The organism is Limnohabitans sp., assembly GCF_036804465.1.
Taxonomy (GTDB): Bacteria; Pseudomonadota; Gammaproteobacteria; order Burkholderiales; family Burkholderiaceae_C; genus Limnohabitans.
Map to the genome: position 1 here is coordinate 1 of NZ_DAIRSK010000018.1, position 54,479 is coordinate 54,479.

At 56.0% G+C, this 54,479-nt stretch carries 68 protein-coding genes and 1 tRNA gene (1 of these 69 running past the window's edge); 10 read left to right on the top strand and 59 right to left on the bottom strand.

Translation table 11 applies throughout. The features are described 5' to 3' along the window. Positions 1–76: 76 nt before the first annotated feature. The 16 genes from V7Q41_RS10420 to V7Q41_RS10495 form a co-directional block, all read right to left on the bottom strand. Positions 77–817 (bottom strand): hypothetical protein, encoded by a 741-nt coding sequence (locus tag V7Q41_RS10420; protein WP_291929184.1) that lies wholly within the window; start codon positions 815–817, stop codon positions 77–79. Positions 818–942: 125 nt separating this feature from the next. Continuing rightward, on the bottom strand, positions 943–1,185 hold the full coding sequence (locus V7Q41_RS10425; RefSeq protein ID WP_291929182.1) for a hypothetical protein: 243 nt from the start codon (positions 1,183–1,185) through the stop codon (positions 943–945). 286 nt (positions 1,186–1,471) lie between these two features. Next, a complete protein-coding gene (locus tag V7Q41_RS10430; RefSeq protein WP_291929179.1) occupies positions 1,472–1,969 on the bottom strand; it encodes a hypothetical protein in 498 nt (165 codons plus the stop codon). Further along, positions 1,966–2,430, bottom strand: a complete 465-nt coding sequence (locus V7Q41_RS10435; RefSeq protein WP_291929176.1) for a glycoside hydrolase family 73 protein — start codon at positions 2,428–2,430, stop codon at positions 1,966–1,968. Before V7Q41_RS10435 ends, V7Q41_RS10430 begins: the two co-directional genes overlap by 4 nt. After that, entirely contained in the window at positions 2,427–2,810 is a 384-nt protein-coding gene (locus V7Q41_RS10440) for a hypothetical protein (protein ID WP_333845788.1), read from the bottom strand. The genes V7Q41_RS10435 and V7Q41_RS10440 overlap by 4 nt, the downstream gene beginning before the upstream one ends. A 66-nt stretch (positions 2,811–2,876) precedes the next feature. Further along, positions 2,877–5,171 carry a phage tail protein gene (locus V7Q41_RS10445; protein ID WP_333845789.1) on the bottom strand — a complete coding sequence of 765 codons (2,295 nt, stop codon included), beginning with the start codon at positions 5,169–5,171 and terminating at the stop codon, positions 2,877–2,879. Further along, positions 5,168–5,590: an NlpC/P60 family protein gene (locus V7Q41_RS10450; protein WP_333845790.1), complete on the bottom strand. Its 423-nt coding sequence runs from the start codon at positions 5,588–5,590 to the stop codon at positions 5,168–5,170. The genes V7Q41_RS10445 and V7Q41_RS10450 overlap by 4 nt, the downstream gene beginning before the upstream one ends. Continuing rightward, positions 5,587–6,129, bottom strand: coding sequence for a DUF1833 family protein (locus V7Q41_RS10455; RefSeq protein ID WP_333845791.1), 543 nt, complete (start codon positions 6,127–6,129; stop codon positions 5,587–5,589). The genes V7Q41_RS10450 and V7Q41_RS10455 overlap by 4 nt, the downstream gene beginning before the upstream one ends. Further along, on the bottom strand, positions 6,122–7,483 hold the full coding sequence (locus V7Q41_RS10460; protein WP_333845792.1) for a radical SAM/SPASM domain-containing protein: 1,362 nt from the start codon (positions 7,481–7,483) through the stop codon (positions 6,122–6,124). The genes V7Q41_RS10455 and V7Q41_RS10460 overlap by 8 nt, the downstream gene beginning before the upstream one ends. Then, positions 7,483–7,686 (bottom strand): hypothetical protein, encoded by a 204-nt coding sequence (locus V7Q41_RS10465; protein WP_333845793.1) that lies wholly within the window; start codon positions 7,684–7,686, stop codon positions 7,483–7,485. Before V7Q41_RS10465 ends, V7Q41_RS10460 begins: the two co-directional genes overlap by 1 nt. Positions 7,687–7,698: 12 nt before the next feature. After that, entirely contained in the window at positions 7,699–8,364 is a 666-nt protein-coding gene (locus tag V7Q41_RS10470) for a hypothetical protein (RefSeq protein WP_333845795.1), read from the bottom strand. Further along, positions 8,357–8,944, bottom strand: a complete 588-nt coding sequence (locus V7Q41_RS10475) for a 2OG-Fe(II) oxygenase (RefSeq protein ID WP_333845796.1) — start codon at positions 8,942–8,944, stop codon at positions 8,357–8,359. The genes V7Q41_RS10470 and V7Q41_RS10475 overlap by 8 nt, the downstream gene beginning before the upstream one ends. Continuing rightward, entirely contained in the window at positions 8,898–9,524 is a 627-nt protein-coding gene (locus V7Q41_RS10480; RefSeq protein ID WP_333845797.1) for a hypothetical protein, read from the bottom strand. Before V7Q41_RS10480 ends, V7Q41_RS10475 begins: the two co-directional genes overlap by 47 nt. Continuing rightward, positions 9,499–10,332 carry a hypothetical protein gene (locus tag V7Q41_RS10485; RefSeq protein ID WP_333845798.1) on the bottom strand — a complete coding sequence of 278 codons (834 nt, stop codon included), beginning with the start codon at positions 10,330–10,332 and terminating at the stop codon, positions 9,499–9,501. Before V7Q41_RS10485 ends, V7Q41_RS10480 begins: the two co-directional genes overlap by 26 nt. 9 nt (positions 10,333–10,341) lie before the next feature. Further along, positions 10,342–10,896 carry a hypothetical protein gene (locus tag V7Q41_RS10490; RefSeq protein WP_333845799.1) on the bottom strand — a complete coding sequence of 185 codons (555 nt, stop codon included), beginning with the start codon at positions 10,894–10,896 and terminating at the stop codon, positions 10,342–10,344. 12 nt (positions 10,897–10,908) lie between these two features. Then, positions 10,909–11,724 carry a hypothetical protein gene (locus V7Q41_RS10495; protein WP_333845800.1) on the bottom strand — a complete coding sequence of 272 codons (816 nt, stop codon included), beginning with the start codon at positions 11,722–11,724 and terminating at the stop codon, positions 10,909–10,911. Between the two features lie 64 nt (positions 11,725–11,788). On the opposite strand from V7Q41_RS10495, the gene V7Q41_RS10500 reads away from it, so the two are divergent. The 3 genes from V7Q41_RS10500 to V7Q41_RS10510 all read left to right on the top strand — a co-directional run bounded on the left by V7Q41_RS10500 (position 11,789) and on the right by V7Q41_RS10510 (position 13,411). Next, positions 11,789–12,178 (top strand): hypothetical protein, encoded by a 390-nt coding sequence (locus V7Q41_RS10500; protein ID WP_333845801.1) that lies wholly within the window; start codon positions 11,789–11,791, stop codon positions 12,176–12,178. 105 nt (positions 12,179–12,283) lie between these two features. Continuing rightward, positions 12,284–12,670: a hypothetical protein gene (locus V7Q41_RS10505; protein WP_333845803.1), complete on the top strand. Its 387-nt coding sequence runs from the start codon at positions 12,284–12,286 to the stop codon at positions 12,668–12,670. Positions 12,671–13,144: 474 nt separating this feature from the next. After that, a complete protein-coding gene (locus V7Q41_RS10510) occupies positions 13,145–13,411 on the top strand; it encodes a hypothetical protein (RefSeq protein WP_291929135.1) in 267 nt (88 codons plus the stop codon). A gap of 230 nt (positions 13,412–13,641) precedes the next feature. Here the strand turns inward: V7Q41_RS10510 and V7Q41_RS10515 are convergent, their stop codons facing one another. From V7Q41_RS10515 to V7Q41_RS10585, 15 genes are all read right to left on the bottom strand, one after another. Further along, positions 13,642–14,142, bottom strand: coding sequence for a hypothetical protein (locus V7Q41_RS10515; protein ID WP_291929133.1), 501 nt, complete (start codon positions 14,140–14,142; stop codon positions 13,642–13,644). Next, positions 14,139–16,769, bottom strand: coding sequence for a phage tail tape measure C-terminal domain-containing protein (locus tag V7Q41_RS10520; protein ID WP_333845805.1), 2,631 nt, complete (start codon positions 16,767–16,769; stop codon positions 14,139–14,141). Before V7Q41_RS10520 ends, V7Q41_RS10515 begins: the two co-directional genes overlap by 4 nt. Further along, positions 16,762–16,995: a DUF7697 family protein gene (locus V7Q41_RS10525; RefSeq protein WP_333845806.1), complete on the bottom strand. Its 234-nt coding sequence runs from the start codon at positions 16,993–16,995 to the stop codon at positions 16,762–16,764. Before V7Q41_RS10525 ends, V7Q41_RS10520 begins: the two co-directional genes overlap by 8 nt. A gap of 83 nt (positions 16,996–17,078) precedes the next feature. Next, positions 17,079–17,429, bottom strand: coding sequence for a hypothetical protein (locus V7Q41_RS10530; RefSeq protein WP_108401938.1), 351 nt, complete (start codon positions 17,427–17,429; stop codon positions 17,079–17,081). A gap of 15 nt (positions 17,430–17,444) precedes the next feature. Next, on the bottom strand, positions 17,445–18,383 hold the full coding sequence (locus tag V7Q41_RS10535) for a phage tail tube protein (protein ID WP_291929123.1): 939 nt from the start codon (positions 18,381–18,383) through the stop codon (positions 17,445–17,447). 35 nt (positions 18,384–18,418) lie between these two features. Continuing rightward, complete coding sequence (locus V7Q41_RS10540) at positions 18,419–18,865, bottom strand: hypothetical protein (RefSeq protein WP_333845809.1); 447 nt, start codon at positions 18,863–18,865, stop codon at positions 18,419–18,421. Between the two features lies 1 nt (position 18,866). Further along, complete coding sequence (locus tag V7Q41_RS10545) at positions 18,867–19,526, bottom strand: DUF6441 family protein (protein WP_333845810.1); 660 nt, start codon at positions 19,524–19,526, stop codon at positions 18,867–18,869. 2 nt (positions 19,527–19,528) lie between these two features. Next, a complete protein-coding gene (locus tag V7Q41_RS10550) occupies positions 19,529–19,864 on the bottom strand; it encodes a head-tail joining protein (RefSeq protein WP_333845811.1) in 336 nt (111 codons plus the stop codon). Then, positions 19,864–20,868, bottom strand: coding sequence for a major capsid protein (locus V7Q41_RS10555; RefSeq protein WP_333845812.1), 1,005 nt, complete (start codon positions 20,866–20,868; stop codon positions 19,864–19,866). Before V7Q41_RS10555 ends, V7Q41_RS10550 begins: the two co-directional genes overlap by 1 nt. 3 nt (positions 20,869–20,871) lie before the next feature. After that, positions 20,872–21,249: a head decoration protein gene (locus V7Q41_RS10560; RefSeq protein ID WP_291929111.1), complete on the bottom strand. Its 378-nt coding sequence runs from the start codon at positions 21,247–21,249 to the stop codon at positions 20,872–20,874. A gap of 12 nt (positions 21,250–21,261) precedes the next feature. Next, positions 21,262–22,668, bottom strand: a complete 1,407-nt coding sequence (locus V7Q41_RS10565) for a S49 family peptidase (protein ID WP_442918850.1) — start codon at positions 22,666–22,668, stop codon at positions 21,262–21,264. Between the two features lie 13 nt (positions 22,669–22,681). Then, positions 22,682–24,184, bottom strand: coding sequence for a phage portal protein (locus V7Q41_RS10570; protein ID WP_333845813.1), 1,503 nt, complete (start codon positions 24,182–24,184; stop codon positions 22,682–22,684). A gap of 1 nt (position 24,185) precedes the next feature. Continuing rightward, positions 24,186–24,395 carry a phage head-tail joining protein gene (locus tag V7Q41_RS10575; protein WP_333845814.1) on the bottom strand — a complete coding sequence of 70 codons (210 nt, stop codon included), beginning with the start codon at positions 24,393–24,395 and terminating at the stop codon, positions 24,186–24,188. Further along, positions 24,395–26,332: a phage terminase large subunit family protein gene (locus V7Q41_RS10580; RefSeq protein ID WP_333845815.1), complete on the bottom strand. Its 1,938-nt coding sequence runs from the start codon at positions 26,330–26,332 to the stop codon at positions 24,395–24,397. Before V7Q41_RS10580 ends, V7Q41_RS10575 begins: the two co-directional genes overlap by 1 nt. A 42-nt stretch (positions 26,333–26,374) precedes the next feature. After that, complete coding sequence (locus V7Q41_RS10585; protein WP_291929098.1) at positions 26,375–26,926, bottom strand: elements of external origin; 552 nt, start codon at positions 26,924–26,926, stop codon at positions 26,375–26,377. Between the two features lie 95 nt (positions 26,927–27,021). On the opposite strand from V7Q41_RS10585, the gene V7Q41_RS10590 reads away from it, so the two are divergent. Genes V7Q41_RS10590 through V7Q41_RS10605 form a run of 4 tightly spaced genes read left to right on the top strand, consistent with a single transcriptional unit; the run spans position 27,022 to position 28,501 of the window. Further along, positions 27,022–27,255 carry a DUF6900 domain-containing protein gene (locus tag V7Q41_RS10590; RefSeq protein ID WP_291929096.1) on the top strand — a complete coding sequence of 78 codons (234 nt, stop codon included), beginning with the start codon at positions 27,022–27,024 and terminating at the stop codon, positions 27,253–27,255. Between the two features lie 51 nt (positions 27,256–27,306). Then, positions 27,307–27,753 (top strand): DUF3489 domain-containing protein, encoded by a 447-nt coding sequence (locus V7Q41_RS10595; protein WP_333845816.1) that lies wholly within the window; start codon positions 27,307–27,309, stop codon positions 27,751–27,753. Positions 27,754–27,802: 49 nt separating this feature from the next. Next, entirely contained in the window at positions 27,803–28,120 is a 318-nt protein-coding gene (locus V7Q41_RS10600; RefSeq protein WP_333845818.1) for a hypothetical protein, read from the top strand. Between the two features lie 3 nt (positions 28,121–28,123). Further along, the gene (locus V7Q41_RS10605) at positions 28,124–28,501 is read left to right on the top strand and encodes a hypothetical protein (protein ID WP_291929088.1); all 378 of its coding nucleotides are present in this window, start codon (positions 28,124–28,126) and stop codon (positions 28,499–28,501) included. On the opposite strand, the gene V7Q41_RS10610 is transcribed toward V7Q41_RS10605, so the two are convergent. The 13 genes from V7Q41_RS10610 to V7Q41_RS10670 all read right to left on the bottom strand — a co-directional run bounded on the left by V7Q41_RS10610 (position 28,486) and on the right by V7Q41_RS10670 (position 37,867). After that, entirely contained in the window at positions 28,486–29,751 is a 1,266-nt protein-coding gene (locus tag V7Q41_RS10610; RefSeq protein ID WP_333845819.1) for a site-specific DNA-methyltransferase, read from the bottom strand. The two genes, V7Q41_RS10605 and V7Q41_RS10610, sit on opposite strands and share 16 nt — an antisense overlap. A 276-nt stretch (positions 29,752–30,027) precedes the next feature. Continuing rightward, positions 30,028–30,432 carry a DUF6362 family protein gene (locus tag V7Q41_RS10615; protein WP_291929082.1) on the bottom strand — a complete coding sequence of 135 codons (405 nt, stop codon included), beginning with the start codon at positions 30,430–30,432 and terminating at the stop codon, positions 30,028–30,030. Continuing rightward, positions 30,425–30,631, bottom strand: a complete 207-nt coding sequence (locus V7Q41_RS10620; RefSeq protein WP_333845820.1) for a hypothetical protein — start codon at positions 30,629–30,631, stop codon at positions 30,425–30,427. Before V7Q41_RS10620 ends, V7Q41_RS10615 begins: the two co-directional genes overlap by 8 nt. A 1-nt stretch (position 30,632) precedes the next feature. After that, positions 30,633–31,106, bottom strand: a complete 474-nt coding sequence (locus V7Q41_RS10625) for a crossover junction endodeoxyribonuclease RuvC (protein ID WP_333845849.1) — start codon at positions 31,104–31,106, stop codon at positions 30,633–30,635. A gap of 126 nt (positions 31,107–31,232) precedes the next feature. Beyond that, positions 31,233–33,503, bottom strand: coding sequence for a phage/plasmid primase, P4 family (locus tag V7Q41_RS10630; RefSeq protein WP_333845822.1), 2,271 nt, complete (start codon positions 33,501–33,503; stop codon positions 31,233–31,235). After that, positions 33,496–33,705: a helix-turn-helix domain-containing protein gene (locus V7Q41_RS10635; RefSeq protein ID WP_215347869.1), complete on the bottom strand. Its 210-nt coding sequence runs from the start codon at positions 33,703–33,705 to the stop codon at positions 33,496–33,498. The genes V7Q41_RS10630 and V7Q41_RS10635 overlap by 8 nt, the downstream gene beginning before the upstream one ends. Further along, a complete protein-coding gene (locus V7Q41_RS10640) occupies positions 33,692–34,438 on the bottom strand; it encodes a PD-(D/E)XK nuclease family protein (protein WP_333845823.1) in 747 nt (248 codons plus the stop codon). Before V7Q41_RS10640 ends, V7Q41_RS10635 begins: the two co-directional genes overlap by 14 nt. Continuing rightward, on the bottom strand, positions 34,435–34,920 hold the full coding sequence (locus V7Q41_RS10645) for a DUF6511 domain-containing protein (protein ID WP_333845824.1): 486 nt from the start codon (positions 34,918–34,920) through the stop codon (positions 34,435–34,437). The genes V7Q41_RS10640 and V7Q41_RS10645 overlap by 4 nt, the downstream gene beginning before the upstream one ends. A gap of 9 nt (positions 34,921–34,929) precedes the next feature. Continuing rightward, the gene (locus V7Q41_RS10650) at positions 34,930–35,538 is read right to left on the bottom strand and encodes a hypothetical protein (protein WP_215347875.1); all 609 of its coding nucleotides are present in this window, start codon (positions 35,536–35,538) and stop codon (positions 34,930–34,932) included. A gap of 3 nt (positions 35,539–35,541) precedes the next feature. Continuing rightward, complete coding sequence (locus tag V7Q41_RS10655; RefSeq protein ID WP_333845825.1) at positions 35,542–36,360, bottom strand: ATP-binding protein; 819 nt, start codon at positions 36,358–36,360, stop codon at positions 35,542–35,544. Beyond that, positions 36,360–37,109: a BRO-N domain-containing protein gene (locus V7Q41_RS10660; RefSeq protein WP_333845826.1), complete on the bottom strand. Its 750-nt coding sequence runs from the start codon at positions 37,107–37,109 to the stop codon at positions 36,360–36,362. Before V7Q41_RS10660 ends, V7Q41_RS10655 begins: the two co-directional genes overlap by 1 nt. Positions 37,110–37,111: 2 nt before the next feature. Then, a complete protein-coding gene (locus tag V7Q41_RS10665; protein WP_333845827.1) occupies positions 37,112–37,591 on the bottom strand; it encodes a hypothetical protein in 480 nt (159 codons plus the stop codon). A 12-nt stretch (positions 37,592–37,603) separates the two neighbouring features. Beyond that, complete coding sequence (locus V7Q41_RS10670) at positions 37,604–37,867, bottom strand: helix-turn-helix transcriptional regulator (protein ID WP_215347883.1); 264 nt, start codon at positions 37,865–37,867, stop codon at positions 37,604–37,606. Positions 37,868–38,346: 479 nt separating this feature from the next. Here V7Q41_RS10670 and V7Q41_RS10675 point away from each other — a divergent pair, with 479 nt between their 5' ends. Next, positions 38,347–38,706: a hypothetical protein gene (locus tag V7Q41_RS10675; RefSeq protein ID WP_333845828.1), complete on the top strand. Its 360-nt coding sequence runs from the start codon at positions 38,347–38,349 to the stop codon at positions 38,704–38,706. A 146-nt stretch (positions 38,707–38,852) separates the two neighbouring features. Here the strand turns inward: V7Q41_RS10675 and V7Q41_RS10680 are convergent, their stop codons facing one another. The 7 genes from V7Q41_RS10680 to V7Q41_RS10710 form a co-directional block, all read right to left on the bottom strand. Then, positions 38,853–39,323 (bottom strand): hypothetical protein, encoded by a 471-nt coding sequence (locus V7Q41_RS10680; protein ID WP_333845830.1) that lies wholly within the window; start codon positions 39,321–39,323, stop codon positions 38,853–38,855. Next, entirely contained in the window at positions 39,320–40,738 is a 1,419-nt protein-coding gene (locus tag V7Q41_RS10685) for a recombinase family protein (RefSeq protein ID WP_333845831.1), read from the bottom strand. Before V7Q41_RS10685 ends, V7Q41_RS10680 begins: the two co-directional genes overlap by 4 nt. Continuing rightward, on the bottom strand, positions 40,735–41,202 hold the full coding sequence (locus V7Q41_RS10690; RefSeq protein ID WP_293748146.1) for a DUF2924 domain-containing protein: 468 nt from the start codon (positions 41,200–41,202) through the stop codon (positions 40,735–40,737). Before V7Q41_RS10690 ends, V7Q41_RS10685 begins: the two co-directional genes overlap by 4 nt. Before the next feature lie 14 nt (positions 41,203–41,216). Next, positions 41,217–41,426 (bottom strand): hypothetical protein, encoded by a 210-nt coding sequence (locus V7Q41_RS10695; RefSeq protein ID WP_108418420.1) that lies wholly within the window; start codon positions 41,424–41,426, stop codon positions 41,217–41,219. A gap of 101 nt (positions 41,427–41,527) precedes the next feature. Further along, entirely contained in the window at positions 41,528–41,914 is a 387-nt protein-coding gene (locus V7Q41_RS10700; protein ID WP_215347895.1) for a hypothetical protein, read from the bottom strand. Next, on the bottom strand, positions 41,911–42,825 hold the full coding sequence (locus V7Q41_RS10705) for an ImmA/IrrE family metallo-endopeptidase (RefSeq protein WP_233250182.1): 915 nt from the start codon (positions 42,823–42,825) through the stop codon (positions 41,911–41,913). The genes V7Q41_RS10700 and V7Q41_RS10705 overlap by 4 nt, the downstream gene beginning before the upstream one ends. After that, positions 42,822–43,169 (bottom strand): helix-turn-helix domain-containing protein, encoded by a 348-nt coding sequence (locus V7Q41_RS10710; RefSeq protein ID WP_333845833.1) that lies wholly within the window; start codon positions 43,167–43,169, stop codon positions 42,822–42,824. Before V7Q41_RS10710 ends, V7Q41_RS10705 begins: the two co-directional genes overlap by 4 nt. Before the next feature lie 216 nt (positions 43,170–43,385). On the opposite strand from V7Q41_RS10710, the gene V7Q41_RS10715 reads away from it, so the two are divergent. After that, entirely contained in the window at positions 43,386–44,630 is a 1,245-nt protein-coding gene (locus V7Q41_RS10715) for a hypothetical protein (protein ID WP_333845834.1), read from the top strand. A gap of 29 nt (positions 44,631–44,659) precedes the next feature. Then, the gene (locus V7Q41_RS10720) at positions 44,660–45,571 is read left to right on the top strand and encodes a hypothetical protein (protein WP_333845850.1); all 912 of its coding nucleotides are present in this window, start codon (positions 44,660–44,662) and stop codon (positions 45,569–45,571) included. Positions 45,572–45,888: 317 nt separating this feature from the next. On the opposite strand, the gene V7Q41_RS10725 is transcribed toward V7Q41_RS10720, so the two are convergent. From V7Q41_RS10725 to rpoC, 8 genes are all read right to left on the bottom strand, one after another. Continuing rightward, positions 45,889–45,964: transfer RNA gene (locus tag V7Q41_RS10725), tRNA-Phe, on the bottom strand. Between the two features lie 184 nt (positions 45,965–46,148). Continuing rightward, positions 46,149–48,293, bottom strand: a complete 2,145-nt coding sequence (locus V7Q41_RS10730; RefSeq protein WP_333845835.1) for a hypothetical protein — start codon at positions 48,291–48,293, stop codon at positions 46,149–46,151. A 159-nt stretch (positions 48,294–48,452) separates the two neighbouring features. Continuing rightward, positions 48,453–49,112, bottom strand: a complete 660-nt coding sequence (locus tag V7Q41_RS10735; RefSeq protein WP_333845837.1) for a response regulator — start codon at positions 49,110–49,112, stop codon at positions 48,453–48,455. A 42-nt stretch (positions 49,113–49,154) separates the two neighbouring features. Next, a complete protein-coding gene (locus V7Q41_RS10740; protein ID WP_333845838.1) occupies positions 49,155–51,413 on the bottom strand; it encodes a sensor histidine kinase in 2,259 nt (752 codons plus the stop codon). Then, entirely contained in the window at positions 51,410–51,970 is a 561-nt protein-coding gene (locus V7Q41_RS10745) for a DUF4390 domain-containing protein (RefSeq protein ID WP_333845839.1), read from the bottom strand. The genes V7Q41_RS10740 and V7Q41_RS10745 overlap by 4 nt, the downstream gene beginning before the upstream one ends. Positions 51,971–52,013: 43 nt before the next feature. Next, positions 52,014–53,354 carry a 16S rRNA (cytosine(967)-C(5))-methyltransferase RsmB gene (gene rsmB, locus V7Q41_RS10750; protein ID WP_333845840.1) on the bottom strand — a complete coding sequence of 447 codons (1,341 nt, stop codon included), beginning with the start codon at positions 53,352–53,354 and terminating at the stop codon, positions 52,014–52,016. Next, positions 53,351–53,908: a LemA family protein gene (locus tag V7Q41_RS10755; RefSeq protein ID WP_333845841.1), complete on the bottom strand. Its 558-nt coding sequence runs from the start codon at positions 53,906–53,908 to the stop codon at positions 53,351–53,353. Before V7Q41_RS10755 ends, rsmB begins: the two co-directional genes overlap by 4 nt. 72 nt (positions 53,909–53,980) lie before the next feature. Continuing rightward, positions 53,981–54,479: the 3' end of a DNA-directed RNA polymerase subunit beta' gene (gene rpoC / locus V7Q41_RS10760; protein WP_333845842.1), read on the bottom strand. Its footprint extends 3,728 nt past the window's final position; only the last 499 of its 4,227 coding nucleotides appear in the window; its start codon lies off the right edge, out of view — the gene reads right to left on this strand; its stop codon occupies positions 53,981–53,983.

The window sequence follows — 54,479 nt, forward strand, 5'->3', positions numbered from 1 at the left end:
CTGATGGAGGTAGTAAAGTAACGCGCTTAATCACCCTCAGGCGAGATCTGTCAAAATTAAAATCGACTATGCGTCATTAATAGTCCCCTTTCAAAAAATCAGAATAATTAACCAATCCAATTTTTTTAGGGGCGCTTGGTGAAGAGAATGAAAAAATAGCGAATCGAGAGGCGTCATCCTTAAAAACGGGTTTCGTTTCTCGGACGTTGTATGCAATATTCATCTTCATATCAGCTTGTTGACATACAGACAAAAGCAGATTGAAGTTGACAAAGTCATCTTGATAAGGCTTCCAATCTTGAAGGGAGTAAAAAGATCTTTTAAGTTCGAGTACCTCAATCGGTTCGCCATTACTATCCAATCTAACCAAATCGATATCGGTGACCTTGATTGCCCCAAGATTGGCTCGCTGCCAGTTGTGGTAAGCACTACTTGTGGCGTCGTTGACACTTTTCCCGCAATATCCGTCTTTTACCGGTAAACCGGTTTTTGCAAACTCTTCTTTCAGTTCATCTAGAGTCAATTCTGTCGGAATATGACCGGGCTGACTAAACCTAACCTTTTCAATCGCATCGACGCCATCATCAAACTTGACAAAAAAGAGTGGAATACCAGATTTTTGCGCTATTTTTTTTGATACACGCACCACGTCTTTCTGAATATCCCAAGAACTCCCAACTGCCAAAACAAGGGCTTTAGGAGAAGCATTTTGATCGCCATAAACTAGCATCCATGCGTTTCCAGACACCCACACAAAGGGATGCTCTTTTTCCAGTTCGAGGAGCCCGTAGACTGCATTAGTTTTGTAATAACTCACCGATAAACTCCCAAATATTAATACGCTTCAAAAGAGCGCAATTTGTTCATGACCTATACAACCAGACAGGTGACAAGCAAGAAATCAAGAGCCAAAAAAAGAAGGTCCGACTTATACAGATAATCTCAGGCTATATTTTTTGGGCGCTGCTTTTTTAGCCCCCAATAAATCCAACCATTTGCTGCGGCTCCGGACATTGCTTCGGCAGCTGAAGACAAGGAGGGGTAGATCTGCTTCCCTATGCGCAAAGAAATCGCGCCATTTTTCTTGTCTACGGAAACAACTTCAGCCTCAACCCTCCCGGGCTTTTTTCTGTATGTGTGAGTAAGCGTTTCACCAACTTGAGGCCACTTCTTTTCTTGATTCATAGTGCTTTCGAATCCAGTGATGCTGATCAACAGTTAGATCATACTTAATCAATGTTCATCGGTACAGCGCTATAGCCCTATCTTCTTGACCGCCTCGTAATTGCGTTCCGCCAACAAGTTAAGCAATATGGAGGCGGACTGGGGTTGCTACAGTTGTCAGGGCAGACGGGACACTCTGACAAATCAGAGGCTCACTACGAAAGGTTAAAGTGCATATTTATTCCTATTCAACTCATAGCCCAAAAACAAAAAAGGCCCGACCTGTCAAATGACAAGCCGGGCCTTTTTATGGGTAAAGAGCTGATTGCTTCTGATACCAGCGCTGCACTTCGAGCAGCATGAGGGTGGTCTGTGCCGCATCTGTTTCAAGCTGCTTGCAACTCACTCCCCTCGCATCTGCATCGGAAGCAAATAGAGAGTAGGTGGCGGGGACTGCAGCTCCTTGGGCAGTATCGGAAATGGCGGGCACACTGTTGCCACTGGTTGTGGCGTAGTCGCACATCCCGATAGGATGAGAATCAGACTGACGACCTGCCAGCACCTTGGTGTTCTTCGCATAGTCATTTGAAATTCCCTGATTGATTTGAGTTTGTGATTGACGGATGTCTTCGACACGCTGCTCTTGCTTGGCAATGACCAGCGCTGCTCGCAACTTCTCGGAGTCCCATTCCCGATTGATGCGGGATTCACCGACCTGTACTCCGCAGATAAAAACCATCAGCAGTACAAGTCCGCCCATCAGGTAATTCCAATTGGCGAAGAAGAATTTGGTGAGCCAGTTCATGGAGCACCTCCATCCAGTGCTTGCAGCTTGTGCTGATTCATGAGTCCGATCACCTTGTTGGCGTAGCCTGGATCCGTGGCATACCCAGCCTTGGCCAGCGCTTGTGCAAATGCCTGAGCCGTCAAACATTGGAAGCATGGTTGATAGCGCGGGTTTTGCTTGAGGAAGGCTGCGTGGTCATCAATGCTCTCTTGCCAGCTGGCGTACTTGCGCCACTTGGCAGGCACCACAACCCACTGGCCACGGATGAATTCCTTGGTCTGAAGAATCAAGGTCTCCCCCCTCCAGCGGCTATCGGCCTTGATGCCAAAGAGGTTCTTCCCCACCTTGGCCAGGCCAGACTCACCCCAACCGGACTCCAACGCTGCCTGCGCGATCGTGATACTGGCGAACACGCCCGTACGCTTGGCCGTTGCCTGCGCAGAGGAGCCGATCAATGCGATGAATTCAATCGGTTTCATAGCAGCTCCTTCACGTCTTTGGCCACCTCTTCGATCGAATCGTCTCGACGCTTGTCAATGAATGCAAAGGTCCAACGAACCATCGCCCACCCCGGCAAGCCGCACGCAAAGATCAACCCACCCAGAGCACATAGCCCCATGAATGAGAAAGCCCAGTGATGCAGACCGAAATGCTCTACAGTGAAAGCACCACCGCCAATGCTGGACACCACCGTACTGATCAAGCCGACAGCCCATTCACGTTTGTTTCGCGGTGGAGTCATCAGCATGACCACCACGGCGGCCAAGGTGGCTCCGCTGGCAACTGCTGCCGCCGTTCCGCCGAAGGCCTTGTAAGCCACTGCCGCTCCTGCGACTCCACTACTTGTCGGTTCTGGCATTCGTTTCTCCAAAAAGAAACCCGCCGGGATTGCTCCTCGGCGGGTGGTTAAAAAATCAGGTTCAGTTCAGGATTGATCGGCGGTATGCACCAACGCGTTCTCAGCCACGCAAGTCAGCTCGACCTGCTCAGCCCTGGGCTTGACGCTCATGACACGCGCCAGCTGAGACCAGGACTGCCCGACACCAAAAGCAAAATGCGTTCGCTCACGGTCAGCACTGATCTGTGGCTCAAACCCGGGCTGAGCTTTCAGGATGGCATGAGCAGCAGTTGCCCCCTGCGTGACCTCAATGGCATCGGAGACCGAGCCATCTGGCTTTCGCAGAACCAGGTAGTGAACGGCTCCTAACTGCCAACTCAGCGACTCAGAACACCGCACAGTCCTCGTTTGACTGTCCCAGCTCAAGACCTCTCCACTCAAACCCCATCGCGGAATGTCGTGACTGAGCGCAATCAAATCTCCATAGGTTGGAATCAAACCTTCCAGCTCCGTGCGGAAGGTCACGATTCGTCGGCGATATCGATTGGCCGCCACGATGTATTTACCCTCTCGAACGCCCTGAGCCCTATCGGTACAGCCAAACAATCTCACGCGAGCAGGCTTGACAGCCTGGGATCCAGGCAACGCCACTGTGAACTCGTCAGGCTTCCAGCTCTTGGGGTTGACGTATTCGATCGTGACAGCATCCGCTGTCGCATCGCCTGCCATCAGGTACTGAATCTTCCAGCTGTTGCGCACGATATTTCGTGCAGAAAAGAGCGCCACCGGGATGGTCTTGGGTTCATCGCGAACGATGCGAACAATCCCGCCTTGCAAAAACGGCACGGCACGCCCAGTCCGGGCAATCTGCCCCAAGGCGTCCCACACCGTCTGGTTCTGATCAAACACTGCATTGAAGGTATCCCCTCGAACAGACCACGCCGCATCCAACCGCGCCAAGGCTGACAAGTCTAATTGCCGGTCAGGCAGACCTGCGCCGTAGCTGGACTTAACAGCATCCGCGAAGGCCCACGCAATCGACCGGGTGGGTTGCAGCGCAGACCACCCAGAGCTTGAACTCCAACTTGAGAGCTTGCGCGTCACCAGGCAGTTGACCAACCGTGAGGAACGCTGTGACAAGTTGTCGGTAGCGCGCATCCTGAGCGCCAAGTAAGTCAGATCAGTGGGCAGTTGGGATCCAGCCAAATAACCCTTGGCTTGCCCCCAACGCAACTCATGACCAGCCCGATTGCTGGTATCCCGTGCATCAAGGCGCTGCAGGCGGATCTCATAACGCCCAGGTGCCACCGAATACTTGAAAGACAGGCGCTGCGCGGTATTGGTTGCAGCTGAGTAGGTCTCGTCTGCCAAATGAAGCCAACCCGAGATGGCATCCCCATCATCGTTGATGCTTCGCACCTCAACCCGCCACTGCACCGATCGGCTTTCCAATGCACCACTGTCATTGGCATAGTAGAGACCGCGCAACATCACCACATCGACACCGACCTGATTGATCTGTGTACCCACCGGATTTAGGGCAAAGGGGCCAACGATGGCTCCGGTATCGCTAACAGCAATCAACTCCTGTCCCGAGACCTCCGGGGCCGTAACCACATCAGGATTGAACAATGTGTTCTGGCCGCCTGGCTCAATCACCTGCGCTTGCACCTCTGCGAACGAGCTGATCGGGCTGTCATCAATGGACAGCTCCTCAAACTGGAACTGGCCTACACCGATGACATGCAGTTGATGGAGATATTCTTCATTGTTCTCGTACTCCGTATAGGGCATGGTGGCCAGATCTGGGTACACCAGATGACGGCCATAGATCACAGGCACGGGTTGCGCCAAGCGTCCATAGTTACCCCGCGCTTGCAAGGAGTATGTCGGGCTGGGGGATGTGGTGTTGGCTGATGCCGAGGGCAAGGCCTGATTTGGCAACGGCACCAGGGCATTGACAAGTACAGAGCCCGTCACTGCAATCGCAGTTGACGCCACCGCCGTCGCTAGCGTGCCTGAATACCCCATTGACGCAGCCAGAGCGCCGCCATACGCATTTGCGACGACCAGCACGGCGATCATGAGCACGGTTCTCAGCGGATTCTTGCCGCCACCTCCACCGCCTTGCGGCAGTGTGACCAAAGCTACGACGTCTCCTGCATCTATCGGCGTCACCGCCCTATGCGCCATCAGTACTGGCTGCCCGTTTTTCAGGATCAAGGTGGGCTGGTCGAGTTCAACGCCATCACGACTCATCCACTGTGCGATCGTGGGCGATCCAAACACATGGCTCACCTGCCGATCACTGGGCTCGAACGGATTTCGCATCCAAATGACCAGTCCAGGACTGGGTAGGCCTGACATGCAAGTGCTTGTCATGGCGATTCCTTCCATCGGTAATACCCCTCCACCTGCCAGCCGTGACTGGCCAGAGAATTCAGTTGCTGAAACACCACTCCAGCCTGCTGGGCACAGTGCAAAACGCCGCCACCGTCTCCCTCGACCCATACGCCCACATGAACAGGGTGTCGAGACTGACGCATCAAGACCGCATCACCCTGCTGTGGCACATCGACCACAGCCCAACGTTGCCTCTCAGGGTGAGTTTTGAACGTGTGCAGGACCGTCCGCAGATTCAGTGCATCCACCGGGATCACAGGCAATTCACGACTGAAGTGCGTCTTCTGGACCCAAAGAAAAAGGCCCCAGCAGTCAAATGACTCGGGGCCTCTCTCACCTGCAATCCACGGACGACCGATGTATTGGATCGCCCAACTCGGCGAGTCTTCTTTCGTCATCGTGCTAATCCAGGGAACTCAGTTGCGGTGTACAGGCGTGACGGGAAGGTTTTGTTGCCAATGTCAGCCATCCGTGCCTTGGCCGTGACCCGCTGCACGTCCGCCTCCACCTCGGTGATCACCAACGTGATGGGCGGATCCATCTGTGGGCCACTCAAATCGTTGGAAAGGTACGGACGGTAGGTCACTTCAATGGGTGACTCCGAAACTGACGCCTCATCCAAGTGCTTCACGATCTCACGGGTGACGTTGTCCAGGGTGATCGCAATTTCCGGAACAGGCGCAATATCTACCGGCGGCAGATCCAGCTCAAATCCCATGGCTACAAACTGAACCTGCTGGCCTGCATTGATTGGCGCTGACGCCTCAAGCCTTGCAAGCAAGTCTTGCTGATCACGAACCACGCGGATCGCGGTCGTATTACCTGCATCGTCTCTAAAGTCCGGGTGCCGGATCTCCAAGGTATGCAAAATAACCACGTCGTTGGGCGCACTGGCATATGCCTCACGCAATGCTGCTGAAAGAGCTTGATCAGGCATTTGACACCTTGATGGGAATGACTTTTCTGGAGGCTGATTGATTGGCTTTGGCATCGAATCCAAAGACGTCAGACCTGGCTTGCGGCAGAACCCCTTCGATGCGTTGCACAGCGCAACCCGTCAGATGTTCGATGGCAGCCACAAAAAATGGCACATGATCCGAATACGCGTTGTCGCAGGCCGCTGTCCACAACGGTCCTTCCAAGAACATGCATGCGCCCTTGCAAGCTTGAAGCACAGGGCAGCCAAGACACTCTGATCGTTCAGACCAATGCGTCGAGGTGTCGAGTGCCACATCCGACAACTTTGAAATATGCCCGATGTGATGCGACTGACCGTTAGGCGCAATAGACACCGAACTCACGTTTTGACAAGTAAGCACACTGCCCATGAGATCGACGGCGATCTGGTCAGGACTGTCCATCCCGCACTTCTGACCCAACACGCTGGCCGGACGTCTCTCCAGGATGCTTCGAGCCCACTCGCGCATACGAGAACGAGCAATATCGAGATGAACAATCCGCCCACGACGAATTTCATCCAGCGATTGCCTGCGAAATTCGAAGGCCTCCTCATTCGATTGAAGCGAATTTGCCAGACCCCCCGCATCGTAGGGATCAACGAAGGCTCCCTCGCCGATCGAAATCGTCGGATCGCCAGTCAACTGCAAGAAGTACTTGGCAATCTCTTCCCGACTGGTGTTCGTGCGATGGACCATGGCATTGAACGAGATTCGCCCCTGAGGAGAGAGCCGCTTGTAAAGATCCAGAATTCCGGCGCGGCTGGATTCGTCTGCCAGAGGGTCTGGGCCACGAGCAGGTTGACCTGGACCGTCGTGACTAACGCCCACACCAAAGCCCAATGCATCCAGCCATTCATTGACCTCCGGATTCAGCAAAGAGCCATTGGTGACGATGCCAAATGATGCTGACGGATACCGCTGCCTGAGCGCCTCAGCCAAAGGGCGCAGGGTCTTGATATAAACCAACGGTTCGCCACCCCAAAACTCAATTCGCTCGGGTGCTTGGTCGAGACTATCCTCAAGCAGCCTCAAAAATTGAGGTACGTCTGCTTGCGTGGTCTCTTGCGCATGAGGAACAAACCGTTGGCTGCAATAGTCGCACGAGTAGTTGCACGACAGACCAAGCTGAATTTTCAATACCTTGGGGCTGGTCTTTCGACCAGGATGGGTAAGGCTAACCGCTTCAATGTGACCGACTGTCCATGATTTTTCAATGTAGGCCAGTGGCCAGGGAGTAAGGTCCTCGGCCAGAAGCTCACTGGTTTGGTTGTCGTAAATCAGCTGGACTGGCTCATTGGCGCGATTGCGCGCGTGCAAAGTAAATCTAGCCATCACGCACCTGCACTTTGCATTGCCGGTTCATCGGCAAAAGCCTCAGGGCATGCCTGACGGCACACCTCCTGCGCACTCTGGTGTGCAAACTTGGCCAAGTGATATTCACGGCGGGAGCGGATGCGCTCACCATCCAAGACTGTTACGGTAAACAAGACATGCTCGTCATCAACGAGCTCTATGGTTTTCTCAATCAAGGTCATCTCCTGCCCAGCTCATAGCCGGGTGTAAAGCTCTGTGTAGTTGTGGGAGGCCACGCGGAAGGTGACGACCAACAGGACGCGCTCCCCACTGGGGGAGTTGAAGGGATTGGTCTCGTGCCATATCCGTGAGGGATGCAAAACAAACAACCCAGGAGTTGTTTCGATGTATCGAACCTTTTCCCAAAACGGAAACCCCGCCATCGGGCGGGGGTCCTGTAAAAGCAGCTCTCCATCTCCGACCGTCCAATCACGGTCCTGTGGAGGACTTCGTTCTCGGCCACAGTCGAGGTACAGGCAAAGAACGTGGTCACCTGTGTGGTGATAGTGCGGCTGAGCCCGCATCCCCTTTTGGTAGCAGACAGGAATGCAGCGCGCCAGCACATCGAGTTCACTTGCATTCCTGACCCCGTGAGCCTCTTGCAAATAAGTACGGTAGGTCTTATCGACCCACTTTTTGAACTCAAACCAGACAGGTGGGGCCTGCATTTCATGCTCTGGCAAAAAGAGGTTCAATTGGGTGCGCAATTTCACTGGCACATCAGGCATTGCATGTCGCGGAGGATGGGCCTTGTGATTCTTAAAGCGCTCCGTCGTGAACGTCTTCAGCTCATTGATCTGGTCCGCTGCGAATGGCGAGGCTTCATGCAGGACAGGCGTACTCCATAAATGTTCAATCATGGGTAACCTCGCATCCAAAAGAGACAGCAATGCGCAGCTCGTTGCAATACCGGGATATCGGTCGAGCTGCGTGTGTTTGTGTTCCGTTGAAAACCACCAGACGATTGGGCTTGATCAAGGTACAAGCATTCACCTCGCCTTCTTCATCAAGGGTGACAAAGTCGCCTCCCCAGTCGCGATCCCAACGCATCACCGGATACCAAATCGCCGTGCGGGCCGATTTTGAGTACTGCGCCGGGAAGTCACGATGAAATGCGGATTCATCGCCAAATGTCTGGTAGTTCGCCCAAACACGAGTCAAGGCGACATCTCCAAAATGCTCGCGTCGAACTATTTCCGCTACATCGGCAAAGGGGCCTGAATTTTTCAAAAAGGACTCATAGCTCAAATCCGAATTCCATGCACCATCGTCATAGTGGTGTTGATGCGTTCCAGGCAACACAAAGTTTCGATGCCAAAACGTACCAGGGGCCTGAGCATGAGCGCGCCAGCCAAAGATCGGGCTTTGAGCTAGAAGCCACACGCGGGCAGCTTCAAAGAGATCGGGGGAAGCTAGGTTGTCGTAAACGTTGATTTGCATGGTTATCGGCCACGCTGAGTTCAAAGTGCAACTCAACGGCGGGCTCCTCTGCGTTATAGGGGTGGGTGTGATGCGCCAAGTAGCTGGGAAAGATCAGGAGCATTCCTGATGCCGGATAGATCAATTCCGATCGCAAGCCTTCCCACGGCAAGTTCTTGAAACCGAATGTTCCACTCGGATTGACCAGCACAAAGGCTCCGGAGTAGTCGCTGCGCGAGGGATCCGGTTGTGCCTGGGTGCTTAGGATGAACACCGCAGACAAATCCGTATCCTCGCAGTGCAATGGCAAGCACTGACCCCGCTTGACCACTACCTCGCGTCCTGTCATTTCGCTCACACTGCAGCCGTATTCCTGCGCTACAACACTCTCGATCAACCGGATGACTGGATCAAATGCAGGCATCAGATGCAGACTTTCTCGCGTGCTTCGCGACCAAGGCATACCGTGAGGATTGGTGTGTTCATGCAAGGCCAGCGCCTGAATACACATCGTCGTCATCAACTCAGGATCAAAGGAGTGCATTCCAACGTACACCCGCGCGCCAAACAGCTCCTTAGTCACGGATCTGGATGGACGCATCAGAGGCTCCGCTGAAATACTTGAACCCAGCCTTGACGCGAGCCGAGTCTCCGTCATTCAGTCCCAACGCCAGGAAAGGAACGATGGCCTGTCCATTGACTGTTTTGATTCGGGTCTTGGGCAGGTAACCGTTGACTGTCTCCAGAAAAATCTCTGCATCGCGCTCAAGGGGCTGGTCGTTGGCATCTACAACCTGCAAATGCACATCGACTTGTCCGTTAGCTGTGCAGCTCGCAGGGGCAGACACTTGAACACCAGGCAGCAAGATCAACTCGCGCACCTGGGCGCTGGCTGAATAGTCTGTGCGCTCAATGTCCGACGCATCTACCCCAAGAACCACGCAATCGCCTTTGTTCACATCGGGGTTGATGTTCACGGTCACTGCGCACTCCTCGAACAACGAGTCTGCAAACGGAACCACGAACCCTACGGATAGGTTGTTCTGATAAGTCGTTCGCGACAGTTCGGGTGCAGACATCTTGGTTGCCATCGAGTAGGTATAGAGTGGGATCGGATCGGTAAAGGATCGAACGTCCCATCGGAAAGTCAGATGCCAAGCTTGACGATCTGCCCAACCGGTGCTTTTTTTGAGCAACTCATAGTCAAACTCACTGACTGCGATGACCTTGTAAAACTTCTCGCCGCTTTGCAGGACGGATTCGTCATCGGGCAATGGCTCGCTGGGGTTGGGCGAGAAAACAATGCACATCTCCACTCCGACATGCTTCCTGGCCGAATCCACAAAAACACGCACGACGTGATCAGGTGAACTGGCATAGGCGGGGGGGCGGGTGATATAGACCTTCATCTCACCTCCTCAGCAGCAGCCACAGCAAGCGCAGTTGCAATTGCAGTTGGTTCGGCAATTGAATGCACCGCAATTGCAATTCCGATACCAGCGGTGGTATTCCGATCCGCCAATTTCATTGGCCGCCTCGTAGTACCCGTCGTAGTTGAACCCTACAGACACCGCATTGAAAACCTGGCTCGTACCGCCTGCTCCGTCATAGCTTCCCCAGTTGGCGCAATTGCCGGTAGGAACACCACTGACGCCCCAAGTCCACCAGTTGCCATTTGGCGGGTTCCAGTTGCCATTACCGGCACAGTTGCCGTTAGGCAGATAGCCGTTGCAATTGCTTGCACGGTCGTCGTAATACTGGCTCGAACGGTTCATCTCACCGATGTCCTGACCATCGCCCATCTTGTAGCCCGTGTTGCGGGCATCGTCGCCTGTCACACTGCTCTTGAAAAGGGCTCCGTTGGTCATCGTGATGGAACCTGTCATGGTTCCACCAGCCTTGTCCAACTTGCCGTTCAGCTCAGTTTGCAGAGCATCATCCAACCCCGCTTTGGGGATGCGCGTAATCGCCATGATTTCTCCTAGTTAGATGTAACGCACCACAATCCGCGCGCTGGCGGTTGGTGCCGATGTGAATCGCAAAGTCGCCCCGGAATTGACCAGGACGTAGGCATCGAGCGAGTCCTGGACCACGTAATTGACCGTCACGATCAATTTATGGACGCTGGATGCTGCTGTGCTCAGACTGAAATCCGTAGCCGAACCGTTGCCTGTAAAGACCTGCGGAGCGACGTTGGATCCGCCCGCCGCAGCGGCATATCCCTGCGCCTGGCTCATGTAGCTCTGGGCCTGTGTAGCCGAGGCGGCTGAAGCCGTCGCAGAGTTCGCTGATGCAGTGGCACTACCCGCCGAAGCCGTTGCCGAGTTCGCCGCGCTGGTTGCTTGCTGACTTGCGATGGCAGCATTGGCAGCAATGGACTGCGCGTAGTACTTGGCTGAATACTCGGTCGATCCAGAAACAGGGCCTGACGTCTTGTTTGCCCACTCTTCGGCTGCGGCTGCGCCAGACTGCGCCTCCTTGTCCAGGTATCGCACGCTGATCACCACCCCGTTGGCCGGAGCTGAGGTGAAACGCAATGTCGTGGTCGCCGGTGTGATGTACGCATCCAGGGGGGCTTGTGGCACCCCAGCCACCGTCACCATGAGTGCGCCCGGGTATCCGACAGGTCGGCTGATCGTGAAATCAGTTTTGACGCCATCGCCCGTGAACACATCAGCTGGAATGACCGTATTGGCAGTCACCGCTGCTGCAGATCCTGCTGCTTGTCCTGCCCAGTACTTGGCCGAGAAGCCGCTTCCATCAACCGTTCCAGTCGTCTTTTGCGCCCAGTCAGCAGCCAAGGTTGCTTGCGTCTGAGACGCAGTCAGAGAACTTGCTGCGCTGGCGGCACTGCCAGAAGCAGCAGTGGCCGAATTAGCTGCTGCCGACGCACTGGTCGAAGCCTCTGCCGCTTTTGTGCTGGCAGTTGCCGCCGATACAGACGCAGCACTGGCTGAACTCGACGCGTTGGCAGCGCTAGTGCTGGCATTGCTGGCCGAGGTGGCTGCAGCGCTGGCACTATTGCCTGCATCCGAAGCCTTGGTACTGGCCGTTGTTGCAGAACCTGCCGCTGCCATGGCAGACGATGCCGCGCTGGTAGCCGAACTTGCCGCCGCGACTGCTTGGGCAGATGCCGTACTCGCCGACGATGCAGCATTGGTGGCCGACGTCGCTGCATCAGAAGCCTTGCTTGATGCCGCAGTGGCCGAAGATGCCGCCGCTGTTGCACTCGTTGCAGCGTCTGTCGCCTTTTGAGAGGCGGTAGCTGCTGAGGCAGAAATCGACTGTGCGTAGTATTTCGCAGAGTAGTCGCTGCCACTGACCGGTGCCGACGTCTTGGTTGCCCAGTCCTGAGCCACAGTGGCACTGCTGGCCGCACTTGTTGCTGAGCCTGCTGCCGCTGATGCGCTATTGCCTGCATCCGTGGCTTTACTGGACGCCGTAGTGGCCGAAGTAGATGCCCCGCTTGCACTGGTTGCCGCACTGGTGGCCGATGCGCTTGCATCTGTTGCTTTGGTACTGGCTGTTGTTGCCGAGGATGCAGCGTTGGTTGCCGAAGTTGCAGCATCTGCAGCTTTGGTCGTGGCGGTAGTTGCCGAGCCCGCCGCCGCAGTCGCGCTCCCCGATGCGGCTGATGCAGAAAGTGCAGCAGACGTGGCACTCGCGGCAGCAGCCTGCGCATGGTATTTCGCCGAATATTCGGTCGACCCCGATACAACACCACTTGTCTTGGTGGCCCATTCTTGAGCAGCTGCTGCGCCAGACTGTGACTCTTTGTCCAAATATCGAACACTGATCGCCACGCCGCTGGTCGGTGCCGAGACAAAGCGCAGAGTCGTTGTGGTCGGGACTGAATAGGCATCGATGGGGGCCTGAGGCACACCAGCCACTGTCACCATCAACGCGCCGGGGTACGCCACTGGATGTGAGAGAGTGAAGTCTGTCTTGACGCCATCACCAGTGAAGACATCCGCCGGAATCACCGTATTGGTGGTGACCACGGCTGCAGAATTTGCCGCCTGACCCGCCCAGTACTTAGCCGAATAACCGGCACCATCGACTGTGGTCGTGGTCTTTTGCGCCCAATCGGATGCCAAGGTGGCTTGCGCCTGCGCAGCAGTCAACGCAGTTTGCGCGTCCGCTGCTTTATTGGTGGCCGTGAGTGCCGAGGCAGATGCGGAGCTGGCACTTACAGCTGCATCGGTTGCCTTTTGAGAGGCAGTGCTCGCTGAGGTCGAAGCAGCAGTCGCAGAACCAGCCGCATTAGCGGCACTCGTCGCAGCATTGGTGGCAGACGCTGCTGCTGCCGTCTTGCTGCTACTGGCATCACTGGCCTTGGTGCTGGCAGTCGCCGCCGACGTGGCCGCCGCAGTAGCGGAGCTGGCAGCACTGGTCGCGGAATCAGTGGCTGCCGTTGCTTTGGTGCTGGCTGTCGTCGCAGAGCTTGCGGCATTGCTGGCCGATTGCGCGGCGCTGGTGGCTTGCTGAGTTGCAGTGGCAACCTGATTGGTCAGATCTTGTCGGGAAGCATCAAGCTGGGTCTGCACTCCATGAATGACGTTGGCCACACTTTTGACCTGACCACCTTGCGTGGTGACGGTTGTCTGATCATCCCCGTGGACGATCTGATGGAGTAAGCCTGCATCCCCCTCGATCGTTCCCACAGCTTGATCGAGCCGGGTCTTGAGGGTCATGATTGATTTCCTTAGTGTCTATGGCTACCAGTAGTCCGATGCCACGATGGTTTGATTGAGCCAGGCATGTAGGCGATCCCCCAGCGCGATGGCATCTGGTCCAAGTACTGCGGCCACCTGAACCTCATCAGGACTTAGCCGAGGAAAGTCTTGCACCTCTAGTTGCGCTTTCACCTGCCACCTGTTTCCCGCTAAAAGCTCGGTGTCCCATGGCGCAATGAATCGCGCTTGAACCGCCTGAACGCCCAACCCAGCCGTGAGTGGCATCGCAAACCACAGCACCCCTTGATTGAGCACATGCATCCACCAAGCATCAAAGACTGCGAACGCCTCTTGCGAGAAGCGCCACTCTGAGCGAACCCGGTAGAGCGTGCTGGTAGATCGCAATCGCATCCGAGCGGCTCCTGAATCGATGTCGGTTCGAATGGCGTTTGACTGCGGGGCCAACCCATATCCCTCAATACGAGGCAACGGCAAGGTGTCCGGCCATACGGGAATCCCCGCCGGTAAGGTCACATCACTCATCGCAAGGCTCCTACTGCGGGATTGAGGCCATAACGTCGCTCCAGAGTGGGCGCTATACCCACACCTTGGTTGATAGATCGGCTCATACGTGCTTCGATCTGCTCAACCATCACATCCAGGCGGGTGGTGCCGTCTGGCTGCTGGCTGGTCTGAACTCGAGCATCCACGCCTGATGCGTGGTTGTTGACATTGACCACCACCTTGACTGGTGACGGATTGTTTTTAGCCAGTGCGCCTCCCAGCGATCGAAGCTGACCAGGCGTGAATACCGCCTCGCCAGGCTGAGCAATGATGGGGACTTCGCCCGCCACCACTCCACCGGTATGAAACCGCTGCGCTCCATCAAAGTGATGCAGTCCGACTGATCGAGTTGCCAGTACATCACTGCCAATCAATCCACCGGTGTGAGCCACCATCGTTCCGCCTGACATCAGGTCAGTGGCACCAGCAGGGAATGCCCCACCAATTCCGTTACCGCCACTGGAACCACCAAACAAATTCAGTCCACTCATCCAACCGGCCAGAGGCAAGGTGATCATTTTTTGGATCTGGATGCGTACCAGGTCCGCGATGATCGAGTTGGCCAAGCTGTTGAAGTCCACCTTGCCGGTCGTTACAAACTGGACCATCGCGTCCTCCATGCCTTTGAAGGCGGAGGTCACGGCACGTTCAGCCTGCTTGGCCGCATTGGTAGCGTCCTCAATGTAGGTGCGCAGAGAGCTCCGAAGGCCATAGTCAAAGCTGCGCTGGTATTCCACGTTGGCCCGAGCGAGCTGCTCGACGATCGGCAACTGCCGCGCCAAGGCATCGTTGATCGCAGCGATGGCCTCGGCTTTGAGCCCGGGATCGTTGATTTGCTCGGCCTGGCGTAATGCCATGACTGCGGCCTTTTCCATCTCGAAGCGAGTCTGCAAGGCAGCCCGCTCGATCTCGCCAACGTCCAGAAGCTGACGCTTGAGCTGCAACTCTTCCTGCTTGAGGCGGTTGTTGCCAATGTAGTTCTCGGTGATTTGATGGGCCTTTTGTAGCTCCTTCTCGTACTCCTCGAACTTTTTGTCGGCCTCCTTTTGCTTCTCCATACGCTCGATCATGTCGATGTACTTTTCGGCCTCCTTGACCACCCCCGCATATCCCTTGCGTTCCAGCTCCAAAGCTCGCGCTCTGAGTTCAGCGCCTTCACCTTGAGTTACTCGCGTCGCACGCTGCTCAAGTTGCTTCAAGAACTGCAAGCCCTCGTTGTTCTTCTCAAACCCTGTTAGGTCTAATCCACTTGGCCGCTTACGAGGCATCTTGGGAATGAATTCGTCATAGATTTTCTGGACCTGCGCGGCTTGCTCGGCAGTATCCAGAACAAACCTCTGACCCATGACTCGAACAGTGCGTCGCTGTTCATCAAAGAACTTTTCGATACGGTTGACGTACCCAGGGTTGTCATTGAGATTCATCAATCGATCGTTAGCGGCCTCCACAAATCGATCGCGAGCTGCTTGCAGTTTGGCTATTTCAGCATTGATTTGTCCCTCGTCATAACCCATCGACTTCATGGATCGAAGAAGATCTGTCTTGATCCAAGTCTCGACGTCCTTTGCGACGACAGACAAACTGTCAAACGGTTGGCTGATCACGCGCTTGGCAAGTACAGCCGACTCGGCGATGAACCCAAGACCAGTTGCGACCTCCTCAAGGAACGTCAGGACTTGCTGACGGTTGTGCGTGATCGCTTGCAACTCACTCGTGAATCCTCCGGCCTCGGTTTTGGCCAGGAACATCTGCTCCGTCAGGTCAGCCAGGATCGGCAGCAACGCGGATCCGATTTGGCGCTGAACGCCTTCGTTGACCGCGTGCAAGCGCTTCATGTTGTCGTTGAACTCCTCTGCAGCGCGTGCTGCATCAGCAGACATGACCAGGCCGAGGCGCTTGGCCTCTTCCATCATTTCAGTCAGCCCATCGCGCCCTTGGTTGAGCATGGGAATCATGTCCAGTCCGTTCTTGCCGAACAGCTTGACAGCCAGGGCTGCCTTTTCTGCACTGTCAGGCATGGCCGCGAATTTCTCAGCCAGGTCCAACAGCACCTGCTCCGTCGGACGAATCTGCCCTTGTGCATCCAGCGCCGAGACTCCGAATGCCTTGAGCGCCGCGCTGCCTTCCCCACCCTTGACTTTGGCGTCGAACATGGCAGTCGAGAGAAATTTGAGCGCCTTGGTCAGGCTCTCAGCGCTCACATCCGACAACTCTGAGGCATACAGCAACGCCGACAAGGCCTCGACTGAGACTGCGGTTTTCTGGGAAAGCTTGTTGAGCTCTTCGCCAACTTCAGCGACCGGAACAACCAGTTGATGCATGCCGTAACCGACCGCAGCAACAGATGCACCCACGATTAATCCTGCGGGACCAAGGCGACCGAGTACGCTGCCCAGCATCCCGAGACGGGAAGTGGCGTCCTCCATGCGCACGAAAGCGTCGTTGGCCGCTTTGGACAACAGGTTCAGACCAGCCGATGCTGGTTGCGATGCAGACTCGATTTTCTTGAGAGAACGCTCTCCGGCCTCACCCACGTCTGCCAGTTCGGCTTTGACTTTTCCGCCATCAATGACAGCGAGTCGAATCGATAGGTTGCGTTCAGCCATGTGGAATATCCGGAGATGGTTTGTTCAATGCTTGCGTCAGGCCCGCCTCTACGGCAGGAAAAAAATGGGTCATGGCAGCGGGGTCTGCATCCAGTGCCTGGCTGGCGGAAAGCCACGCATTGAAGTCCATGCCCAGCACTGCGCCTTGAACTGCCCGCACTTGGGAGGAACAGACATCCAGAACTGCGAGGGCTTGCCAGCCCTCTTCAGTCCGAGGTGAATTCACCAGGTACGGACACTCAGGACAGGTCGCCTCGCATGCCCCGCAGTACGTTGATCCACCACCAAAGTGCCATTCGGTGCGGGCCTTTAGCCGTTTTTTTCGGCATCCAAGAGATAGAGCGCTGCCAGGTACTCACGTTCGAAGGCATCGGCCACAGGCCAAAGCTCCATGAGCGCAGCGATGCCGTCCGGCGTGACGGCTGCGGCTTTGCCTTTGTCGTCGCCCACGCCCTCCCAAGCCAAGATGGCAGCCTTGGCCAACTCGGTAATCAAGGTTGCAGTGCGCTCTCCGGCTGCCGCGTGGTCCTTGCCATCGATGAGGGCTGCAGCATGGCGCGCCGCCATGACCAGTGCAGTGGTTGCAGGTTTGACCTTGATGCGCACGCCTTGGACCAGGTCGAGCCAATACGGCTCACGTTTCAGATTGAGTTTGAGCATGATTGCCTCTTAAATTCAGTACGCAACCACGTCATTGACGAGTTGCACGGTCAGCATGTGCCCAGCCGCAGTGTTCTTGGCAGCCTGCCAGTCGAAGGTGGCCTGGATGCCGCCGGGGCCAGAGATTGAGAGCTTGGGCTTGGGTAGGTAGACCTCATGCGCGATGAAGGTCAGGCTCTTGGTGGCGTCAATGACATAGCTGAAGGTCAACTCGAGCGGGGTGTTGTTAGTCGCAGCATCGATCAATTCCGTGTCTGCGAAGCGAACCTCCAAGTTGCCCGTCAAGCTGGCCACTGTGGGGTCCGCCCCTTCAATCTTTCCGTCGGAGCGAATGGTTTCAATGCGTGCCAGATTGTTTGAATAGGTCAACTGCGCTGCGACCACGTTACCCAAGGCTTGGCCATTCTTTTTGATCGAACCCTGGAACTGGTTGAAGCGAGTGATCGGCAAGGTCGTGGGTGTGGCGTCTGCGCTGGCAGTACGCTTGACTTCGCCTTGAGCAATCAAACCCAAAGTGGCGTCCGCTGCACCAGAGCGGGCAAATTTCACTTGCAGCGAGTTGGCCATCACACCAGAGGCCAGGAAGTACGCCGGAATGTCCGGCAGTCCCGTCTCCAGTGAGAGGCTCGGCAGCCCTGAGTTGCCAGATACAAAAGTGTGAGTGTGCGCGGTATCTCCAAGGCTCACAGGACTTCCCAGCAGGGCTTTGAGCCACATGCCGATATTGCGAAGATCGATGGGAATAACGATGTCACCCTCGACCTTGATCACGTCACGGATGGGCGCACTCGGGTCTCGCCCCAGGCCAATCAGATCGTTGGCAATCAAGCCCTGTTCTGAGCCCAAGGTGGTGGAGACAAAAGGAATTTTTCCAAAGTCTCCAGTCGGTGTAGTTCCATAGGTGGGTTCAAACGCAGCCAATAGGCTGGCGTTCGCGCCATAAGCACGAGCCATGGTGAATCTCCAAGTGGTTAAGGTTTGTGTTGCGATCAGGCCAAGGGATGGCTGCTCGCGTAATGCATCACCACATCCAGCGTGCAGGCCTTGATGCCCACAGACCCATCTGGGGTGACGTCTTCAAATTTGGGCGGCATCACTTCGGCATGGTCGATCTGTCCAGCCAAAGTCGGATCCGCCAAGATCAAGGTGCCAAGCGCCTGAAGCAGCTCGTCCATGCGTGCGTCTCTGGCAGATGCTTCGGGATGCGCGACATAGATTTCGATGCTTGCAGCGTGCTCCCAAAGGTAGGTCACAGGCGACAAGGTGACATCGACCTGCGTCATGTCACCATCGCGCAGGAACACCATCGCGTGTTCACTGAGCCGCTCAGGCAAGGATGAATTTCTGCGTATGGCATTGGGCTGCAAGGGAAGTCCGTCCAACAGCGTGAACAAGGCCCCCAGTGCCGCTTCTCGTTGGCTTGCTTTCGTCGTCATTTCATTTGTCCGAGCGTTCTTCTGGCCACGACTGCGTGACCAACACCATCAGCCGGTCTTGCCACCGTTGAGCGGCACTGGCGATGTCGAATTTCTTCTTGAGTTGGGCTTGCGGCACCAGCAAAAAAATGGGGACTGTGGTGAGCCCCCGTCCTGATTTCTGAGCGGAGGCAGATGCCGCCGCAAAGCCGCCGCGTTTGCCTGTTTTGGCTCGAAAGTTGTCCGCCACCAGCAGTGACGGTTTTCCAGAGCGATAGACAAAGCGCAGTCGTTGACCACGCATGCGCTCCCAAAGGCCTGGCGTCATTCGTTTGCCGCGAGGCCCATTGCCTGCCGCAGGGAGCGGGATGGCGAGCCAGAACCCGTTCTTAGAACGTATCAACGCGCCTTGGTCATGCGCCGCGACGACAACAGGAGCGCGGCTGTAAACAAGCCCTGCCGATCCGAGACTGGGGCGTCCCTTCGGGTACACCTCCCCCCGCCATGTATTGGCCAGGCGCGAGCCCAGGCCAGACCCTTCGATTTGCGAGCGCAACTCACTCTTGAGCCCTTGTGTCGCCTCTCTAACGCCGGTGGTCACCGCCATCCGCGCCGAGGTCAATTCCTGCTCCATCATCTTGGAGAGGTCGCCCTGAAGAGCAGCCAGAAGTCGAACGCTCATGCTCAGCTCGCCGTCGGGGAATAGTCAGGCAAGGGATAGGCACTCACAGTCCAGATCAAGCGATCACGATCGACAAGCGCATCGCCTTGAATGACATAGATGACACCCCGCCACGTCAGACGATCGCCCTCTTGAGGTCGGGTGATATCTGCCGCTTGCAAGTCAAACCGATTCGAGGTCACCGCAAGGTGCGACTGGCCAAACTCTTGTACCGAATCCGGTGCCTTACTGATGACCTTGAGCTCGATGGTCTCCCCGGTCACAGTGCTGTACTGCGCCGGGGATCCCAAACTTGCGAACAGCCGTTTGACACCCAGTGCAAACGGATCGCGGGACATCAGCTGGCCAAAAGTTTGACCAAGAGCCCCGGGCGATGGCACATCGGCAACGGATTGCTCTGCGTATGCAGATCCGTGCCGCGACCAAATTCTCGAGGTTCTTGCTTGGCGTACAGGGGCTGCCCCAGCGTATTGACCGTCTCATTGAAGTCAGCCGGTGCAAAGTACGTGGCAAAAGTGTCCAAGGTGCCCTCGGGGAAGGCATGACCTTCTCCAGAAGCGATGAACTTGCGCACATTGCCATCTACATCAGAGGCCTGCCCAAGATACTCCTCGAAGGTGACGCCCGCAAAGGTAAAGCCTGTGCGTTGGTCTGCACGCAGCGCCAGGCTCTCCTGGTACCACTGATACGCCTTGACCACATTGGGGTGGGCCGTCAGCAGATCGAAGAACTCCGGCGAGACCAGTACGCGAACGCCAGTCATGTACTCGCCCTTGAGGTTGAGTTCAAGGTAGCGCTTGAGGTCCAGGCACTTTTTCTTGATATCGGTTTTTTCGTTGTTGAGCGCGAAGTTGAATTCCTTGGGCTCAATACCGAACTCATCGAAGAGGTTGTAGAGGACCGAGCCGTCAGCATCCAGAATCACGCCCTTGAGTGCGCCCATGCGCAAATGCTCTAGCGTGATGGCGTGCTTGTTGCGCATCGACTGCAGATGCTCGGTCATCACGTTTGCGATGGTTTCGGTGTCGGTCTCAGAGCCAAAGGCGCGCAGGCCTTGAACCTCTTCTGGCAGCACCACATCGTCGTGCGGAATATGCGGGATGATGAACGAGCGCAGAGTTCGGCGACCGCGCTTTCCCACCGTTCCAGGCGCACCTACGGGCAGCGTGGGCAGCAGGTTCAGAACGCCGTTTCGCTCTTCCACCGCAATCTGACGAAAGCGCACAGGGCGAGCAGGCATCAAGTTGAGCTGATCGAGTTTGCCGAATTGGTTGGGCAGGATATTGATGGCAGCAGTAAGCGCCGTCATCGAAAACGCAGGGGACTGGAAAGGGTTGTTCATTGCTTAGACTCCTTGACGAACGAGGATGCCGATCGCTTCGAGTTGAGCGATAGCTGCGGTTTTTTCTTCCGTGGTGATGGCAGCGGGCCAGATCAGCGCGTGATCGGCCACGATGGCTTGACGCGAAACAATCAGGCCGTTGTTTTTTTCTGCGGCACTGGCATCGATGCTTTGCAGCACCACGCCAGCGGCGACTTCTGAACCATCGGTCGCAGAAGGGTCGAGGGCTTTGACTTTTTGCGTCGCACTCACTCGGCCAATCACGGTCCCGAGCTTCAAGTTCTGCCCGGACACCACCGTGACCTGGTCGCGGGAGTAGAGGTTTTCTTCCTCGTACTTGAGCACGTCGCCCAAGGTGAGGTCGTTGGTAATTGCAGTCATCAGGTTCTCCTATTAACGGTGGTTGAGTTGCGCTGCGTCACGCTGGCTTTGAGCGCGCTGCTTCGCTGCTCGAACGACAGGGCTGTCTTCGGGCTTGGTTTGGGCTTGTGTTCCTGCCTCGGGCAAGATGCGACTGGAGATTTCGGGGGATCCAGAGGCCTTGGCCGCCAGAAGCTCCTTGCGCGCCTGGTCAACCGAAACACCGCGCTCAATCAGGCCCGCTGTCATCTCGGACTTCCCAGCCAGAAGACACATCTCAGCAATGGCCAGCACCTGAGCACTGGCTGCCCTGATGTCATGGCCTTGGATGGCGGCACTTGCTTGCACCTGCGCACCGGTTTCGCCCCCTGCGTCTTGCGAGGTATCGTTGCCTTGGGCAGGCTCAGATCCAGCACTCAGCTGATTGGCTAGTTGAGATTGACGTTGATCTTCTTGGGTTGTCTGCCCATCGGCAGCTTGGGTTGCATCGTTTTGCATGCAAACACTCCTTTTCATGGACGATCCGGGCGTAGAGATCCCCATCTCGCGGCCCGAACCTTGAATTCGCGCGATGGATGTCGATTGCGTGTGGAGCTCTTCACTCAGAGCGAGCAGTGCGTCGTCAAGCGTCCCGACCACATCGGCTAGACCGGCATCAATCGCGTCTTGCGCGAAATACAGCCCTGCTTCGGTGTCTTGAACGTCTTGTTCAGAAAGGTTTCGGTTGGCTGCGACCGTCGACACGAACAGGCCATACAGCCGGTCCACTTCGGCCTGTAGGGCCTGCGCCGCATCGGTGGACAGCGGCGCATGGGGAGACATATCGTTCTTGCGGTCCCCGGCGTACACCGCTGTGTAGCGAAGCCCGCTCATGGCGTCCCGCTGCGACTGATCCACGTGCAACGCGATAACTCCAACAGAACCCACACCGCCGGTCCGGGTGACGTAGACCCGGCTGGCCGCACTGGCTATGGCATATGCAGCCGAGAACGCATCGTCGTTGGCAACTGCCCAGATGGGCTTGATTTGCCGAGCCGCCATGATCTGATCCGCCAGATCAAAAGCCCCACCGGCTTCACCGCCGGGTGAATCGATGTCCAGCAAAATCGCGTTGATAGCAGGGTCACGCACGGCCTGCGCAAGCTGCGCACTGATGGCCGTGTAGCTGGTCAGGCCCGAGGCCGCATCGACTGCTGCCGCTCGACGTACCAATGTTCCGGACACACTGATGACAGCGATGTTTGATGTCAGTGCTGTGGAATTAACAGGCGGGGCTTGCGCAGCCAAGTGCTTGATGAGTGCTTGCGAATCGTCTGACATGGCCAATCCCAAACGGGGGCCAAGCACCGAGAGAATCACATCCAACTTTCTGGGGTGAATCAGCAGGGGCGTGCCAAAGATTCGCGATGCCAAATGTGGCATCGACGAGATGTGGTTCATAAGTCCTCTGGTTTCAGGTTTGCTGATCCACCAAGGGCGCGCTTGGTGAGTCAGGAGGGAGAGAGGGTGCTGCCGAGTTGGTCGCACCATTGCGAGCTACTTGCCTGGGGTCCGTATCCAATACGAGCCCCAACGCATCGGCTCTCGCGTTGTCCGCTGCGATCTCTTTGTCGATCGTTTCGGCGTCGTAGCCAAATGAAGAGATCGCTTCGGAGCGGCTCATCAATCCGGATCGAATGGCCAACTGCAGGGCTTTGAATTCCTTTTCAGGATCCACCCACTGCCAGCCTTGGGGAATCCACTTCGCCGCTTGCCATGCTCGGGCGGCTTGACGGCTTTTGGCATATCCCGGCGCAGCCAGGGCACCACTGAGCACTGCCGCATCCATCCATGCACGCCAAATCGGGCGACACATCTGATGCACGATCACGCCATGCTGGATGGCTTCACATCGGCGACGGAATTCCAGGAGCCCTGCACGAATCGACGAGTAGTTCACGCCCGACAGATCGCCGGTCAACTGCTCATAGGTGATGCCCATGGCTACAGCGACTGCACGGAACTGCACCCGCAGGAACTCCGCGTAGGAACCACCAACATCCGCTGGATCAGAAAACTTCACGTCCTCACCCGGCTCCAGGACTTGCAATGTTCCCGGCTCCAAACCCGCCATCGCTACGCCCAGCTCATCCGCTTCGCCCTCTCCCAGCAGTTGGTCTTCTGGCGACTGGCGCGTGATGAAGCCAGCGAACATGGCCGCAGTCTTTTTGCGAACCAGCTCAGCGTCATCGTATTGATCGAGTTCGTTGAGCTTGACCAATGCCCGCGACAGCCAGGGCTCGCCACGAATCTGACCTGGCCGCAGTGGTCGAAACAGGTGAACGATCTCCTCAGCAGGAACAGGTACCAGGTCGTTGCCATTGACCGTCAAACTCGGGTCACCCGGATGCTCGCGGTAAAGGTGATAGGCCACCCGACGTCCAAGGGCATCAAACTCGATGCCGCTACGAATTGGGTTACCCGATGCACTGAGAGTGTTCAGGCTTAAAGGCAGGTGCTCGGGCTCCAGAATTTGCAACTGGATCGGCACGCTCAGGCCATCCTCTTGTCGCCGATTGCGGATACGAATCAGGCATTCGCCGCCCTCGACCATGGCACGGCAGGCTAGTGACTGCAGGCCGTAAAAATCGGTGAGGTTGTTGCTGTCTGCCTCCTCCACCCACTGCCACCACAACGCGTGAATTCGCTCCCGAAACTTGGGGTCATCCACCAAGGATTGCGGCTTGATTCCAGTGCCAATTGCGTTCGAGACAAAGCTGTCGACCGCGTTAGCCGCCCAAGCGTTTCGGCGCACCAGGTCCCGAGACTTGACCCGCAGTTGATTGCCCGTGGCCAGCATCGCCGAGACCGCCCCCGGGTCACCAGGATTCCAGACACGAGATCTGCGGCCTGAGCCTGCGACCTCGTGAACGGAATTCCAGCCCACATAGGCTGTGAGTTTTTTCCAAAAGGCCATCTCAGAACCCCTTGGATGTAGTGATCCTGATCTGACGAGTCTTGGTTTTTCCGCTGTCTGAGGCGAGCGCCGCCTCCACTTCGGCCAAGGCCAGCTTGAGATCGGAGACCGTGCGGTACTCGATGGTCTTGCCGTCGTAGGTCACCCGATGCTCACCACTGGCAATGGCCTCTCGCAGTGCTTGGGCATGTTCAAGGGTATAGGTCGTCATCAGTTCATCCACCGGCTGCGAATCAAGCGCCTGCCGCGTTGTGGTCCTTTAGAAACAACGAAGCCACCGCTGAGGGTGGCTTCTTGCTTGGTTGATTGGGCGTCTTCAGGTGGTCCTGCCACGCCTAACGGTTTTTCCAATTCGCGCCAGTGACGCTCCTCATACCGGTCAAGACCAGCCAGGCTGGCAGCCGCCCGCGCATAGACGTAGCAATCAAGCGCTTCGTTGCGCTCCCGAATCTTTTGCCACTCGCGCACCGGATAGCCATTGCGATCCCGACGCGTGACCAACTGCTCAGAGCACAACTGCTGCACGAATTCGGCATCGACCTTGGGTAAATGGATGTATCCAGCTGGATAGAGAATTTCGCCGTCCTCGGTCACTTCCATGGTCTTGCGCAGGTGGTTATAGAACTCCAGCTTGGCAATGCCACCCACCACCGAATAGACCCGAACACCCCGGCGCAGCTTCTTGCCGCCCACGGTCAGGTCCACAGCGGTCGGCAATCCAACCAGCGCAGCACCACGAGCCACGCCTTTCATTGGCAGCAGCCGGGAGTCACGTAACTTGCGCACGAAGGCATAGGCCTCTTGTGTGGCATATCCTGTGTCCAGGCCGATGCGACTCAGGCGCAACTGCACCCCCGACGCATGTGTCCAGGACTCATCGATCATTTCACGCAGTCGTTGCCAGACCGTATCGCGGGAGGTGTCGCCAGCGAGCACACGATGCTCCACCAGCCAGGCCTCTTTGCCCCGACCGAATGCCCAGACCGAGACCTCAATGCGGTCCTTCTGAACGTCCACCCCAGCGCAAAGCAAAGCCGCCCCAATTGGCACAGTGCCGATTCGATAGTCTTCACGGCGCTCGAGCAAGCGCTCCCACTCGGGGGTTTCACCTTGCTCGACCCAGGTCTCGCCCAGCTCTGTGTTTTTAAATGCTTTCAAGGCAGTTGCAGATCCTTGTGCTGCTTCCCATGCTGCAGCGATGTCGGCCCAACTGCGCCAACCAACTGGGCTGTACAGACTGGAGAGGTGAAACCCCACCGTCTTTCCCACGTAATCAGGAATCGACGACTGCCATCGACCCCGCTCCAGCATTTCAGTCTTTTGGTATTCGTAGATGGGCTGCTCACACGACTCACACCTGTAGTGCGCTGTCTCGGGCAGACCTTTTTCCCAGATCAGTTGTTCGAAGATCAGGACTTGCTCGTGCTCGCAATGCGGGCAAGGGACCATGAACTGTCGCTGGTCCGTTTGCTCGTACTCGCGTTCGATGCGTGACGATCCAGAAATTGTTGGCGTCGAGACAATGAATATTTTTCTGCGTGCAAAGGTTCGGGTTCGAGCCTCAGCCAGTGCAATCGCATCGCCTTCTCCCTCAACGTCTCCTGGGTAGCCATCGACCTCATCCAAAAACAAATAGCGCACCGGCATGGAGCGCAGGCCAACGGCGCTGTTTGCGCCCGTCATCACCAGCACGCCACCACGGAACTCTTTGCCCAGGATGGTGTTGCCTGAATCACGTGCCCGTGCAGGTGCAATCAAACCCGACAGTGTCGGACTTTCTTCAATAAGGGGATCAATCCGCTGCTTGGAGTTGCGCTTGGCCATCTCGACCGTCGGCGCAACAGCCATCATGGGGCCAGGGGCCAGATGGATCACATAACCAATCCAGTTGTTGCCGCACTCAGTGCCACCGACCTGTGCACCCTTCATGAACACCACACGCTCGATGGGAGACGTCGGGGAGAGGAAGTCCATGATCTCCTTGAGATACGGCGTGCGATTGGTTCGCCACTTGCCCGGCTCCGAGGCCGACTTCCCCGAGAGCACTCGGTACTGGTCGGCCCATTCAGACACAGTCAGCAGTGGGTCGGGGGTGAGCCCCTCGCGCCACGCCTCAGCAATGGCATCAAATCCGTCATAGTGTTCCAACACATCCCTGCATTCCGTAAAACCTCAAGCCCACAGTAGGGCTCAGTCCAACCGAACAGCCAAATCGCCTAGTTCGATCAAGTGATTGCGCACGGCTTTTTCCAACAGCACATGCAAGGTATGCCCATCGGCATTGAGGTCAGCCGCCATCTGGGCAGCCACACGCGCTGGCCAGTTCAACCAAGCATCGCGCTCGGCCCGCGCCATCTTGAAAACGTGTGCGACGGCTTGGTCACGGTTGACAAGCTCCCCTTTTAGGCGGGCCAGTCGCACCCGGTTGGTCTGCGCCTTGAGCACCTCATTGGCGGTCTTCGCCTGCAGCAACGTGGTGCCACCGCCTTTGGGTTCAAACGAGCCCGCAGATTCACCCAGCGTTTCCCGTATTCCCGCAATCGCCTCATTGGAGACGGGCTTGTGTTTACCGCGTTGCTGCGCGGCATCTGTGTTTTTGCTCCATTGAGCGTCGGCCAGCGCCGCATTGATCGTGCCGTCTGCGTTGGGGGTGATCCGCCCGGCCTCAATGGCCTTGCGCACCGCCGTATCGGACACCCCTCGGTGGCGCGCATAGGCCCGAATTGAGAGTCGATCGGTCATACCCAAGTGAAAGAGTCTGGCTAAGAAATTGACTTGATGTTGTTCGGAAATGAAGCGTTCATACGGTCATCAATCAACGTTTTTTGGAGCGCCGCATGAACCACAAGAAAACCACCAACGCCATCAACGCGCCTTCTTGCCTTTTGGAGCAGATCGCACGCGAGCACCTTTTTGTCCAGACGCTGCAGACGCAGCATTCGGACCGGCTGGACTTTCACGACGTGTCGGTTTGGGGAATTGAGGCTGCTCTGCAAGCGGCTTATCAAGCTGGCCTGAAGGCGCAGACGAAGAAGCCACAGGGGAAGAAAAAAGATTCAGAAATCGCTTGATAAGCGAGCGGAATGAAGCGTTCATCACATCACCATTTTTAAAGGAAAACCATGAAACTCTCCGAGACCCAAACCAATCTGCTCATCGCAGCGGCCCAGCATCCAGAGCACTTGCTGACCGACTTCCCGGCCAATCTAAAAGGGGGTGCGCGGCTTAAGGTTTTGACATCCCTGGCCAACGCCAATCTCATTGCCGCCCACAGCCATGCCGAGGACGGCACCACGCAATTTGCAATCACCGACGCAGGGCGCAGCGCCCTCGGCATTGCGATCGAAGCCAAGGCAACACCATCCAAACGAGAGGGCACCAAGCAGGCAACGCTGATCGAATTACTTCAACGTCCGGAGGGGGCGACGCTTGAGCAGATGGTCAAGGCCACCGGATGGCAACAGCACACGGTCAGGGGCTGCATGGCCGGAGCCCTGAAAAAGAAGCTCGGTTTGAGCATCGTTTCCGAGAAAGCCGATGGACAACAACGCACCTACCGCATCGCCTGAGGCTCACATGAAGAACATCACCCTTACCGTCGAATGCAAACCCCTGACCGTGAAATTTGACGGTCAAGAGATTGAGGTCCAAGAGCTAAGCATCCGCCTGCCATTCGGGCGCAAACCCAGCGACATCACCGACATCGCAGGCTGCGGCGACTACATCGTCTACGTCACAGAGACCCGAGAGATGGAACCCGAAGAGTTCGACGGGTTCGCCATGAACCTCTACAAGTCCCGCGACTGGCTCAAGGGTAAGGGCGGCTACCTAGGAGAAGGACGCTTGTGCGTCCAAGTGCACGCGCCCGGTCGCACCTACCTGTTCATCGATCCATCTGGCGGGGATTACCCGCGCTACGTTGCTCGATTGGGATGATCTATGCAAACGTCACAAGCACAAGACCTGGTCAAAATCCCTGCCTCCGAAAACGAGTCGTGGGGCTTTTGGGGAACGATGGGCGGCTACGCCAGCATTGCCTGGCCCATTGCCATGACCCATATTGCCAAGACCACCAGCCAGCCGCTTGAGTCGGTCCGTGCATTCCTGGACAGCAGTCATGGTCGTCACTTTGCAGATACGGTTCAAGACGCTCTTTTGAGCAGCCCTGACATGCACCAGGCCGTCGCACAGGCCAGCCAAAAATGGATGAGCTGGACGATAGGTCGTACGATCCAGCGCAACTACGGAATCCCCAAGGGGCTGCCATACCTGACCGGGTTTGTGATTCAAAGCGCAGTGGATCAAGACTGCGGCTGATCCAGCGCCTCGAGCTCACGAGCCTGCGGATCTTGTTCCGGCTCTGAGTCACCGGCCTCTCGAACGGCTTTCTTGCCGGTGTATTCCTCCCAGCGTTTGACGATCACGTCTACGAACTTGGGATCGAGTTCAATCAAACGAGCTTGACGCCCTGTCTTTTCGCATGCGATCAGGGTGGTGCCAGAACCGCCAAACAAGTCCAACACCACATCCCGGCTTTTCGAAGAGTTGCGAATCGCCCTTTCAACCAGTTCTACCGGTTTCATAGTCGGGTGCAGATCGTTGACGCGAGGCTTGTTATAAAACCAGACGTCTGCCTGATCGCGATCGCCACACCAAAAGTGATCGGTTCCCTGTTTCCATCCGTACAAGATCGGTTCGTACTGGCGCTGGTAGTCAGCCCGACCCAACGTGAAAGTGTTCTTTGCCCAAATCACGAAAGTCGACCACTTGCCACCGGCATCCAACCAGGCCTTTTGCAAGGTATGCAGCTCAGATGAACTCATGCAAACGTAGCAAGCGCCCTTAGTAACAACCAGGAGGTTCACGCACGCGTCGTACAGGAACTGGTAAAACCCGTCGCCCAGCGCATCGTTGAGGATGCGGCGGTCTTTGCCGCGCATCTTGTCCTTGGCGTTGTTGCCATAGTCCACGTTGTAGGGTGGATCGGTAAACGCCATGTCGGCCAGCTGGCCATCCATCAAACGCTCGACATCATTCAGGACGGTCGAGTCACCACAAAGCAAGCGATGGTTGCCAAGGATCCACAGGTCGCCCGGCTTTGAGACAGGTTCCACTGGGGTTTCCGGGACTGCGTCTTCGTCGGTCAGACCATCGCTTTGTTCATCGCCATTGAGAAGCTTGTCGATTTCCTCATCACTGAATCCCATCAGATCCAAGTCGTACTCGGCAGCCTGCAACTCAGCCAACTCCAGCTTCAGGAGTTCTTCGTCCCAGCCTGCGTTCTCGGCAATTCTGTTGTCGGCCAGGATGTAGGCTTTCTTCTGGGTGGGCGTCAGGTGTGCCAGTTCGATGACGGGCACTTCTGTGAGCCCCAACTTGCGGGCAGCCATCAATCGGCCATGCCCAGCAATCACTCCGCGCGCACCATCCGACAGGATGGGGTTGGTGAAACCAAACTCGGCAATGGATGCTGCGATCTGAGCCACCTGGCCATCGCTGTGTGTGCGGGCGTTGCGCGCATAAGGGATGAGCGCATCCACCGCGATCATTCTGATCTCGGGAGTCATAAATTCCTTGGGGGGATTGGGGGAGGTGCAAACCCGGTGCGAACTGCAAACCCGGTTTTTCAATCTGTCGCTATCGAAATCTCGGGCCTTTGCCCCCCGCATAGGGATTTGGCGAGGAAGGACCCAGAAATTTGTGTGGAGGGAGTGGCCTGCACTCCTTTCCACACCATAGCTGAAAATGTACGCTCAATTGGGCTGAAATGCTGCACAGGGTAAATTCGCGCATTGCCTCATATGCACCCACATTACCCCCCAACTTGTTCAAATCACGCCAATTTACGCGCATGAGTTGATTGCATCGTTGAGCTTGTCGGTGACCAGTTGCATGGCCTTCTTCCAACGTCTGGCTGCAGTGTTTCGATCGCAGGCAAAGCGACGACCGATCTGATGCCACTCGTATCGCTTGGCCCGCATCCAGACCAGGTGTCGTTGCTCCTCCTCCAACCACTGAACCCAACGCATCGTCTCGAGCATGCGTTCGACCGCCTCAGGGCCGGGTGGCATGGGGCGATAGACACGCTCAGGGTCCGGGTAGCGATTGGGCACTTGCATGGCAAGGCTCATCCAAGGGCTTGCATATCCCTGGACACGCACGGGAGGAAGTCGGTAGGACGTGTAAGCGGCATCACTAAAACGTGCTGCCACATCATCAACAGTCCAGATGGTGATCGTCTTAGTCATGCTTGCCTCCTGCTCCATAGAGACGCTCGCCAATGCGCTTGATGAACTCACGCTCGAGGAAGTCAAGTCGCTCGTCTTGATCGGAGATGACCAGGATGTGTTGCTCACGCCAGCCTGAACGCTTGACGGCATCCAGGTCAGTCACGACAGGCTGCACCTTTCCAAGAGCGCAGCGATAGGGTTGTGCTGGGACTTTCATCTCAAACCTCCTGTGGCATCTGGCGATCGTGGGTCAGGTAGACCAGTGCAATCGCATCCGCTTCGTTGTCGTCTGCAGGATTGTGGCCACGTGCTTGTGCGCTCGCGATCATGTCCTCCTTGCCAGCGTTTCCCTTGCCGGTTGCGTGCTTCTTGATCGTTCCGACTGGCACGCCTTCGTAGGGAATTTGATGATGCTCACACCAGGCAGTCAGTTGACCCATAAAGCCACCGTAGGCATGTGCGGCATCTACCCCCGCATGTCTACGCACTTCCTCAAACACAACCAGGTCAATGCCTGAGGTGCATTGCTTGACGTCTGTGAGCCAGCGTTTGAATTTCAGGAACCGCATACCGCCTCCCTCAAAGCGTTGAGGCTTGAAGGATTGGCTGCCGCTTGTGATCTGACCGTCTGCATGCATCAATGCCCAGCCAGTCGTTGTGCCCAGGTCCAGGGCAAGAATCGTCATGTTCATTTCGTCTCCAGTTTTTTGCTGGGTGACGGGTTTGACACGTTTCACGGTTAACTCTCTATCGTGTGTGTACGCGCACGCGTGAGGGGTTAATCAGTAAGACTGTCAAATCCGTCACCATGGGTTTGTTCAATCGTCTCGGTACGGGTAGCCGCCACCGATATGAGGCTTAGGTCGTAGACTGATGCCCGCGATTGCGCGCGCACCGCCATGCAGTCGGCACTTCTCGAACTTGCGGGTCGACATCAACTCGGAGAACCGTTTTATCGAGCCCACGTACTCGCCAGCACGCTCAGCCCATTCACGCCAATCGGTAAACAGATCTGAGACGCCTTCGCGATGGGTCTTGCTCAAGATGCAGCGCTCTTCAATCCATTGACCCAAAGCGTCTTCCGCTTCGAAATACTCTTCGGTTGCAGAGACCACGCACTCGGGTGGACGCAGGCCATCGCGTTGCCAGGCCAGGCATCCTTCGACCGCCCAGGCCAAAATACCGTCACGCTCCGCGTACAGTTTCTCGGTCAGCTTGCCGTCACGCCTCTCAGGCGGGATCGTCACCGTGAAGGGGATAAGGTGCAGACGCCGCTTCATGGCCTCGTCCACATTGCGAATCGAGGGCTTGTGGTTGCCCGCAATGAGCAACTTGAACTGCGGGATGTACTCAAAGAAGTCTTGACGCATAAAGCGCGCCGACACCTTGTCACCACCCGTGATGGCCTTGACCTTGGACTCGTTCCAACGCCTGCCTTGCTCGGTTTCCACTGATGCCACGAAACGTGCGCCGCGCAGACCAGCCAGGTCGGTTGGGTGACGGTCTCCCCGTGCATCCATGAACGTGTCCATGGGTGCGCTCGTGGCGTAGTCGCCCAAGATGCTGGCCAAGGTGTTCACGAACACCGACTTGCCGTTCGCGCCGGTCCCGTACAGGAAGAACAATGCGTGGGCGCTGGTCGCCCCGGTCAGGCAGTAGCCCGCCATGCGTTGTAAGTACTCCTGCAGGAGAGGGTCACCGCCCGTGACATCGTTCAAGAACGCCTTCCACTGTGGGCAATCACCTCTTGGAGTGGCCGTGGCAATCTTGGTCATACGGTCGGCTCGGTCGTGCGGGCGAGTCACGCCCACCTTGAGATTGACCACGCCGCCGGGGGTGTTGAGCAAGAAGAGGTCAGCGTCCCACTCCTCGGTAGTGGAGGCATGGCGGCGATCTGACCTGGCCATGCGATCGACACCACCTACCGTGCTGCTGGCCAGCAACTTGGCGGCAAGGCGATGCGAGTCCACCTTGAGCGCAGCCTCACGACAAATAGCGCGAATGAGGTGATGTGACATCAAGGTCTCATCGGGTTGCCAACGGCAACCGGTCCACACCAGCCATTTCCCCCAGGCTGCGCAATAGCGCCACTCTTCCGCGTATCGAGATGTGAACGCCAGCGTCAGCGCATCGTCGGTCGCCCACACCGTGGCATCCTGCGTTGTCATGGCCTTGGTCGACTTCACGCACATGCGCGGGCCAGACGCAATGAACGTGACAACGTCAAAGCCCTCGGTCAACGCATCGGCTGCATCCCAGCCATCGGCCTTGTCATCTGGCGGCAAGAGCACATCGCATGAGAGAGCGCCAGCGTCCAATACCGCCTGCGCCGCTGCCATCGCGTACTCCCAGCCCGGCTTATCCCGATCAGGCCAGACCAGGACGACCTTGCCCGCCAGAGGTGACCAGTCAGTCTTGTCCACCGGTGCGTTGGCTCCATGCATCGCCGTTGTGGCCGTGATGCCTACGGCAATCAATGCCTGCGCACACTTTTCGCCTTCGACCAAGATCACTCGCTCAGCAGCAAGCATCCCCGGCTGGTTGTAAAGCGGACGAGGATCAGGCGGAGCCATCTTGCGTCGCTTTGCATCCCAGGGACGGAACTCCTTCTTGCCTCCGGGTGGGTCATAGCGGTAGACGACAGCGATCAGGTGACCAGTGGGATCAAAGTAGTCCCACTTGGCCGTAGCTGGTCCCAGCTCATCGACCGGAGCTTCCTTCTTTGCCTTGCGGGTTGGGGTGGGTGCAGCTTGGCCGACCATTTCAGCGGCATAGCCCAGCACCCGTGGAAAGTCGGACTGAACGTCTGCGCCGAGGTAGGCGGCGATCAGATCGAAGATGTCGCCGCCATCACCAGTGGCTCGATCTGTCCAGAGCCCTGCCTTTTCCCCGTCAAGGACAACCTCGAGGCTGTCACCAGGACTGCCCAAGACGTCCCCGATCAGGAACTTGCCTCGTCGCTTCTTGCCAGCAGGGAACAATCCCGTCAGAACCGATTCCAGTCGATCAATCAGCGATGCACGCAACTGCTCTCTGGTGGCATCCGTGTCTTTGTGCGTAGGCGAGTCGTTGTCATTGAAATCAAGCATCCGACTTCTCTCCCCCCACCTGCATCCACTCCATCAGTTCACTCACCTTGAAGCGAACCATCTTTCCGACGCGGTAATGCGGCAGACCCAGACGCTCACGCTCTTTGGGGTGTGTGAAAAGGTACAAAGGCATCTTCAAGCAGTAGGCCGCCTCATGTGCATCGACCAGCTTTTCGCTGAGAATTTGATTAACGTCCGTCATTGATTTGTCTCCAGCACCGGTCCTGCCATGAGCACATCCGGCATTCAAAATGAGTGGGGTCTTGGTAAGCGCGAGCGAGCAATTCGCCTGCGTCGGTCGCAGAGATCACCTTGAGCGCACGGTCAGACATGCGCTGCGCCAATGCCGCATCAAAGGGCACCAACTCGGTATAGATCTCCATGCTGTCGGCATTGACTGCCGTGAAAACCGCAGGGTTCTCATGCAGCTCCAGATAGGCCTGGTACAGCACCACCTGTGCGTGATAGATCGGCTTTGAGATCGCCAGCTTGTTTTTCTCGAGGTCACGCCAGGACTTGGAGCCAAGACATTTGTTCTCCCACAAGGCGGGATACTTAAAGCCATCAGGACCACCAACGATCACACCGTCAATGTGGCCAGCCAGGCGGCCATCGAGTGCCGCAAATCCGAATTGCTCACCATTGGGTTTGGTCGTGCACAGATCAAAGCCTGCTTGCCGCATCCACTGGATCATGCTTTCCTCTGAGAGATGGCCACGCTCAAAGATGCGAAGCAACCGACCAGGATGCTCACGACCAGGATCTACTGGAGCCTTCGCAAACTCGTACTGCAAGGCTCGCTCGCAAGAGACGCCTAAGCGCGATGCACCGAGATAACTTCTCGGACGTTGTTCGGCCTGGCGCTTTTGCAGCGCGGCATCGATGAGCGCACTGACCTGACCCGAGATGCTGGAAGAAGAATTGAAGTCCATCATTTCTTCTCTCCTTCCATCACCCAAGGCAAGTCATCCTCCATGTCGGCGAATGGGTGTGCCAGAGGATCAGGCGTTGGCCTCATTCCACGCACTGGCGGAAACTTCGTCTGTTCGTGATGTGCCAGCATGGCATCGGTCCAGCACGTCACGATGGCATCGATAACGCACAGGGCTTGCTCTTCGGAATATTCCCCAAGTGGTTTGTCAAAGCCAATTTCGCCTGCGGACTCACCGAATGCTCTAAGGCACTTCTTCATGGAGGCCAGCTCGATATCAGAAGGATCAATCATGGGAACCTCCTTCATATCGACTCGCCCATCGAGTGCGCGCTGCCAGTTCCCGTACATCGCATGGAAGACGTCCTGACATTTTTTCGAGCAAAAAACCCAGTCGATTGGGTAGCGCCGGGGATGGCCCACACCGTGACGGTTGTCGGTGTGGCCGAAACCCCGGGCCTGTCTGTTGCAGACCCAGCATTTCATTAACCCTCCTTACTGAGCCCAGCTCGGTTTGCCCGAGACAGGTGCGCGCCCGGCCTGTGCAGAAGCACTGCTGGCAGGAGGTGCTTGATAGGTCGCAGCAGGACGCTGAGCTGCAGGTGCTGACGCACGCGGGTATTCCGGCTGGTCAGGCTCCACGGCAATCTTCACTACGTTGCGAAGTTCACCGCGTCCGTCTTTCTCAACATCGATGCGAGCCACGAACTCAATGCCATCGAGCTCGTTGAAGCCTTGGATGCGACGTGCGGCGGATGCTTGGGGAGAGTTGTCCTGCGGCTGGATATTGCGAGCAGAGTTCAGGACGGCACGAATGAATGTGCGCCCCATGTTTCCCCAGGCAGGTCCCTTAGAGCTGTGCAAGCCGACGTTCGACCACATCTTGCGACGAGCGTATTCACCGTCCAGAATCACGAACTCGCAGGCAAGGAAGATGCTCCCCGTCTCAAAGCTCTGGGTTGCATAGCCACCCGTCCAGCCTTGACTGGCATCGTCATGGCCACCCGGCTTGATCGTCATTCGCACCGGAGCCACCGTGCCCTTGGGGATCAGGTCAAATGATTGTTGTTGTTCGGCATCGTTGAAATCGTTCCAAGCGGACATGGTTTACTCCTTGTTGTTTTGAGGTTGGGTTGCTGCTGCGCACTTCTCAATGAGCGCGAGCAGGTTTGGGGGTTCGAGCATTTCGAGCTGGCCCGAACGGTCTTTGGCTGGAAAGCCATAGGGGTTGAGCGTGTGCGTCACGAAGGCGCGATAGGGCGCACCGTCTTCGGCCTTGATCTCGGCCAACGTCACAACTTCATCGACGATGCCGGGCAACTCGGCAGCCGTCTTTGAGCCTTCGATTTGCGGGACGAACACCTTGCGGTTGAAGTCATCGAGGCGCTCGTCCAGGATGGCCACGAACACGACATGCTTGCCGCGAGCGTGTTGCAGATGCATCAGCGCACCGAGCATCTCGCTACCCAAAAGGCCATAGGCACCACGGGTATCGGGTTTGCCTGTTCGATCAGACATCGCCTGCGGCTGAGTCTTGGCCCAGATCAGTGCCAGGCGTGCCAGCACAGTGATGCTGTCGACGAAATAGCAGTCGTACTTGGTCAACTGGCTCGGATCACCGTATTGCTCACACACATGCGCGTAGTGCGCCTGCGAGTAGGGAGCTTCCGGAGGCAATGCAGGGTTCGGTCCTGCCAAGAACACGACAAGGTCACGGAACTCCGGCCAGGTGGTTGGGCGAACGCAGTCCCCTCGCCAGTCTTTGACGGCCAGGTCACCAGCCTCAAGATCGACGAACAGCGTCTTGTCCTCTGGCAGGGTTTTGAGCTGCGTGGTTTTTCCAATGCCGCTCTTGCCAAGAAGAACCAGCTTGACGCCCTTTTTCTCGCGCATGCGTTGATCAGCGGTAATGATCGGAAGTGCCATCACGCCACCTCCCGCATTTCTTGGGCAACGCTCGGATTCCAGAGAATCTGGTACCCGCTGTGTCCATTGCGCGAATACGGCATGGCTTCCGCCCAGGCCTCACCAATCTCGGTCAACTCCCACTCATCGCGCTCATTGCGCACTTGCAGACCCAAGTTGGCCAGGCGCAGATTGGTGGTCTTTGCTGACAAGCCAACCAGCTTGCCAAGTTGAGTGGCATTCAAGGAGCAGATCGGCTCGTTGGCTGCAGGCAGCGCACGGCGCAATGTCTCAATGGCCAGTCCGGTGTTTTCATGGATGCACGTGAGGGTTGCAGCCATGGCAATGCCTGCTTTCACACCAGGAACTTTGGCAACAGCTTCACCAATCAAGAGCAACGATGTGACACGGTCTTGCGTAGGTGCGGGCAATGCAGCGATTGCGGGCACAGCGTAGGAGCCAGTCTTTCGGATGGTAGGCAGGACTTCGTGAGTGACCCAACGCTTAAAGCGTTTGGCCTCTGCTTTTCGGCTGCCTAGCACCAGAGCGTAGAGACCGGGCTCATTGACCGTTGTCATCTCTTGGACTCCGCCAGGGGTGTGAATTGAGTTCACACCCTTTTCGTCGTCATCGAGTCGCTCGAGCGCCTTGCGATCAAGGCTGATCGTTGACAGCACATCAGCGGCCACAAACCATGGCTCGCCTTGTGCATCAGTCACGATGCGCACTTGTCGACCTTCAAAATCAAATGGGGCAAGTTGCTGATTCATGATCAGACCTCCGAGTCAGGGGAAATGTGGAAAGAGGGTTTGCCTGCCTCGACGGTGCGGGCGTCGGCAAACTGCTGCTGCAATGCAGGTGGCCAGTTCGTGTAGCGGGACTCGGGCACAGACAACTTGATGTCGAGGTAGCTCTCGACAGCCTCACCAGAAGCGACGATTCGCTCGGCGATGGTCTTGAGCTTCTTTTGATCCCACGAGACTTTCTTGGGCAGATCAAACTTGACGTGTAGCCCTTCGGTCTTTACGTGAGAAGTGCCAAAGTCACGGCCAGAGGCATGCAGGCTGTCGCGGCCCTGTGCACCAAACCGCTGGTCGAGAGCACCATCGAGCTTTGCGCGAGCTGCCTTGAGCCAAGCGATCGCCTGATCCAAGTTGGTGTCGACTTCAACCAATTGCTGCGCAGACAAATTGGCAAGTTGTGTGACGGACATCTCGGCGATGTCGGCGGGGAAAATAGACAAATCGTTCATGTCATCCTCCCTTCACGCCATGGCCCGCTCAGACGTCGAAACGTGCAGAGCGTTGTGTTCGAAATCGAATACGCCTTCGAGCGGGTAGCTCACGCGTTTAGACAATTTCAGGTACTTGGGGCCACGACCTTCACAGCGCCAGCGTTGAAGCGTTTTGGGGCTGATGCCCCAGCGCTGGGCCAGTTCGTTTTCGTTGAGCACCCGGCGATCTCCGGGTGACAGGGTGTTGATCGCCTCTTGGGTCGATCGGGTGAGTGCGGTTGCCGTTGCTGGCATGAAATACTCCTTTGACGTTGTTGAGGAACAGGTGTCATTGGAGATTTCGGGTGGCGAACATACGAGGGACCAATTGGCGAACCATGCGGAAACTTCTGGTTCGCCAATGCCCCGCCAAAAATGAAAACGGCGAGCACTTGACTCGCCGCTGGTGAAGTTGCCTGATGTTCAGGCAGTTATTTACTGTTGTCCGGATGTTCTTTGACGGACACTGTCAGGTATGTCTCCGTCCGACCGAGTTCTGTCGGTCATCGCACAGCCACAAAGCCGTCGTCTTTCTATGCGCTGTGCCATGGCGTGTCCCAATCCTGTGCGTAAATCTAAAGTGGGCTGAATTAACTCGCTAACGGACCTAATTCAGAAACCGTGTGGCGGGCAACGCAGCAAGGGCGGCGGGTCGCATAGCTGAGTTTAGTAATATTGCATCATTCATTTCACTTGTTAAAAATTACGTTTGGCGTCCTAATAGGGGAACACGAATGCATACGACCAAAGCTCTAAGCATTATTTTTCTTGTCCTTGCCATAGGGCACAGCACTGTCGCCTTCGCCTATGATCCAACCGATTGTTTGAACGACGTTGCCGAGCTAGACCCCAAGATCAATATCGGGTCGGCAACCGAGCTTTGCTCAGGTGCTTGGACGCCTGAGCCCGCAAAGTGCTACGGCCTTGTATCAAAAGTTGATGAAGGCATTATTCGCGGCATCGCCGTTGAACTTTGTGCTGGTTCAGTAAATTCAGAAAAGACTGTTGCTTGCTACATAAAGGCAGGCACGGAAAGAAAACTGAACCGTGGGCTCTCAACGACGCTTTGTAGTGCAAGAAAGAATAAAAATTAGGGCATGCCCAACCCATCCATCAAGCGTGACAGTTTTCCCCCGTTCTGTCTTCAGCATGCCCCTTACCGCGAGCGTTGAGCATCCGGTTTCAACTACCTGTCACGAACCGTTCTTGGCCGCTTGTCGTCAAATCAAGCTGAACCAAATCACACAAAGGCAAGCATCTTTTTCTGCTCATCCCACTCCCGAGGTAGAGGCTCATGTCGACCACGGATCGTCTGAAGATTCAGATGCCTGGGCTGCACGCCTTCCATAATGGCCTCAACAATGTCTGGAGCCAGACTGGTCATGCGAAGGACCTCAGCCACCCACCCAGGCTCCAAATCGAAGGCTCGCGCCAGATCCCTTGCCGTCGCATATTTACCATCCTCGAGCAGGCGCTGCCAGTAGAACGCCTTACCCAAGGTCTTGATCATCGGGATATCCACGCCGCCAGACATGACGTTTGACATCGTTCCCGATGGCGACGTAAGCAGCTTTCTGTTTTGCTTGCGCCTGATTTTGAGAGGGATCATCGTCACTCTTTGACTGTCGGTCATGAACTGACAACTCTTGCCGTCGACATCGATTCGCACGCTGCGCAACCTAGGGTTGCCTTGATAAGCCTCTGTTGTCATGCCATCTCCTCCTTCGCATATTCCTTGGCTTCCTCCACATAGGGGTGGGCCACGATTTCAGGATCCAGACCAATCCAGCCATCCTCACGCCAATGGATGTCCAGGCTGCCATCCCTGAAGTTCACGCGCTCAATGAGCAGTTGTGCAACGCGTTGCTGCTCAGCCGGGAAGAGTTGTTTCCACACATCCGCGATGCGTCGCATGGAGACCACCACCTGCTCTTCTTGTAGATCTGCTCCTGCGCTGTGGCGCAAGCATGCGCGCCAGACACCAATCAATGGCTCTGGCTCCATGAGCGCCAGCTCGATCTCGTTGAGCACTACACCTTCAATTTCTGCCGCAGGCAAAGCCCCCAGGCTCTTGGTTTTCCCGTCTTGCGTTGCACCAGCTGAGCGCCGCCTTTCCAAGTACGGCACGTAGTACCGATACATCCGACCATTTTTTTTCTTGGTGTAGTGATGGATCATGCGTTGCCCGTCTGGCGCAAACAGCAACCCACCCAAAAGCGCTGGGTAGTCCTCCTTGCGCTCTCTCGGCCCTTGCTTGCGTCGGTTCACAAATGCATGCACTCGATCCCATAGTTCCGACGACACAATGGGCTCGTGCTGCGCGGGATAGAACTCGCCCTTGTGACTGATTTCCCCAAGGTAGATGCGATTGCGCAGAAGGGAAAACAGATACTGCTGATCGATGGGTCTCCCCTCTCGGTGCTGACCCGACTGGGTCACCCATGACTTAGTGGTGTGACCTTCGATATCCAGTTCACGAACCAATCGCGCTGCCGAACCGTGCTCTGCGTACCGGCTGAAAATGTCTCGCACCAGCGTAGCCTCACGTTCGTTGATGACCAGTTTTCGATCAACGACGTCATACCCGAGTGGAGGCGTTCCGCCCATCCACATGCCCTTGGCTTTGCTGGCGGCAATCTTGTCCCTGATGCGCTCACCCGTGACCTCACGCTCAAACTGAGCGAAGGACAGCAGAATGTTGAGCGTGAGTCGCCCCATCGATGTTGTCGTGTTGAACTGCTGCGTGACTGATACAAACGAGACGTTGTTGCGGTCGAACACCTCCACCAGTTTGGCAAAGTCTGGAAGGCTACGCGTGAGGCGGTCGATCTTGTAAACCACCACAACGTCGATGCGCTTGGCTTCAATGTCCTGCATCAAACGCTTGAGCCCTGGTCGATCAATGTTGCCGCCGGAAAATCCTCCGTCGTCATATGTGTCATCCAGCGCCAGCCAGCCTTCATGACGTTGGCTGTTCACAAACGATAGGCCCGCATCACGCTGAGCCTCAAGGCTGTTGTACTCCTGATCCAGCCCCTCTTCAGTCGACTTGCGCGTGTAGATGGCGCATCGCTTTTTTGGGATGAATGATGGGGTAGCGGCGTTTGTTGTTCGTGCGTTTCTCATGCAGCCTCCTTCTTGTTGGACTTCAATCCGAAGAAGGCAGGTCCCGACCAAGGGCACCCCGCGATCAGGCGTGCAATCGCCGACAGGCTTTTAAAGCGCTGCCCCCGATATTCAAAATCGCGCACGCCACGCACAACGACTTTATGCTCCTGGTCGTCATAAAAGCGGGTGAGCATCGTGCCAGGCAGCAAGCGATCTGCATCACCTTGCATGCGCTTGGGCAGTAGCCCTGTTTCGCCGATTTCCTCCAGCTTTCTTCGCGTCGTTGGCTTGAGAGATCCGAATGCTTTTTCTTGAATCTTGTATGCCAGTCGGGACTCAAGCCAAGTCCGGTGATGGTGCTGCGGTCTCTCGTCAAAGTGCTCATCCCATAGAGCCCAGATTTCGCGCATCGACAGGTGTGCCAGCTGCCCGACCTGTGCTGCGACCGAGATGGTTTTTGATGGTTGTGCGTGTGTCGTCATATGCAAACTCCTTGTTAGTGATCGGTGTTTGCATTCACGCTCTTCTGGCCAGCGAAGCCAAGTGAAACCTCCCTACTGTTGCGAATAGGTGAAGGATTCCGCGCCGAGGCCTCGGCTTCGCGCAGCCGTAGCAGCGCCACGGCGATTAGATCAACGACTTCTTGCTGCGGGTGTCTGGGGGCTGGGCCAGCCCCGAAATTTGAGATGTGTTTGTTGTTTTGCATGATTAGCGTTCCAGTAGAAAACGCTTGTCATGCTATGGGTCATCCCCCCTCCAAGTAACTACTTTCGTGGAGATGAGTGGAGGACGCGCAAAGTCCGCTAGTTATTCGAATTCGTAATCGCGAGGTTCGTCGTAATTTCGCTCGCGACAGACGATTCCTTCTTCGCGCATCTTCTTGATGAAGCCTGGCCCATCACCCGTGAGATGACTTCCATCGTCCTGCTTTCCATTGTGGCTAGAGCCAGCGGTCAATGGCGAACCAAACGTTTCCTTGTGCATCTTCAAGCATTGACGCCCCACGCCTTGCCCCTTGCACCCCTCTAACCCTAAATTGGTGATGTGGTAGTAATCATCGCCATCACACTCTCGGTAGCTCAACAGGATGGACCCACACTTCTTCCCATCTTTTGTCACAAGTATTTCCGATCCATCTGTGACATCAATGTCGTACTGCTGACCCGATTTAGACGTGAACAAAGTGGTCGTCATTGATCGTTCCCCATGAACTTGTCATAGCTATCGAATGAGCGTTGATCGTTCCAAGAGTTATCCCATCGGCGGGGCTCGGCATCTTCAAGTATCAGCAATGTCAGAACACGGTCACGCACGCCGTAGCTGTGCTTGAACTCTTGAAGCTTCATGTACGGCTGCTCCCCAACGCACCAGACGGAAGCAGACATATCAATACCAGTCCACTCCTGGGCGATGGTTGGATCGGCAGCTACGGTGTCTCGCAACGGCTCCACTGGGTCGCTCAGTCTACGAATGCGTGTGTTGCTGAGTACAGCACTTCTGCTGCGCCATTCGTATTTGAGAAACCCGTTGTCCCAGTGCAGCAAGATGGCTCGCTTTTCTGTGTACTTGATGAAGCGAATGCACAACGCTTCAAACGAGACGCCGAATGACTTCGCAAGTCCACTCAGAAGGTGCAGGTCAACGTCCTGACTTGTAATCCGCTCACGCAGTACATCCCCTGGCATCAGAAGGTTGCTTGCGAAATCATCCGCCTCGCGCTCGATGACGCCTGCACTTTCCAAGCTCAGATGCACTGCTGCTTTGTCGCAGTTGAATGTGCGCCGCTTGGCTCTGTGGAGGACAAAGTGACCCAGCTCGTGTGCGATCGTGAAGCGACGACGTTCAGGGCTGGCATCCTCATTAACGAAGATGCCCCATTCGGTTGGATCGTTCGGGTTGCACACCAGCATTCCCTCTGAGCTTCTCACTGGAGACGCCATGGGGGGCTTTATGATCTTGACGCCTTCTCCGTAGGGAGTGCCAGGCAACCCCTCTCGAACCATGTCGAGGTCTGTGTACGCAGCCGTCTCCCCACTGGCCACGCGAATCCATCGCAGGATGGTGTTGGCTGCCTTGCTCGGTGTCAGTTGAGCGCTGTCACTCAACTCATGGTTTCCTCTTGCCCCGCAGTTGGGAACATCAGTTTGAGGGCTTGTTGATAGCGCTGCTTTTCTTCTTCCGTCATGCCAGCGTACTGGCGAAAGAAGGCCACGTCTTCAACGGATGCCTGGGGAACCTGCTCATTTGATTCGTTCATCAGGTCCTCCATCGTGACCCCCAGAACCTTGGCCAGCAGATGAATCCGCTCGGCAGAAGGGCGTTGCCCCTCCTTCATTTCCAGTTCCCAGATGTACGCCTTGGTACAGCCAACGGCGTCGGCTACCTGCTGCAACGTCAGCTTTTTGGCCTCTCGTAAACGCCGTAAACGCGCTCCTAGGGTCGATGCCATGGAAAAGCTCCTGTCTTAATCAAGTCAGCCTCAAAGTATAGCACTGAGATACACATTCACCCAGATGTTCTACGTAGTTTGACAATCGGAAATAAGCGGGACACAATTACGCTGTATCTCGCCACTTTACTTTGACGGGGTATTTGTTTACCACCCGTCGGCCAGCGCCAGCATCCCCTGCACGCAGATCACCGACATTCCATAAGGACCAAGAAAATGAAAAAAACCTTTGTCGATGTGCTGCTGGAGCTGCCCGTAGACAACACTCTCCAAAACTTCCTGGCAGCTAACGGTCTGCCGTTGCCCGACGATCTGTCTTGGTCGGATGGCCAAGAGGTCACCCGGACCGTGATTGAAGCGATCCGGACATGGCCAGACGAAATTGCTCGAGACGCGCTCATTGCCAAATTGATGGCCAGTGTTGCACTTGGGGATGCGGCTGGTAAACAAGCGATGTTCCAGGTTGCAAGGCAGGATGGCGTCGCCCTTATGGGGCTCGTTTCCAACCAAAGCGATATCCATCGTTCGTTCTGGCTGTATGTGAATTACCCAGCACTCTTTGACCTGGCCGGTGACGTTGACTTCTTCGAACGCCATGGATCACAGGCTCAGCAGAATGAACTTGGGGTGAAACGCAAACCCGACACGTCTGAGGCAGCCTTGCTCGGAATGCGGCAGGCCATCTCGGCGTTCTACCAGCGGGAGTTGCAGTGCGGTGACGGCAGCGTGGCTTATGTCCTGGAGCGCTCCCCGGATGTCTACCTGTTGACTGTTCATGTGAAGGACCTGGCGATGTTGCGCCTCGAGTTCGAAGGCTCGAACCTGACTCGCCGCGTCGGCAATCCCAACATTCACATGGTGCTGGAGTATTCAGCCAAGACCGGTGTCGCTCGCTCACTGGTCAAAGGCGGAGTCAAGTACCACACCATGCTGCTCGAGGCCTTCTCAGAGCACCTGCTGGGCGTCAAGGTGGAGGCCCACCGCATCAAACCGCCCACCCTTGATCTGTCTGCACTACGACTGGGTTTCGATGTACCTCAAGCCTTGACGACCGACGGCTTCATGGCTGTCCAGGTCAAGACACTGTCCCTGCTCAGCCCACATGGTGATCTCAAGATCGAATGCACCGCAACAGCATCAAGCGACCAACAGTGCGTGACCGAATTGATCGCTGAAGCATTCCCCAGCGAGAACCCGCTCAAGCGCAACTGGCAGATCAATTCGGCGCACATCAATCTGTACTACCCCCCACAGCCGGGCAAGATGCGATCCAAGGTCATCACCATCGAGATCACCCGCAAAGGGCGGCTGAACCTTCACAAGTTCGACGCCAAGATGCAAGCTCAACTGGAGGGCTACCTCGTGACCCTTGGCATCCTTGATGCGGGTCAAACGCTCAGTGCCAACGAGCAGCAACCCGGTGAGGACGCATTTCAGTCCGAACCGGCGTTCCAGGAGTGAGCGTGACTGCGCATCACGCATGGTCATTGGTGTGCCGCTTGTTCGCTGAGGGAACGCCCGTATTTCGGTACGCGCTGTCTCCGAACGAGCTTGCGGCATGCTCACTGCTAGGCTCCGCTATAAAGCCTGCCGCCGTCAATCAGCAATACGCACTTTGCCCATACTGCAACTTGCATCGGGGGCAGGTCGTTGCTGATGGCAAGGGGGGCAGACTTTGCCAATGCCCTGAATGCGGTTCGATTCAGCTCGAGCCACAGGACATGGCAGCCGTCACGCTCAACGAGGATTGGCTACGGCAAAAATTGCGCATGGCAATGGAGATCAACAGCCGCGATGGAATCGATCAAGTCGGTCCTGGCGTCTGGCGACTAGGCGATGCACGACAAGAGCCAGTCATTCTGGCTCGCAACTTGTCCAGCCTGGTGCACGCACCGGCGACCCTCGATGCGCTGCGAGTCAACGCCTCTCGGTTACGAGTGATCACGCCCAAACCTATCGACCAGACCGCACACCCATTTGCCGCTGACATTGATTGGCTGCCACTTCAGGAGCGGTTTGCCTTTTACGGCGGCGGAATCTCATTTATTGCCCCACAGGGCCAACGCCCCACAGAAACGCAACGTGAGCCCGCTAAACCGGTTTACGGCCCCTTTGCTAAGGACTTCCGTTCGGTGCTGTTACCAGAGCTTGGCCACATCAACCTCACCGAGGCTCAGGCCTCCGTTTTTGGTTCGCTTTGGTCGTTCAAGGGTGAGCCCATGCGAGCCGAGCGAATCATGGAGCGCGCCGGTTTGCAAAGCGACAAACCGATCGATGTGTTCAAGGTGAAGTCACGTGACAAGGGAAAAGCTGGAGCTGACCTTCCGTTGATGGCTTATAAAAAGTTGGTGGTCACTCAGCAGCGGCAAGGTCTCTACGCGTTGCCTTGCGCTGCGGAGTGACTACTTTTTCGGGCATTTTCTCAACGCGTTGTGTGTGACAACACACAAACCACATGGTTTGCCTCAGCAAGTCGAACGCAAAACCTTCGTATGCGACACACGCATAAGTCATTGCCACATAAGGCGTTCTGCGTGTGCTACTTCGTCAGTGTTCGCAGAAGTTTTGTGAGAAGAGAGAGCGGAGTATGAGATTCGGGGGGCGTTACCGGCTCGGATGCTGGAGGGGCATGGCACACGTAGAATCGCGCCGGACCCCGCACCATCTTGCGGTCGCCAAAACGAAAACGCCCAACTGAGAACAGTTGGGCGCTTGATTTTGGTGGCCTGGACGGGGATCGAACCTGTGACACGCGGATTTTCAATCCGCTGCTCTACCAACTGAGCTACCGGGCCGGGAGTGCAAGTATAGCACTGCTATGTGTGCGAGGCGACTCGAATGTGACCTAAAAGTAGTCCCGCCGTGGAAAAACTTTCTTTCTGTATCTGCGCTAGGGATCACCTTAGAGCACCTGTCATACAGAAACACACCGGTTGCTTGGGCTTGCGAGCGCCATCACAACCGGTTTCGTATTTTCATTTATTGAAGTTTTTTCAACGTGTGAAAGTGAGAGACGTCTGTTCCATCTGGTGCGCGGCTCACGAGATCCAACGCATCGATTGACACATTGGTTCCAAAATTAGCGGTCGAAGGGCTAGTGCCTGAGCAATAAGACTGGACGGCGCTGTCGCCTTGCCCGCAACGAATACTGGCGGTTGCTCTGCTCGAGCCGAACTTAATCGAGTCCTCAAACCCTACCCAAGAAGCCGAATTAATGGTTACATCCTTTATACCGTAGACACGCGCCAAATAGGTCGCAGGCAACAAACCAGGGTCAGTAGGTTTGGTCCATGTTGCGACAAATGGGCCCGTCGCCTGTTTGACATAACAGTAGACAGAGTTGTTGGCGCAGCTGGTGTTGGCAATGAGATTTGTTTTAAGGTCGGCCGTGATCGCTGGCAGCTTCACAGACTTCTTAAATCCATCAACAGTCAGCGAACGTGCTGTTGTTTTGAAGTACTGAGTGGCTACTGGCGTTGAACCAGCAGTTTTCGTTTTGTAGTATTCAAAAGTCCACGTTCCAAACTGCGGAATCGCCTCAATTTCGTCATTGGTCAGATCAGTTCCGTCGAAACCACCAATGAAGGCTATGTTTTTGTCTAGTTTGCGTGGATGGTTTGTGGTGGTTGTATCCCCAGATTCATAGAAGCTTTGAAGCCTCACAAAACCAGTTCCCGTTGCATATGAAGGATCGCCCATGCCATCCACAGTTGCGGCTCCGGTTTTGTCTTTGCCAAATGCGATGACAAAGTAGCTGTAGTTACAGTTGCCGCTCGAGAGGTTAGGAATAAAAGTCATCTTGCGACCGCCAGGTGAGGTCACATTGACTTTCACAATTTTATTTGCAGCACTTTGATACTGATTTAATTGATAGCATGAAAGACCAAATGTGTAGCCAACACTATTGAATGTGGAGGCTGCTTGGTTGACATAGTTTCGTCTTTGAGAGTATGGCCCAACACCAATGTCGTATTGATATTGGTTGCCAATTAATTTCAGTTTGCCATCGGTGTCAATTCGGCCAACGTTTTTCTCAATATTGAAATTGCCATATTCGTCTTTCCAACGATAGCCAAATACGATGTCACCGCTTGTAGGCCCGTTGGCTACTGTGGTTCCAACCGAGTAGAAAAATTTGGGGTCTGAAAAGCTCACACCAGCAGCAGCGTCAGTCGTGAAAATCCCTCCAAAGTGCTGCGTCTTGGAGACCACCATGCCGCCCGATTTATAACCACCAGGATTGCCACCAATAAATGCATCTTTACAGTTTTGACTTTGTATATCTGCTGCGGCTGAACCGCCTGATGTGATTCGGGTGCTCAAAGGATCTGCGTAGCATGCGCTCAGTTTGTCAAGCAACTGTTGAATCTTGGGGGTGAGACCTGAGCTCGCAAGTTTGGTTACATCTACTGCTGGTAGTGTTGCCGGCGTGGCGTCATGCGCAAATGAGATGAGTGGCAAATCTTGGTTCTCATTCACTGTTTGTTTCAGTGTGACCTCGATCTGTGATTTTGTCCCTTTGGGTTCGATCTTGACATCTAGAGAGTCCAGCATGCGGTCAAAGCCTGTACCGTTCGCTGTAAAAGTTGTATTGATTGGATTGATTGTTCCATTCAGACTGAGGGCAGTGGCCAAGGGTTGAAGCGCAGTCATGACTGACGTTGTGGCAGATGTCACGGCTGTGGACGTCACAGTTGTTGATGCTGCAGCAATTTCTGATGCCAAGTTGAATGGGTTGCCAGTAGGGGAAAGTTTGGCAGCAATCAAATTGCTAATTTGTGTCACGTGAACAACTGGTGTGCTGCTTTTGTTTGGTAATACGCTGTATACCTTTTCGCTTCCGTTATCTACCTCGAAGACAAATGGTCCCGTGGCTGTCGCAGGTATCGTGGCCGAGTAGCTGCCGTCACTTGAGATGGTGGCAGGGGTTGCCAAAACAGCCACCCCATCTTTGCCATAAATCTGCAGCGTGGCATTAGCCATGGGCGCACCTGTCGCTGCAATCCCTGTCACGGTGAGTGGCTGCGTTTCCAGATTCACCGCGCTCCCGCCGCCTCCACCGCAAGCAACTAACAGTGAGGTAGCCAGGATAGTGACTAGAGTTGCATTGTGAGTACGTTTCATATTGAGGCCCCATATTTGTCATTTAGATTAATTATTGCATATCTTTATCAATTATGTTAATTTTGGCAGGTGGTCCAAGCAAGCATTAACCGCAGTGCATTTCCATACTCTCCCAACTGAGCGACAGGGCAACAGACAAATCTGTCGCTCAACTAGACACTAGGCAGCCCGCTTTGGCTTGGACAAATCCACCCCCAGCTGCTTGAGCTTGCGGTACAAATGGGTGCGTTCAAGTCCCGTTTTATCAGCCACGCGCGTCATCGAACCGTTTTCTTGGGTGAGGTGGTATTCAAAATAGGCGCGCTCAAAGGCATCGCGCGCTTCACGCAGGGGCTGCTCTAAATCAAAGCTCTGATGGTTGGTGGGCAACACCACTGTTTGTGGGACGGTGCTGGCGAGGGCGCTGTCTTTGCTGACAACAGCACTCACGCCTTTGACGGCTGCAGCCGCCACGGGCTTGCGCGCCAATGCTTGCTCGACGGCCTTGAGCAGCTTTTGCAGGGTGATGGGTTTTTCTAAGAAGGCTTGTGCGCCGATACGGGTGGCTTCGACCGCAGTGTCAATGGTGGCGTGGCCGCTCATCATGATGACGGGCATGTTGAGCAAACCAGCGCCGGCCCATTCTTTGAGCAGGGTCACGCCGTCGGTGTCGGGCATCCAAATGTCGAGCAAGACCAAATCGGGGCGGGCCGCCTGGCGAGCCAAGCGTGCTTGCGCTGCGTTTTCTGCCACTTCTACCGCATGGCCTTCGTCGTTGAGGATCTCAAACAAGAGGTCCCGAATGCCCAATTCGTCATCCACCACCAAAATGTTCGCCATGTCTTGCCGTGTCTCGCTGAATTAAAGAAGCTGGGTTTGTTGCTATTGCGCAACTGTGAATGATAGCGACACTTGCGCACCTATCACCCGCCCCTCTGATTCGCGATTTTTCAGATCAATACGTGCCGAGTGTTCGTCGGCAATTTTCTTCACCACAGCCAAGCCAAGGCCTGTGCCACGCGTCTTGGTGGTGACGTAGGGCTCGAAGGCGCGGTTCAAAATGTTGGGCGGAAAACCTGGTCCGTTGTCACGCACCAGCAGTCGCACGCGGCCCGATGTGGCCCCCAATTGTGTGGCGATTGACACGGTGGGGTGTGCCTGCCCTTCGGTGGCGTCTTGTGCGTTTTGCAGCAGGTTGTGCACCACTTGGCGCAGCTGCTGCGCATCTCCCAAGATCAATGGACATGCAGCATCTAGCTGGGCATACACCGGCACAGCGGCATTTTCTGCGCTATAGAGTTGCATCACGTCTTGCACCAAGGCATTGAGGTCCAGCGGTTTGAGGTCTGCCAAGGGCAAGCGCGCGTAATCGCGAAATTCATTGACCAAGCGCTTCATGGCGTCCACTTGGTCCACGATGGTTTTGACTGACTTGTTCAAAATCAGTTGCTCGGGATCTTGCAGTTTGCCCGTGAGCTTCATTTCTAGGCGCTCAGCCGAGAGCTGAATGGGGGTGAGCGGATTTTTAATTTCATGTGCCAGTCGACGTGCCACCTCGCCCCAAGCCTGCGCACGCTGGGCAGACACAATTTCAGAGATGTCGTCAAACACCAGCAAGCGGCCATTGTTAGGGAGCACAGCACCACGCGCTAGCAAGGTGATGTGCTGTTGGGTGTCATCGCTCAGTTGCACAGCGGGGCTGATGTTCGTGGCGTGCAGCTCAAATGATTGTTGCCAGTGGTCCAAACCATGCTGGCTCCGTTCGCCGAGGAAGCCATCAAACTCGCGACGCACGTGCTCGGCAAACTCCACCAAGCCTTCGATGTCGCTCAAGGCGCGCCCTTCCCAGGCGGCCAATGGCACCCGCAAGATGCGCGTTGCCCCGGGGTTAGACGATTTGATGCGGCCATCTTCGGTCAGCACAATCACGCCTGCGGTGAGGTTGTCGAGTATGGTTTGCAGGTTCGCACGAGAGGTGTGCACTTGCAACATGCTGCGGTCCACCGCGGTTCGTGCGTCGGCCAACTGCTGTGTCATGACTGCAAATGAACGTGTGAGGCCACCCAGCTCATCACGGCCTTGCAGAGCGGGCTTGGGGCTCAGGTCGCCAGCTGCCACATCACGCACACCTTCAGCCAGCATGAGCAACGGTCGCGCCAGTTGGTTGCCCAGCAACACGGCCAACAGCACGGCGCCAAAAACGGCCAAAAACAAACTCAGCGTCAAGGTGCCGATGTACATGCTGCGCAGCCCCTCGCGACCCAGCGCCCGCTCTTGGTATTCGCGATAGGCCACCTCCACTGCCAAGGCGTTGCTCACCAAGGTGGGAGGCAAAGCCTTGGTCACTTGAAGAATACGCGGCTCAATCAACAGCCCCAGACCCGAGGGTGCCACCAGCACAAGTGCACGGATACGCGCTTTGGCTGTCCCTTGCAGCTCTGCTTCGTCCAAGCCATCGATGGCGGTGACCACGCTTTGTGTTCTCACCAATCGCATCTGCATGGGGGTGGGTCGGTCTGGGGTGATCTTGTAGCGCGACTCGCCCACGCTGGATATCGCTTGGCCCGAGGTGCTCCACAAAATCACATCGTCAGCGCCCAACTGGTCCTTCATGCGCTCCATCGCAATGCCCACCGAGGCATCGGGTAAGTCATTGATTTGCACACTGGCGGCACGCGTTTTTTGCCCCAAATCATTGGCCAAGGTGTCGAGCGTGGTGCGCCCCAAATTGAGTCCTGCATCCAAGGCGCCTTCGACCTTCACATCAAACCAGCTTTCGATGGAGCGTGAGACAAACTGATAAGACACGCTGTAAATCAGCAGCCCAGGCATAAAGCCCACCAAGGCAAATGTGGCGGCAATTTTGAGCAACAAGCGGCTACCAAACTTGCCTTGCCGCAGTCGCAGCAGCAATCGCATCGACAGCCACCCAATCACCCCCATCAGCAAGGTCGCCACCACCACATTCAAGCCAAACAGTTGCCGGTAGTTGCGCGCATACAACTCGCGGTTGTCTGTGGCTTGCGTCAACAAGAACAAAAGCACCAAGCCGAGCCCGAGCGCAACAGCCGCGCTGACGACCAACAACCACCGCAATTGAAAGCTGGAAAGGCGCGTGCGCTTTTCAGCCAACTCAATCATGGCTTGAGCTCCAAGCGCTGTGTTTTGTTGTAGCCAATATTCCAGTCACTCTGGCTTGTTGCACCGATTTGCAAGGGGCGCGGCAGTTGTTTGAGGTCTAGCTTGAAATTGATGCTGATGGTTTGTTTGGCGTCTGGGTTGTAGTCTGCTGCGTTGGCGATGCGCCATTGCGCGATTCGGCGCACGGCATTCAAGGCGTCCTCAGCCGTGTCGTAGCTCTGCCCCAAACTCACACCCAAGCCACTCACATTGAAGGCTTGCGGCGAGCTGTTGACCCGCCAGCGTCGCGTGAGCGGTTGGTAAAACAAACGCATATGACGCTCGGCATAGGCCACCCGCTGGTTGTAAAAATACCAACGCTCTTGGCTAATTTCCACCTCGGTCACAAAGTACAACGTGATGCCCTTGAGCAAGGCATCTTCTAGGGCGCTGGGCAGCTCAAACTGCCAGCTGCCAGACAGGTAGAGCGCAGCCTCTTGGCGCTCGATCTTGAGCTCTTGCAATTCCACGGGCGTGTTGGCTTGCGCCACCCCAGCCAGCATCAGGCTGAGGGACAAACAAAGCCAACGTCCGCGCTTGACAGCGCTCCAAAAGAGCTCCTCAAGACGTGGGGATTTTTTCCAACAGTGCGTAGTAAAAGCCATCGTGATCACCGGATAGATTGTCGGTGAGGGCGGTGCTTGTGGCGAGACTTTGGGGTCTTAAATGCCCCAAGGAGGGCAGTAAACGGGCATTGGTGTTGTGTTCAACAAACGTTTTGACTTGATTCTCACCCTCCGCCAAGAAAACCGAGCAGGTGCAATACAGCAATCGTCCGCCGGGTTTGACCAAGGGCCAGAGTTGCTTGAGCAAGTTCTTTTGGATAGCAGCAAGTTTGTCGATGTCGGCCTCGCGGCGTAACCAGCGCACATCGGGATGGCGGCGCACGATGCCCGAAGCTGTGCACGGGGCATCCAACAAAATAGCGTCAAACAACTTGCCGTCCCACCATGTTTTGGTTTGAGCGGCGTCGGCTGCAATGACTTGGGCCGTGCGGCCAATGCGCTGCATGTTTTGCACGATGCGCTCACATCGCTGCGGGTCGATATCAAGTGCGACGACCTCTGATGGGTGATTGAGCAGTTCAAGCAAGTGCGCAGTTTTACCGCCAGGCGCGGCGCAGGCATCAAGGACCCGCAGGGCTTGATGCGTGGACCCTAAATCATTCAGCAACAGTTGCGCAGCGCATTGTGCGGCAGCGTCTTGCACCGAGCACAGACCTTCAGCAAAACCAGGAATGTCACGCACGCCATGGGCTTGGTCAAGCACCAAACCTTGATGGCCCACCGCTTGCGATGTCAAGCCATGGTTGCTCCAATCTGTTTGCAAGGCCTCACGGCTGATGGCAGAGGTGTTGACGCGCAAGGTCATGGGCGCCGCGCGGTTATTGGCACGCAAAATCTCTTGCCAATGGTTGGGGTGCTCAGTTTGTAGGCGTTTGATCCACCACTCGGGGTGATTCCATTGGGCATGAATGTCGCTGTCGGTGGCTTTCACCAATGCATCGCGTTCGCGCAAAAAGCGGCGTAAACATGCATTGAGAAAGTTGGCTTGCATTTGCAAGCTGCGCGTGTTTTTGGCGGCTTCCACCGCTTGGTTCACTAAAGTGTGGGGCTCATACGGCGCGTGTTCTGGGTCCCACGCCAAAGCCAGCGCGGTACAAAGCAAGGCATCGGGCAAAGGGGCAGGCGCTCGCGAGGCCAACTTCGCACGCAAAGCCTGCGCACGCCCTAGCTGACGCAAAGCCTGAAACAGCAAGGCTTGTACACCCGGGCGCAATGCAGATGGCACAGTTTCTAAGGCTGCTGTGCCTGACACACCACGTCGCACTTGCGCCAAGGCTTGGGCCACAGCTTGCAGCTGCTGCCACAGTGGGACGGATGGGTGTGCGTGATCGATCATTCCAATAGACGTCCAGGTTTGAAATTGAACATGCGTGCCATCCACGTGGCAGGGAACATGTCAATCGAATCGTTGTAGTGGGCCACCGCTTGGTTGAAACGCTGTAAATCTGGCTGAATGGAAATACCCAATTCAGCCCAGCGCTGGGTCAACTCTGCAGGCACAGAGACGTAATACACATCGGGGTGAGTGAGCGACTCCCACGCATCTTGTAAATCACGGCTGGTCGCCACCAACGCAATCGCAGACGCAGGCTCGAGCGGATGCTCTTGCATCCGCGCCAATGCCATGGCGGATAAATTGGCTGCAACTTGCAAGCGTGTCCAATGGCTGGCCCCCATCTCAGGAGACACTGCCGTTTGCCAACCCGAAGGCGAGGTAACCGCTGCGGTGGTGGCCTCTTGCACAAGCGCTTGGTAGCGCAGCATGAGCTCTTCAAGCACGGCAAATTGCTTGTTCACCCCCGTGCGCAAACCCACCAAACGGCGGTATGCACCCACACTCCAAAACACCATCACGGCCACGAACAGCCAAAACCACCACGCGTCGAGCATGTTGAACTCCTTGTGCTTTTACCGTTGAGCCCAAACAACAAAGGCCCTTTCGGGCCTTTGTTGAGGAGGGCTTTACGCTGCTTCTCCAGCGCCGTGATCGACTTGGGTTTCTTCGTCAGAAGACTCCCCAGCCAACTCAGCTGCTTCGGCATCAGCAATGGCACGGCGCTCTGCGTCGTCCATCGCGTCTTTGACCTTGCGCGCTTTGTGATAAGCCATGCCCGTGCCTGCAGGAATCAGGCGACCAACAATGACGTTTTCTTTCAAGCCACGCAATTCGTCGCGCTTGCCCATGATGGCCGCTTCGGTCAACACCCGTGTGGTTTCTTGGAAAGAAGCCGCAGAGATGAACGAGTCGGTCGACAAGGACGCCTTGGTGATACCCAACAACAAGTTGGTGAACGTTGCAGGAATTTTTCCATCACGTTGCAGCGCTTCGTTGGTGTTCAGAATTTCTGAACGCTCCACTTGTTCGCCCGCAATGTAGTTGGAGTCACCGACGCTTTCGACCACCACACGACGCAGCATTTGACGCACGATCACTTCAATGTGCTTGTCGTTGATTTTCACG

Bases quoted from the DNA above. Each gene is read 5' to 3' on its own strand.
- V7Q41_RS10425 (WP_291929182.1), bottom strand. From the start codon at position 1,185: ATGAATCAAGAAAAGAAGTGGCCTCAAGTTGGTGAAACGCTTACTCAC.
- V7Q41_RS10430 (WP_291929179.1), bottom strand. From the start codon at position 1,969: ATGAACTGGCTCACCAAATTCTTCTTCGCCAATTGGAATTACCTGATG.
- V7Q41_RS10435 (WP_291929176.1), bottom strand. From the start codon at position 2,430: ATGAAACCGATTGAATTCATCGCATTGATCGGCTCCTCTGCGCAGGCA.
- V7Q41_RS10440 (WP_333845788.1), bottom strand. From the start codon at position 2,810: ATGCCAGAACCGACAAGTAGTGGAGTCGCAGGAGCGGCAGTGGCTTAC.
- V7Q41_RS10445 (WP_333845789.1), bottom strand. From the start codon at position 5,171: ATGACAAGCACTTGCATGTCAGGCCTACCCAGTCCTGGACTGGTCATT.
- V7Q41_RS10450 (WP_333845790.1), bottom strand. From the start codon at position 5,590: ATGACGAAAGAAGACTCGCCGAGTTGGGCGATCCAATACATCGGTCGT.
- V7Q41_RS10455 (WP_333845791.1), bottom strand. From the start codon at position 6,129: ATGCCTGATCAAGCTCTTTCAGCAGCATTGCGTGAGGCATATGCCAGT.
- V7Q41_RS10460 (WP_333845792.1), bottom strand. From the start codon at position 7,483: ATGGCTAGATTTACTTTGCACGCGCGCAATCGCGCCAATGAGCCAGTC.
- V7Q41_RS10465 (WP_333845793.1), bottom strand. From the start codon at position 7,686: ATGACCTTGATTGAGAAAACCATAGAGCTCGTTGATGACGAGCATGTC.
- V7Q41_RS10470 (WP_333845795.1), bottom strand. From the start codon at position 8,364: ATGATTGAACATTTATGGAGTACGCCTGTCCTGCATGAAGCCTCGCCA.
- V7Q41_RS10475 (WP_333845796.1), bottom strand. From the start codon at position 8,944: ATGCAAATCAACGTTTACGACAACCTAGCTTCCCCCGATCTCTTTGAA.
- V7Q41_RS10480 (WP_333845797.1), bottom strand. From the start codon at position 9,524: ATGCGTCCATCCAGATCCGTGACTAAGGAGCTGTTTGGCGCGCGGGTG.
- V7Q41_RS10485 (WP_333845798.1), bottom strand. From the start codon at position 10,332: ATGAAGGTCTATATCACCCGCCCCCCCGCCTATGCCAGTTCACCTGAT.
- V7Q41_RS10490 (WP_333845799.1), bottom strand. From the start codon at position 10,896: ATGGCGATTACGCGCATCCCCAAAGCGGGGTTGGATGATGCTCTGCAA.
- V7Q41_RS10515 (WP_291929133.1), bottom strand. From the start codon at position 14,142: ATGAGTGATGTGACCTTACCGGCGGGGATTCCCGTATGGCCGGACACC.
- V7Q41_RS10520 (WP_333845805.1), bottom strand. From the start codon at position 16,769: ATGGCTGAACGCAACCTATCGATTCGACTCGCTGTCATTGATGGCGGA.
- V7Q41_RS10530 (WP_108401938.1), bottom strand. From the start codon at position 17,429: ATGCTCAAACTCAATCTGAAACGTGAGCCGTATTGGCTCGACCTGGTC.
- V7Q41_RS10535 (WP_291929123.1), bottom strand. From the start codon at position 18,383: ATGGCTCGTGCTTATGGCGCGAACGCCAGCCTATTGGCTGCGTTTGAA.
- V7Q41_RS10540 (WP_333845809.1), bottom strand. From the start codon at position 18,865: ATGACGACGAAAGCAAGCCAACGAGAAGCGGCACTGGGGGCCTTGTTC.
- V7Q41_RS10545 (WP_333845810.1), bottom strand. From the start codon at position 19,526: ATGAGCGTTCGACTTCTGGCTGCTCTTCAGGGCGACCTCTCCAAGATG.
- V7Q41_RS10550 (WP_333845811.1), bottom strand. From the start codon at position 19,864: ATGTCCCGCGATCCGTTTGCACTGGGTGTCAAACGGCTGTTCGCAAGT.
- V7Q41_RS10555 (WP_333845812.1), bottom strand. From the start codon at position 20,868: ATGAACAACCCTTTCCAGTCCCCTGCGTTTTCGATGACGGCGCTTACT.
- V7Q41_RS10560 (WP_291929111.1), bottom strand. From the start codon at position 21,249: ATGACTGCAATTACCAACGACCTCACCTTGGGCGACGTGCTCAAGTAC.
- V7Q41_RS10565 (WP_442918850.1), bottom strand. From the start codon at position 22,668: ATGAACCACATCTCGTCGATGCCACATTTGGCATCGCGAATCTTTGGC.
- V7Q41_RS10570 (WP_333845813.1), bottom strand. From the start codon at position 24,184: ATGGCCTTTTGGAAAAAACTCACAGCCTATGTGGGCTGGAATTCCGTT.
- V7Q41_RS10575 (WP_333845814.1), bottom strand. From the start codon at position 24,395: ATGACGACCTATACCCTTGAACATGCCCAAGCACTGCGAGAGGCCATT.
- V7Q41_RS10585 (WP_291929098.1), bottom strand. From the start codon at position 26,926: ATGACCGATCGACTCTCAATTCGGGCCTATGCGCGCCACCGAGGGGTG.
- V7Q41_RS10590 (WP_291929096.1), top strand. From the start codon at position 27,022: ATGAACCACAAGAAAACCACCAACGCCATCAACGCGCCTTCTTGCCTT.
- V7Q41_RS10595 (WP_333845816.1), top strand. From the start codon at position 27,307: ATGAAACTCTCCGAGACCCAAACCAATCTGCTCATCGCAGCGGCCCAG.
- V7Q41_RS10605 (WP_291929088.1), top strand. From the start codon at position 28,124: ATGCAAACGTCACAAGCACAAGACCTGGTCAAAATCCCTGCCTCCGAA.
- V7Q41_RS10610 (WP_333845819.1), bottom strand. From the start codon at position 29,751: ATGACTCCCGAGATCAGAATGATCGCGGTGGATGCGCTCATCCCTTAT.
- V7Q41_RS10615 (WP_291929082.1), bottom strand. From the start codon at position 30,432: ATGACTAAGACGATCACCATCTGGACTGTTGATGATGTGGCAGCACGT.
- V7Q41_RS10620 (WP_333845820.1), bottom strand. From the start codon at position 30,631: ATGAAAGTCCCAGCACAACCCTATCGCTGCGCTCTTGGAAAGGTGCAG.
- V7Q41_RS10625 (WP_333845849.1), bottom strand. From the start codon at position 31,106: ATGAACATGACGATTCTTGCCCTGGACCTGGGCACAACGACTGGCTGG.
- V7Q41_RS10630 (WP_333845822.1), bottom strand. From the start codon at position 33,503: ATGCTTGATTTCAATGACAACGACTCGCCTACGCACAAAGACACGGAT.
- V7Q41_RS10635 (WP_215347869.1), bottom strand. From the start codon at position 33,705: ATGACGGACGTTAATCAAATTCTCAGCGAAAAGCTGGTCGATGCACAT.
- V7Q41_RS10640 (WP_333845823.1), bottom strand. From the start codon at position 34,438: ATGATGGACTTCAATTCTTCTTCCAGCATCTCGGGTCAGGTCAGTGCG.
- V7Q41_RS10645 (WP_333845824.1), bottom strand. From the start codon at position 34,920: ATGAAATGCTGGGTCTGCAACAGACAGGCCCGGGGTTTCGGCCACACC.
- V7Q41_RS10650 (WP_215347875.1), bottom strand. From the start codon at position 35,538: ATGTCCGCTTGGAACGATTTCAACGATGCCGAACAACAACAATCATTT.
- V7Q41_RS10655 (WP_333845825.1), bottom strand. From the start codon at position 36,360: ATGGCACTTCCGATCATTACCGCTGATCAACGCATGCGCGAGAAAAAG.
- V7Q41_RS10660 (WP_333845826.1), bottom strand. From the start codon at position 37,109: ATGAATCAGCAACTTGCCCCATTTGATTTTGAAGGTCGACAAGTGCGC.
- V7Q41_RS10665 (WP_333845827.1), bottom strand. From the start codon at position 37,591: ATGAACGATTTGTCTATTTTCCCCGCCGACATCGCCGAGATGTCCGTC.
- V7Q41_RS10670 (WP_215347883.1), bottom strand. From the start codon at position 37,867: ATGCCAGCAACGGCAACCGCACTCACCCGATCGACCCAAGAGGCGATC.
- V7Q41_RS10675 (WP_333845828.1), top strand. From the start codon at position 38,347: ATGCATACGACCAAAGCTCTAAGCATTATTTTTCTTGTCCTTGCCATA.
- V7Q41_RS10680 (WP_333845830.1), bottom strand. From the start codon at position 39,323: ATGACAACAGAGGCTTATCAAGGCAACCCTAGGTTGCGCAGCGTGCGA.
- V7Q41_RS10685 (WP_333845831.1), bottom strand. From the start codon at position 40,738: ATGAGAAACGCACGAACAACAAACGCCGCTACCCCATCATTCATCCCA.
- V7Q41_RS10690 (WP_293748146.1), bottom strand. From the start codon at position 41,202: ATGACGACACACGCACAACCATCAAAAACCATCTCGGTCGCAGCACAG.
- V7Q41_RS10695 (WP_108418420.1), bottom strand. From the start codon at position 41,426: ATGCAAAACAACAAACACATCTCAAATTTCGGGGCTGGCCCAGCCCCC.
- V7Q41_RS10700 (WP_215347895.1), bottom strand. From the start codon at position 41,914: ATGACGACCACTTTGTTCACGTCTAAATCGGGTCAGCAGTACGACATT.
- V7Q41_RS10710 (WP_333845833.1), bottom strand. From the start codon at position 43,169: ATGGCATCGACCCTAGGAGCGCGTTTACGGCGTTTACGAGAGGCCAAA.
- V7Q41_RS10715 (WP_333845834.1), top strand. From the start codon at position 43,386: ATGAAAAAAACCTTTGTCGATGTGCTGCTGGAGCTGCCCGTAGACAAC.
- V7Q41_RS10730 (WP_333845835.1), bottom strand. From the start codon at position 48,293: ATGAAACGTACTCACAATGCAACTCTAGTCACTATCCTGGCTACCTCA.
- V7Q41_RS10735 (WP_333845837.1), bottom strand. From the start codon at position 49,112: ATGGCGAACATTTTGGTGGTGGATGACGAATTGGGCATTCGGGACCTC.
- V7Q41_RS10740 (WP_333845838.1), bottom strand. From the start codon at position 51,413: ATGATTGAGTTGGCTGAAAAGCGCACGCGCCTTTCCAGCTTTCAATTG.
- rsmB (WP_333845840.1), bottom strand. From the start codon at position 53,354: ATGATCGATCACGCACACCCATCCGTCCCACTGTGGCAGCAGCTGCAA.
- V7Q41_RS10755 (WP_333845841.1), bottom strand. From the start codon at position 53,908: ATGCTCGACGCGTGGTGGTTTTGGCTGTTCGTGGCCGTGATGGTGTTT.